56 protein-coding genes (2 of these 56 only partly in view) are annotated in these 55,516 nt (G+C 64.3%); 38 read left to right on the top strand and 18 right to left on the bottom strand.

The window, feature by feature from the left end:
- On the top strand, positions 1-50 hold the 3' end of the coding sequence (locus GR138_RS18920; RefSeq protein WP_160860823.1) for a TOBE domain-containing protein. It extends 160 nt beyond the left edge of the window; 50 of the gene's 210 nt are visible here — the last part of the coding sequence; its start codon lies off the left edge, out of view; its stop codon occupies positions 48-50.
- Here the strand turns inward: GR138_RS18920 and tsaA are convergent.
- Positions 47-568 carry a tRNA (N6-threonylcarbamoyladenosine(37)-N6)-methyltransferase TrmO gene (gene tsaA, locus GR138_RS18915; RefSeq protein ID WP_160860822.1) on the bottom strand — a complete coding sequence of 174 codons (522 nt, stop codon included), beginning with the start codon at positions 566-568 and terminating at the stop codon, positions 47-49. The genes GR138_RS18920 and tsaA overlap by 4 nt on opposite strands.
- Before the next feature lie 129 nt (positions 569-697).
- On the opposite strand from tsaA, the gene GR138_RS18910 reads away from it, so the two are divergent.
- A complete protein-coding gene (locus GR138_RS18910) occupies positions 698-1,255 on the top strand; it encodes a PadR family transcriptional regulator (protein ID WP_160860821.1) in 558 nt (185 codons plus the stop codon).
- The gene (locus tag GR138_RS18905; protein WP_160860820.1) at positions 1,255-1,542 is read left to right on the top strand and encodes a DUF2218 domain-containing protein; all 288 of its coding nucleotides are present in this window, start codon (positions 1,255-1,257) and stop codon (positions 1,540-1,542) included. The genes GR138_RS18910 and GR138_RS18905 overlap by 1 nt, the downstream gene beginning before the upstream one ends.
- Here GR138_RS18905 and GR138_RS18900 read toward each other — a convergent pair whose 3' ends face one another.
- On the bottom strand, positions 1,543-2,424 hold the full coding sequence (locus GR138_RS18900; protein WP_160860819.1) for a helix-turn-helix domain-containing protein: 882 nt from the start codon (positions 2,422-2,424) through the stop codon (positions 1,543-1,545).
- 92 nt (positions 2,425-2,516) lie between these two features.
- On the opposite strand from GR138_RS18900, the gene GR138_RS18895 reads away from it, so the two are divergent.
- From GR138_RS18895 to hpaI, 9 genes are all read left to right on the top strand, one after another.
- Positions 2,517-4,076 carry a 4-hydroxyphenylacetate 3-hydroxylase N-terminal domain-containing protein gene (locus GR138_RS18895; RefSeq protein WP_160860818.1) on the top strand — a complete coding sequence of 520 codons (1,560 nt, stop codon included), beginning with the start codon at positions 2,517-2,519 and terminating at the stop codon, positions 4,074-4,076.
- A gap of 10 nt (positions 4,077-4,086) precedes the next feature.
- Complete coding sequence (locus tag GR138_RS18890) at positions 4,087-4,599, top strand: flavin reductase (RefSeq protein ID WP_160860817.1); 513 nt, start codon at positions 4,087-4,089, stop codon at positions 4,597-4,599.
- A 73-nt stretch (positions 4,600-4,672) separates the two neighbouring features.
- Positions 4,673-5,059, top strand: coding sequence for a 5-carboxymethyl-2-hydroxymuconate Delta-isomerase (locus GR138_RS18885; RefSeq protein ID WP_160860816.1), 387 nt, complete (start codon positions 4,673-4,675; stop codon positions 5,057-5,059).
- A 10-nt stretch (positions 5,060-5,069) separates the two neighbouring features.
- A complete protein-coding gene (gene hpaE, locus GR138_RS18880) occupies positions 5,070-6,587 on the top strand; it encodes a 5-carboxymethyl-2-hydroxymuconate semialdehyde dehydrogenase (protein ID WP_160860815.1) in 1,518 nt (505 codons plus the stop codon).
- Positions 6,588-6,647: 60 nt separating this feature from the next.
- A complete protein-coding gene (gene hpaD / locus GR138_RS18875) occupies positions 6,648-7,628 on the top strand; it encodes a 3,4-dihydroxyphenylacetate 2,3-dioxygenase (RefSeq protein WP_160860814.1) in 981 nt (326 codons plus the stop codon).
- Between the two features lie 62 nt (positions 7,629-7,690).
- Complete coding sequence (locus GR138_RS18870) at positions 7,691-9,091, top strand: pyridoxal phosphate-dependent decarboxylase family protein (protein WP_160860813.1); 1,401 nt, start codon at positions 7,691-7,693, stop codon at positions 9,089-9,091.
- 9 nt (positions 9,092-9,100) lie between these two features.
- Positions 9,101-9,979, top strand: coding sequence for a fumarylacetoacetate hydrolase family protein (locus GR138_RS18865; protein ID WP_420853673.1), 879 nt, complete (start codon positions 9,101-9,103; stop codon positions 9,977-9,979).
- A complete protein-coding gene (gene hpaH / locus GR138_RS18860; RefSeq protein WP_160860812.1) occupies positions 9,976-10,779 on the top strand; it encodes a 2-oxo-hept-4-ene-1,7-dioate hydratase in 804 nt (267 codons plus the stop codon). The genes GR138_RS18865 and hpaH overlap by 4 nt, the downstream gene beginning before the upstream one ends.
- Before the next feature lie 12 nt (positions 10,780-10,791).
- Complete coding sequence (gene hpaI, locus GR138_RS18855; protein WP_160860811.1) at positions 10,792-11,598, top strand: 4-hydroxy-2-oxoheptanedioate aldolase; 807 nt, start codon at positions 10,792-10,794, stop codon at positions 11,596-11,598.
- Positions 11,599-11,601: 3 nt separating this feature from the next.
- Here hpaI and GR138_RS18850 read toward each other — a convergent pair whose 3' ends face one another.
- Positions 11,602-13,083 (bottom strand): aldehyde dehydrogenase, encoded by a 1,482-nt coding sequence (locus tag GR138_RS18850; RefSeq protein ID WP_160860810.1) that lies wholly within the window; start codon positions 13,081-13,083, stop codon positions 11,602-11,604.
- 51 nt (positions 13,084-13,134) lie between these two features.
- Positions 13,135-14,580 carry an APC family permease gene (locus tag GR138_RS18845; RefSeq protein ID WP_160860809.1) on the bottom strand — a complete coding sequence of 482 codons (1,446 nt, stop codon included), beginning with the start codon at positions 14,578-14,580 and terminating at the stop codon, positions 13,135-13,137.
- Positions 14,581-14,783: 203 nt separating this feature from the next.
- Here GR138_RS18845 and GR138_RS18840 point away from each other — a divergent pair, with 203 nt between their 5' ends.
- The 4 genes from GR138_RS18840 to GR138_RS18825 are packed head-to-tail and all read left to right on the top strand — an operon-like array spanning position 14,784 to position 18,847.
- On the top strand, positions 14,784-15,575 hold the full coding sequence (locus GR138_RS18840; RefSeq protein ID WP_160860808.1) for an IclR family transcriptional regulator domain-containing protein: 792 nt from the start codon (positions 14,784-14,786) through the stop codon (positions 15,573-15,575).
- Complete coding sequence (locus GR138_RS18835) at positions 15,572-16,834, top strand: Tm-1-like ATP-binding domain-containing protein (RefSeq protein ID WP_160860807.1); 1,263 nt, start codon at positions 15,572-15,574, stop codon at positions 16,832-16,834. The genes GR138_RS18840 and GR138_RS18835 overlap by 4 nt, the downstream gene beginning before the upstream one ends.
- Positions 16,831-17,499, top strand: coding sequence for an HAD family hydrolase (locus tag GR138_RS18830; RefSeq protein ID WP_160860806.1), 669 nt, complete (start codon positions 16,831-16,833; stop codon positions 17,497-17,499). The genes GR138_RS18835 and GR138_RS18830 overlap by 4 nt, the downstream gene beginning before the upstream one ends.
- On the top strand, positions 17,492-18,847 hold the full coding sequence (locus GR138_RS18825; protein ID WP_160860805.1) for an aspartate aminotransferase family protein: 1,356 nt from the start codon (positions 17,492-17,494) through the stop codon (positions 18,845-18,847). The genes GR138_RS18830 and GR138_RS18825 overlap by 8 nt, the downstream gene beginning before the upstream one ends.
- A gap of 3 nt (positions 18,848-18,850) precedes the next feature.
- On the opposite strand, the gene hpaR is transcribed toward GR138_RS18825, so the two are convergent.
- A complete protein-coding gene (gene hpaR, locus GR138_RS18820) occupies positions 18,851-19,354 on the bottom strand; it encodes a homoprotocatechuate degradation operon regulator HpaR (protein ID WP_160860804.1) in 504 nt (167 codons plus the stop codon).
- Positions 19,355-19,486: 132 nt separating this feature from the next.
- Between hpaR and GR138_RS18815 the strand changes: the two genes are divergently transcribed.
- The 4 genes from GR138_RS18815 (at position 19,487) to GR138_RS18800 (ending at position 24,086) form a co-directional block, all read left to right on the top strand.
- Positions 19,487-20,203: a fumarylacetoacetate hydrolase family protein gene (locus GR138_RS18815; RefSeq protein ID WP_160860803.1), complete on the top strand. Its 717-nt coding sequence runs from the start codon at positions 19,487-19,489 to the stop codon at positions 20,201-20,203.
- A 99-nt stretch (positions 20,204-20,302) separates the two neighbouring features.
- Complete coding sequence (locus tag GR138_RS18810) at positions 20,303-21,970, top strand: amidohydrolase (RefSeq protein ID WP_160860802.1); 1,668 nt, start codon at positions 20,303-20,305, stop codon at positions 21,968-21,970.
- Between the two features lie 117 nt (positions 21,971-22,087).
- A complete protein-coding gene (locus GR138_RS18805) occupies positions 22,088-23,518 on the top strand; it encodes an amidase (protein ID WP_160860801.1) in 1,431 nt (476 codons plus the stop codon).
- A 121-nt stretch (positions 23,519-23,639) separates the two neighbouring features.
- Positions 23,640-24,086, top strand: coding sequence for a pseudoazurin (locus tag GR138_RS18800; protein ID WP_160860800.1), 447 nt, complete (start codon positions 23,640-23,642; stop codon positions 24,084-24,086).
- Positions 24,087-24,138: 52 nt separating this feature from the next.
- On the opposite strand, the gene GR138_RS18795 is transcribed toward GR138_RS18800, so the two are convergent.
- Complete coding sequence (locus GR138_RS18795; protein WP_160860799.1) at positions 24,139-25,062, bottom strand: cation diffusion facilitator family transporter; 924 nt, start codon at positions 25,060-25,062, stop codon at positions 24,139-24,141.
- 150 nt (positions 25,063-25,212) lie between these two features.
- Between GR138_RS18795 and GR138_RS18790 the strand changes: the two genes are divergently transcribed.
- Entirely contained in the window at positions 25,213-25,881 is a 669-nt protein-coding gene (locus GR138_RS18790; RefSeq protein ID WP_160860798.1) for an ankyrin repeat domain-containing protein, read from the top strand.
- Between the two features lie 76 nt (positions 25,882-25,957).
- Positions 25,958-26,794 (top strand): bifunctional allantoicase/(S)-ureidoglycine aminohydrolase, encoded by an 837-nt coding sequence (locus GR138_RS18785; RefSeq protein ID WP_160860797.1) that lies wholly within the window; start codon positions 25,958-25,960, stop codon positions 26,792-26,794.
- A 39-nt stretch (positions 26,795-26,833) separates the two neighbouring features.
- On the opposite strand, the gene GR138_RS18780 is transcribed toward GR138_RS18785, so the two are convergent.
- Positions 26,834-28,027, bottom strand: coding sequence for a cyanate transporter (locus GR138_RS18780; RefSeq protein WP_160860796.1), 1,194 nt, complete (start codon positions 28,025-28,027; stop codon positions 26,834-26,836).
- 106 nt (positions 28,028-28,133) lie between these two features.
- Here GR138_RS18780 and GR138_RS18775 point away from each other — a divergent pair, with 106 nt between their 5' ends.
- Positions 28,134-29,018, top strand: a complete 885-nt coding sequence (locus GR138_RS18775; RefSeq protein WP_202402723.1) for a LysR family transcriptional regulator — start codon at positions 28,134-28,136, stop codon at positions 29,016-29,018.
- On the opposite strand, the gene GR138_RS18770 is transcribed toward GR138_RS18775, so the two are convergent.
- Positions 29,015-30,526: a malonate--CoA ligase gene (locus GR138_RS18770; protein ID WP_160860795.1), complete on the bottom strand. Its 1,512-nt coding sequence runs from the start codon at positions 30,524-30,526 to the stop codon at positions 29,015-29,017. The two genes, GR138_RS18775 and GR138_RS18770, sit on opposite strands and share 4 nt — an antisense overlap.
- 78 nt (positions 30,527-30,604) lie before the next feature.
- Positions 30,605-31,387, bottom strand: a complete 783-nt coding sequence (locus GR138_RS18765) for an SDR family oxidoreductase (RefSeq protein WP_160860794.1) — start codon at positions 31,385-31,387, stop codon at positions 30,605-30,607.
- A gap of 126 nt (positions 31,388-31,513) precedes the next feature.
- Between GR138_RS18765 and GR138_RS18760 the strand changes: the two genes are divergently transcribed.
- The 4 genes from GR138_RS18760 to GR138_RS18745 are packed head-to-tail and all read left to right on the top strand — an operon-like array spanning position 31,514 to position 32,690.
- Complete coding sequence (locus tag GR138_RS18760) at positions 31,514-31,720, top strand: hypothetical protein (protein WP_160860793.1); 207 nt, start codon at positions 31,514-31,516, stop codon at positions 31,718-31,720.
- A gap of 13 nt (positions 31,721-31,733) precedes the next feature.
- Entirely contained in the window at positions 31,734-32,126 is a 393-nt protein-coding gene (locus tag GR138_RS18755) for a CBS domain-containing protein (RefSeq protein WP_160860792.1), read from the top strand.
- A 2-nt stretch (positions 32,127-32,128) separates the two neighbouring features.
- Complete coding sequence (locus GR138_RS18750; RefSeq protein ID WP_160861076.1) at positions 32,129-32,389, top strand: DUF982 domain-containing protein; 261 nt, start codon at positions 32,129-32,131, stop codon at positions 32,387-32,389.
- A gap of 28 nt (positions 32,390-32,417) precedes the next feature.
- Complete coding sequence (locus GR138_RS18745) at positions 32,418-32,690, top strand: DUF2934 domain-containing protein (RefSeq protein WP_160860791.1); 273 nt, start codon at positions 32,418-32,420, stop codon at positions 32,688-32,690.
- 43 nt (positions 32,691-32,733) lie between these two features.
- On the opposite strand, the gene GR138_RS18740 is transcribed toward GR138_RS18745, so the two are convergent.
- Positions 32,734-33,783, bottom strand: coding sequence for a DNA topoisomerase IB (locus tag GR138_RS18740; RefSeq protein ID WP_160860790.1), 1,050 nt, complete (start codon positions 33,781-33,783; stop codon positions 32,734-32,736).
- A 9-nt stretch (positions 33,784-33,792) separates the two neighbouring features.
- A complete protein-coding gene (gene glgX / locus GR138_RS18735) occupies positions 33,793-35,877 on the bottom strand; it encodes a glycogen debranching protein GlgX (RefSeq protein ID WP_160860789.1) in 2,085 nt (694 codons plus the stop codon).
- 219 nt (positions 35,878-36,096) lie between these two features.
- Here glgX and treZ point away from each other — a divergent pair, with 219 nt between their 5' ends.
- From treZ to treY, 3 genes are all read left to right on the top strand, one after another.
- Positions 36,097-37,878 carry a malto-oligosyltrehalose trehalohydrolase gene (gene treZ, locus GR138_RS18730; RefSeq protein WP_160860788.1) on the top strand — a complete coding sequence of 594 codons (1,782 nt, stop codon included), beginning with the start codon at positions 36,097-36,099 and terminating at the stop codon, positions 37,876-37,878.
- A gap of 60 nt (positions 37,879-37,938) precedes the next feature.
- Positions 37,939-38,310: a CBS domain-containing protein gene (locus tag GR138_RS18725; protein ID WP_160860787.1), complete on the top strand. Its 372-nt coding sequence runs from the start codon at positions 37,939-37,941 to the stop codon at positions 38,308-38,310.
- A gap of 70 nt (positions 38,311-38,380) precedes the next feature.
- Entirely contained in the window at positions 38,381-40,993 is a 2,613-nt protein-coding gene (gene treY / locus GR138_RS18720; RefSeq protein WP_160860786.1) for a malto-oligosyltrehalose synthase, read from the top strand.
- On the opposite strand, the gene GR138_RS18715 is transcribed toward treY, so the two are convergent.
- The 5 genes from GR138_RS18715 to GR138_RS18695 all read right to left on the bottom strand — a co-directional run bounded on the left by GR138_RS18715 (position 40,990) and on the right by GR138_RS18695 (position 46,641).
- Positions 40,990-42,621: an FGGY-family carbohydrate kinase gene (locus tag GR138_RS18715; RefSeq protein WP_160860785.1), complete on the bottom strand. Its 1,632-nt coding sequence runs from the start codon at positions 42,619-42,621 to the stop codon at positions 40,990-40,992. The genes treY and GR138_RS18715 overlap by 4 nt on opposite strands.
- 65 nt (positions 42,622-42,686) lie before the next feature.
- Positions 42,687-43,415 carry an SDR family oxidoreductase gene (locus tag GR138_RS18710; protein WP_160860784.1) on the bottom strand — a complete coding sequence of 243 codons (729 nt, stop codon included), beginning with the start codon at positions 43,413-43,415 and terminating at the stop codon, positions 42,687-42,689.
- 26 nt (positions 43,416-43,441) lie between these two features.
- Positions 43,442-44,695, bottom strand: coding sequence for a sugar ABC transporter permease (locus tag GR138_RS18705; RefSeq protein ID WP_160860783.1), 1,254 nt, complete (start codon positions 44,693-44,695; stop codon positions 43,442-43,444).
- Positions 44,692-45,513, bottom strand: a complete 822-nt coding sequence (locus GR138_RS18700) for an ATP-binding cassette domain-containing protein (RefSeq protein ID WP_160860782.1) — start codon at positions 45,511-45,513, stop codon at positions 44,692-44,694. Before GR138_RS18700 ends, GR138_RS18705 begins: the two co-directional genes overlap by 4 nt.
- 81 nt (positions 45,514-45,594) lie before the next feature.
- The gene (locus GR138_RS18695) at positions 45,595-46,641 is read right to left on the bottom strand and encodes an ABC transporter substrate-binding protein (protein WP_160860781.1); all 1,047 of its coding nucleotides are present in this window, start codon (positions 46,639-46,641) and stop codon (positions 45,595-45,597) included.
- 280 nt (positions 46,642-46,921) lie between these two features.
- On the opposite strand from GR138_RS18695, the gene GR138_RS18690 reads away from it, so the two are divergent.
- Entirely contained in the window at positions 46,922-47,941 is a 1,020-nt protein-coding gene (locus GR138_RS18690) for a substrate-binding domain-containing protein (protein WP_160860780.1), read from the top strand.
- Between the two features lie 20 nt (positions 47,942-47,961).
- On the opposite strand, the gene GR138_RS18685 is transcribed toward GR138_RS18690, so the two are convergent.
- Entirely contained in the window at positions 47,962-49,032 is a 1,071-nt protein-coding gene (locus GR138_RS18685) for a LacI family DNA-binding transcriptional regulator (protein ID WP_160860779.1), read from the bottom strand.
- A gap of 175 nt (positions 49,033-49,207) precedes the next feature.
- Between GR138_RS18685 and GR138_RS18680 the strand changes: the two genes are divergently transcribed.
- The 4 genes from GR138_RS18680 to GR138_RS18665 all read left to right on the top strand — a co-directional run bounded on the left by GR138_RS18680 (position 49,208) and on the right by GR138_RS18665 (position 53,832).
- Positions 49,208-50,188 (top strand): ABC transporter substrate-binding protein, encoded by a 981-nt coding sequence (locus tag GR138_RS18680; RefSeq protein ID WP_160860778.1) that lies wholly within the window; start codon positions 49,208-49,210, stop codon positions 50,186-50,188.
- Positions 50,189-50,321: 133 nt separating this feature from the next.
- Positions 50,322-51,830: a sugar ABC transporter ATP-binding protein gene (locus GR138_RS18675; RefSeq protein ID WP_160860777.1), complete on the top strand. Its 1,509-nt coding sequence runs from the start codon at positions 50,322-50,324 to the stop codon at positions 51,828-51,830.
- Complete coding sequence (locus tag GR138_RS18670; protein WP_160860776.1) at positions 51,827-52,837, top strand: ABC transporter permease; 1,011 nt, start codon at positions 51,827-51,829, stop codon at positions 52,835-52,837. Before GR138_RS18675 ends, GR138_RS18670 begins: the two co-directional genes overlap by 4 nt.
- A gap of 11 nt (positions 52,838-52,848) precedes the next feature.
- Entirely contained in the window at positions 52,849-53,832 is a 984-nt protein-coding gene (locus GR138_RS18665; protein WP_160860775.1) for an ABC transporter permease, read from the top strand.
- Positions 53,833-53,914: 82 nt separating this feature from the next.
- On the opposite strand, the gene GR138_RS18660 is transcribed toward GR138_RS18665, so the two are convergent.
- Positions 53,915-54,295 (bottom strand): sensor histidine kinase, encoded by a 381-nt coding sequence (locus GR138_RS18660; protein WP_338091117.1) that lies wholly within the window; start codon positions 54,293-54,295, stop codon positions 53,915-53,917.
- Between GR138_RS18660 and GR138_RS18655 the strand changes: the two genes are divergently transcribed.
- The 3 genes in view from GR138_RS18655 to GR138_RS18645 are tightly spaced (each overlapping or abutting the next) and all read left to right on the top strand, a layout consistent with a single transcriptional unit that may run on beyond the window.
- A complete protein-coding gene (locus GR138_RS18655) occupies positions 54,294-54,668 on the top strand; it encodes a COG4315 family predicted lipoprotein (RefSeq protein WP_160860773.1) in 375 nt (124 codons plus the stop codon). The two genes, GR138_RS18660 and GR138_RS18655, sit on opposite strands and share 2 nt — an antisense overlap.
- The gene (locus GR138_RS18650) at positions 54,652-55,218 is read left to right on the top strand and encodes an RNA polymerase sigma factor (RefSeq protein ID WP_160860772.1); all 567 of its coding nucleotides are present in this window, start codon (positions 54,652-54,654) and stop codon (positions 55,216-55,218) included. Before GR138_RS18655 ends, GR138_RS18650 begins: the two co-directional genes overlap by 17 nt.
- Positions 55,215-55,516, top strand: the 5' end (the start) of a protein-coding gene (locus tag GR138_RS18645) for an anti-sigma factor family protein (RefSeq protein WP_160860771.1). The gene runs 481 nt beyond the window's last position; the window shows 302 of its 783 coding nt (coding positions 1-302); the start codon lies at positions 55,215-55,217; its stop codon lies beyond the right edge, outside the window. The genes GR138_RS18650 and GR138_RS18645 overlap by 4 nt, the downstream gene beginning before the upstream one ends.

Genomic DNA, 55,516 nt, shown 5'->3' with positions numbered 1-55,516 from the left:
CCTATGCGGTGATCAAGGCGTCCGACGTGATGGTCGCCATCGACGATTAATCGTCGATCTTCTTGCACATATGCACCTGGCCCGTCTCGAAATCCCCCTTCTGGGGCGGCGCGATGGGTTTGAACAGCGTGCGGTCCGGCTTCAGGTCGATGAGCGGCGTGCCGTCGAGGCAATCGAGGCCGCGCACGAAGAGCCGGTTCCCCTCGATCTTCTCCAGGGCGACGATCGACGTGCCGATCGGGTTGGGCCGGACGGGCGAGCGCAGGGAAAAGGTGCCGTGCACCTCGCCGTTCGAGGCCGGGCTTTGCAGCACTAGGTCGCGGCGCGACTGGTGCAGCCAATAGAGCACTTCGAGCCGCTCGAAACGTTCGACGCCAGCAAGGGCCTGCACCCAGGGCTCGAAGATTTCGATCGTGCAAACCGGCCCGTCAGATCGCCCCTGCCGCGGCGTTTCCATGCGCGAGGTCCATGGCGTCGAAATCCGGCCGATGAAGACGAGTTCCGCATCCACGGTGGCTGGTGGTGTGACCACGACCTCGTTTTGACGAATTTCGTTCAGCCGGACCATACAAATCTCCATCGCTATATCCTTCAAAATACGACGATAGCGGCCCGCAAAAACTTTTTAAAGATATAAATCTCGATATATCTTGATTTTCGATATATCGAGATTTATATCGGAACCATGAGACACAGAATGGGATGCGGCCCTTACCGCCACTTTTCACCGCCCGACGACCGTTCGGGTTCCCACCACCGCGGCCGGCACCACGGCCCTGGCCGGGGCGGCCGTCACGGCGGACGCCTGTTCGACTATGGTGAACTGCGCCTGCTGCTGCTCGCCATCATCGCCGATGCGCCGAGCCACGGCTATGAGCTGATCAAGACCGTCGAAGATCGTTTTGGCGGCAGCTACAGCCCGAGCCCCGGCGTCATCTACCCGACGCTCTCCTGGCTCGACGACATGGGCTATGCCGCAATCGAACCGGCAGAAGGCGGGCGCAAGCGCTACAGCATCACGCCCGAAGGCAAGGCCTTCCTCGCCGCCAACAGGGCCGCGATCGACGACCTCATGGCCCGTGCCGGCAAGGGACCCGGCGGGCGCGAAGGCGTACCGGCCCCAGTCGTGCGCGCCATGGAAAACCTGAAACTCGCCATGCGGCTGCGCCTGCGCGGCGGAGACCTGAGCGAAGAGGCAGCGGAAGCCATTGCCGCCGCGCTCGATCTTGCCGCCAAGACCGTGGAGAAGAGCTGATGACCACTGCCAGCAAGACCGCCATCCTCACCGAGCATGCCAGCCGCTACCTGCAGCAGCTCTGCAAGCACTTTGCCCACAAGCGGCCGGTAACCTTCGACGAACAGGCCGGAGAGATCTCCTTCTCGGTCGGCGATTGCCGCTTGAAGGCGGACGGCAGCGCACTGCACATCGACCTAACCGCGCCTGGCGTGGAGGAGATGGAGCAGTTGAAGGACGTGGTCATCCGCCACCTCGTCCGCTTCGCCTTCCGCGAGGAACTCGCCGTCGACTGGCAGGACGCCTGATCAGCCGTCGCCGGTGGCTTCCGAATTCTGCCGGCGCCAGTCGGTTGGCGAAAGCCCCATGCGCTTGCGGAAGAAACGGGAAAAATAGGCCGGGTCCTCGAAGCCGATCTCCCGGCCGATATCCTCTATCGGGCGGATGGTGAAGCGAAGCAGCCGCTTGGCCTCCAGCAGCCGCCGCTCCAGCACCATCTCCTTCACCGTCTGGCCGAAGACGGCACGCGCCGCCTTGTCGAGCAGATGCGGCGTCGTCACAAGCCGCTCGACATAGTGCCCGACCGGCCAATCTTCCCGGTAGTGACGGTCGATGGCGCGCCGCAACTCCAGCCCCAGCGCCACCACGGGCGACGCCGCCTCGAAGCCGACATTGCCGCCGAGCCGGGCCATCAGCGAAAGCACGGCGCCGACGAGGCTTGCCAGCATGCGCTCGCTCGCTGTCGCACCGCCGCGATATTCCTCCATCACCATGTCGAGCAGCACAGCGATCCGGCGCCAAACCGGCGCATCCGCTTCGCCGGTAATGAGCACCGGTGTATCAAGCGTCAGATCGACCTGCGCCGCCATGGCCCGCAGCAGGTCGTCCGAAATCGAAACGACGATGGCATCCGACTGTTCGCCGACCGCGAATCCATGCACCACATTGCTCGGTACGAAGCTGATCGCCGGAGCGGAAAAATTCCAAGTGCGATCCTCGATCTGGTAGCGCCCTTCTCCCGTGAACCAATAGGTGATCTGCCCCATCAGAGGGTGCTTGTGCGGCGCGACGCGGCCGAAATGCAAGCTCTTGCGCTCCATGACGGTTTCGACATGCAGGAAGCCGACATCGAGTACGCGGCTCGGCTCGCCATAGACGAAGAAAGTGGGGACGTCGCTGCGATCCGTCATACCGGAAAAAGTACCAGCGAATTGCCCGGTTTGTCCATGGCCACGCCCGCCTCCCCGACTTAGCGTTCGTCAGGATTTTGAGGAGGATCACCATGCGTGCGGAAGACCATCGTAGCGACAAGACCCGGCCGTTCACCGGCGCCGAATATCTCGCCAGCCTCCGAGACGGGCGCGAGGTCTATATCAACGGCGAGCGCATCACCGACGTCACCAGCCATCCCTCGATGCGCAATTCGGCGCGCTCCATCGCCCGCATGTACGACGCGCTGCACGATCCGAAGCGTCAGGAACGGCTGACGTCACCGACCGACACCGGCTCCGGCGGCTACACGCACAAATATTTCCGCGTGGCCCATTCCTCCACCGATCTCGTCGCGCAGCAAGGCGCCATCGCCGACTGGGCGCGCATGTCCTATGGCTGGATGGGCCGCACGGCGGATTACAAGGCCGCGCTGATGAACACGCTCGGGGCGAACGCCGACTGGTACGGGCCATTCAAGGACAATGCGCTTTCCTGGCACAAACGCGCGCAGGAAAGCGTGCTCTTCATGAACCACGCCATCGTCAACCCGCCGATCGACCGCCACAAGCCGGCCGATGCGGTGAAGGACGTTTTCGTGCATATCACCAAGGAAACGGATGCCGGGATCTACGTCTCCGGCGCCAAGGTCGTCGCAACCTCCTCGGCACTGACGCACTACAACTTCCTCGCCCAGAGCTCGGCGACCGTCACCGAGGACCCGTCGCTGTCGGTCATGTTCATCCTGCCGATGAATGCGCCGGGCGTGAAGATGTTCTGCCGCACCTCCTATGAGCAGACCGCCAGCACCGCGGCGCACCCCTTCGACTATCCGCTTTCTTCGCGCTTCGACGAGAACGACGCGATCCTCGTGCTCGACAACGTCTTCATTCCCTGGGAAGACGTGCTGGTGCTGCGCGACGCGGCCAAAATCCTCTCCTTCCATCCGGCCTCCGGCTTCATGCACGGCTATTGTTTCCAGGGCTGCACGCGGCTTGCGGTGAAGATGGATTTTCTGGCCGGCCTGCTCGCCAAGGCCCTGCGCGCCACCGGCGGCGATGCCTTCCGCGGCAACCAGGCGATGCTCGGCGAGGTGATCGCCATCCGCCACCAGTTCTGGTCCTTCTCCAACGCCATGGCCTACAATCCCATCCCCTGGGCGAACGGGGCAGTGCTGCCGAACCTCGAAGCCGCACTTTGCTATCGCACCTTCATGTCGGAGGCCTATCCGAAGGTCATCGACATCGTGCGCCGCACGGTCGCCTCCGGCCTCATCTACCTGCCCTCCTCGGCCAGGGATTTTTCCAATCCGGAGATCGACCGTTATCTCGCGCAATATGTGCGCGGTTCGAACGATATGGGCCATATCGAGCGCATCAAGATCATGAAGCTCTTGTGGGATGCGACCGGCACGGAATTCGGCGGGCGCCATGCGCTTTACGAGCTGAATTATGCCGGTGCGCCGGAGGAGGTGCGGCTGCAGGTGCTGAAGGGCGCCGAGCGGGGTGGTCGGCTGAAGGAGATGGAAGCCCTCGTCGACCAGTGCATGGCCGATTACGACGAGAGTGGCTGGACCGGCGACACCTGGCTGCCGCCGCAAGGCAGCGACGCTGTCCGCGATGCGGCCGAATGAGGGCCGCGCCATGGAGATCCATGTCTCGAAAACCGAATTTCGCAACGCGATGGCGCGGGTCTGCGCGCCCGTCAATGTGATCACCACCAAGGGAGAAGCCGGCCGTGGCGGCTTCACTGCCACGGCCATGTGCTCGGTGACGGACGAACCGCCGACGCTGCTCGTCTGCATGAACAGCCGGTCGGCGCAGACGCAGCTGTTCATCGAAAACCAGCGCTTCTGCGTCAATGTGCTGACGCAAGAGCACAAGGCGCTCGCCGCCTCCTTCGCGGGGCAACAGACGGACATGGCGGCGCGTTATGCCGATGCCGACTGGACGGACCTGCCCTCGGGCAATCAGGCGCTGGCGGACGCCATCGTCTCCTTCGATTGCCGGCTGACGGACGCCCGGCTCGTCGGCACCCACAACATCTTCATCGGCGAGGTGGTGGACATCCGATGCCGGCGCGACGGGCATGCGCTCCTCTATTTCGATCGCAACTACGTGCATGTGCCGACGCAGACAGGGAGCTTTGGCGGCTGACACGCGACAGAAGCCTCTTGACAAACGGAAATATATTTAACACGTTAAATAAAAAGCCGCACCGGGAGGAACGATGCCGCACCTGATCGTCGAATATTCGGCCAATCTCGAAGGCCGCACCGATCTCGACGCGCTCTGCGCGGCACTGCTGGAAACGGTGCTCGAAACCGGCCTTTTCGAGATCGGCGCACTGCGTGTGCGGGCGCTTCGCGCCGATCACTACGCGATTGCCGACCGGCTGCCGCAAAACGCCTTTGTCGACCTCAACTTCCGGATCGGCAAGGGCCGTAGCGCGGAAGAGAAGAAACGCACCGGCGAGGCGCTCTTCGCCACGGCGAGCCGGCTGCTCGCCCCCCTCTTCGAGACGCCGCACTTCGCGCTTTCGCTGGAAATCCGCGAGATCGACGCGGAACTGAGCTGGAAGAAGAATGCCATTCATCCGCGCCTGCGCGGCAAGTAACGGGACTCCCATGACGAAACTTCAGGAAAACATCGCGAAGGCGGAGGCCTATCTCGCCCGCTTCAAGCAAAACGGCGTGCTGAACCGCATTGCCGGCGAGGACGTGCCGGCTGCGGATGGCGCAACCTTCGAGACCATTTCTCCCGTCGACCTGAAGCCGCTTGCCAAAGTGGCACAGGGCAAGGCCGCCGATATCGACCGCGCCGCCAGGGCCGCCAAGGCCGCCTTCGCCGACTGGGTGGCGATGCCGGGCGATGCGCGGAAAAAACTGCTGCACAAGATCGCCGATGCCATCGTTGCGCGTGCCGAAGAGATCGCCTTCGTCGAGTGCATGGATACCGGCCAGTCGCTGCGCTTCATGGCCAAGGCCGCGCTGCGCGGGGCGGAGAATTTTCGCTTCTTCGCCGATCGCGCGCCGGAAGCGCGTGACGGTAAGACGCTGCGCACCGAGGGGCAGGTCAACATGACGACCCGCGTGCCGATCGGTCCGGTCGGCATCATCACCCCGTGGAACACGCCCTTCATGCTCTCCACCTGGAAGATCGCACCGGCGCTCGCGGCGGGCTGCACCATCGTACACAAGCCGGCCGAGTTTTCGCCGCTGACCGCGCGCCTGCTCGTCGAGATCGCAGAAGAGGCCGGCCTGCCGAAGGGCGTGTGGAACCTTGTCAACGGTTTTGGCGAGGACGCCGGCAAGGCGCTGACCGAACATCCGTTGATCAAGGCGATCGGCTTCGTCGGCGAAAGCCGTACCGGTTCGATGATCATGAAACAGGGTGCCGACACGCTGAAGCGCGTGCATTTCGAACTCGGCGGCAAGAACCCCGTCATCGTCTTCGCCGATGCTGACCTGGAACGCGCGGCCGATGCCGCCGTCTTCATGATCTATTCGCTGAACGGCGAGCGCTGCACCTCCTCCTCCCGCCTGCTGGTGGAAGAGAGCATCTACGAGACGTTCACCGCGCTGGTCGCGGAAAAGGCCAAGCGCATCACGGTCGGTCACCCGCTCGATCCCGAAACCGTCGTCGGCCCGCTCATCCATCCGGTGCACGAGAAAAAGGTTCTGGGCTATATCGCGATCGGCCGGGAGGAAGGTGCTACGGTCGCCGCCGGTGGTGAAAAATTCGAGGGACCTGGCGGCGGATGCTACGTCTCGCCGACGCTCTTCACCGGCGCAAACAACGCCATGCGCATTGCGCAGGAGGAAATCTTCGGCCCGGTGCTGACCGCCATTCCCTTCAAGGACGAGGCGGACGCTTTGGCGCTCGCCAACGACGTCCAGTATGGCCTCACCGGCTATCTCTGGACGGCGGACGTCACGCGTGCCTTCCGCTTCACCGATCATCTCGAGGCCGGCATGATCTGGGTGAATTCGGAGAATGTGCGCCACCTGCCGACGCCCTTCGGTGGGGTCAAGAATTCCGGCATCGGCCGCGACGGCGGCGACTGGTCCTTCGACTTCTATATGGAGACGAAGAACGTCGCCTTCGCCACAAGCGCCCACGCCATCCCGAAACTCGGCGGCTGATCGCCCAAAGACAAGACTGCGCCCGTCCTCGTTTGCCGAGGCGGGCTTGAGGAGGACCCCATGCCCGTACCCCAGCCTAATCTCTACCCGCCCTTCAACATCATCCGGCTCAGCCACGTCGAGTTCGGCGTCACCGACCTCGCAAAATCCCGCGCCTTCTACGTAGATACGCTCGGCCTGCAGGTGACGGACGAGACGGCGGACACGATCTACCTGCGCGCCATGGAAGAACGCGGCCATCATTGCATCGTGCTGAAGAAATCGGAGAAGGCAGAAGCCCGCGACCTCGGCTTCAAGGTGTTCGACGACGAAGACCTCGACAAGGCGGTGCATTTCTTCAAGGGCAAGGGCCTGCCGGTGGAATGGATGGAGCGCCCCTACCAGGGCCGCACTTTCCGCACACGCGATCCGCACGGCATTCCGCTGGAATTCTACACGAAAATGGACCGCCTGCCGCCGATCCACCAGAAATATGCGCTCTATCGCGGCGTCAAACCGCTACGCATTGATCATTTCAACTGCTTCTCGCCGAATGTTGACGACAGCGTCGCCTTCTACAACGAGATCGGTTTCCGCGTGACGGAATATACCGAGGATGAAGAAACGGGCCGGCTCTGGGCGGCCTGGACACATCGCAAGGGCGGCGTGCACGACATCGCCTTTACCAACGGTCGCGGCCCGCGCCTGCACCACACCGCCTTCTGGGTGCCGACGCCGCTCAACATCATCGACCTGCTCGACCTGATGGCGACGACCGGCTGGGTCGCCAATATCGAGCGCGGCCCCGGCCGCCACGGCATTTCCAACGCCTTCTTCCTCTACATTCTCGATCCGGACGGCCACCGTATCGAGATCTACTGCTCGGACTACCAGACGGTGGACCCGGACCTCGAACCGATCAAATGGGACCTGAAGGATCCGCAGCGCCAGACACTGTGGGGGTCTCCGGCGCCGAAATCCTGGTTCGAGCACGGCAGCCTGTTTGCCGGCACCGAGGTCTCGGAATCGCAACTCAAGGCGCAGCCGATCATCGCCCCCTGACGGGCATTGCAATCGGGCGCCCGAGCGCCGAGAAGAGTGCAACGCCGTCAAGGGAGTGAGACATGGACAGCGAAGAATTCCGCCAATGGTCGCGTACGGTTGCCGATTGGGGCGCCGACTATCGCGCTGGCCTGCGCGAACGGCCGGTGCGCGCGCAAACCAAGCCGGGCGACATCATCAAGCAGATCGCCGATGCGGCTCCGGAAGCCGGCGAAACGATGGAGACGATCTTCGCCGATTTCGAGCGCATCATTCCCGATGGCCTCACTCATTGGCAGCATCCGCGCTTCTTCGCCTATTTCCCGGCCAATGCCGCGCCGGTCTCGGTGATCGCGGACTATCTCGCGACCTCCGTCGCGGCCCAATGCATGCTCTGGCAGACCTCACCGGCCGGAACGGAACTGGAAACCCGCGTGGTCGACTGGCTGCGTCAAGCGCTCGGCCTGCCGGATGCATTTTCCGGCGTCATCCAGGATTCCGCTTCGACCGCGACGCTCGCCGCCGTGCTGGTGATGCGCGAAAAGGCGCTCGACTGGAAGGGCAACAGCGAGGGGCTTTCCGCACACAAGGCCGTGCGCGTCTATGCCTCGAAACAGGTGCATACGTCCATCGACAGGGCGATCTGGATATCAGGCATCGGCGAGGCGAACCTCGTGCGCATCCCGACCAAAGGACCGTTGAACGGGATGGATCCGGTGGCACTCGACGCCGCGATCAAGGCCGACCTTGCCAGCGGCCACATCCCGGCCGGCGTCATCGCCTGCACAGGCGGCACGTCGATCGGCGCCTGCGACCCGATCCGCGACATCGCGGCGGTCGTGAAGACCCATGGCCTGTACCTGCATGTCGATGCCGCCTGGGCGGGCTCCGCCATGATCTGTCCGGAGTTCCGGACGCTCTGGGATGGTGTCGAGGCGGCGGATTCCATCGTGTTCAACCCGCATAAATGGCTCGGTGCCAATTTCGATTGCTCGGTGCAGTTCATCCGCAGCCCCGCCGACCAGGTGCGCACACTGGCCATCCAGCCGGAATATCTGAAGACCCATGGCCATGATGGCATCATCAACTATTCCGAATGGTCGGTGCCGCTCGGCCGCCGTTTCCGCGCGCTGAAACTGTGGTTCCTGCTGCGCTACCACGGGCTCGAAGGCCTGCGCACAATGATCCGCAACCATGTGACGTGGTCGGAGGAACTGGCGAAGCGGCTGGCCGCCGAGCCGGATTTCGAGATCGTCAGCGAACCGGTGCTCTCGCTCTTCTCGTTCCGGCACAAGGGTGGCGGGGACGAGCACAACATCGCATTGGTCAACGCCATCAACGATGACGGCCGCATCTACCTGACGCAGACGCGCGTCGACGGCAAAATCGCCATCCGCTTCCAGGCCGGCCAGTTCGAGATGACCCGCGACGACGCCGACACCGCCTTTTCGGTGATCACCGAGATCGCCCGCAGAGTAAAGTAGGAGACAACCGTGACCGAACAGCCCCGTCTCGCCGGCTTTTCCCATCAGGGCGTCCTGAAATATGGCCTCGTCAAATCGGATGGCATCGTCGATCTTTCCGCCCGTCATGGCGCGCGCTGGCCGACATTGCGCGAGGTGATCGAGGCGGGTGCTCTGGCCGGCCTGACGGAGGAGGCCGCGTCACGTCCCGCCGACCATGCGCTCGCCGACATCGTCTACGAAATCCCGATTTCCGCGCCGGAAAAGATCATCTGCGTCGGCGTGAACTTTCCGGATCGCAACGAGGAATACAAGGACGGCCAGGCCGCCCCGCCCAACCCCTCGCTGTTCATCCGCTTCCCGCGCTCCTTCACCGGCCACGACCGCCCGCTGATCCGCCCGCCGGAAAGCCCGCAGCTCGACTATGAGGGCGAAATCGTCATCGTGATCGGCAAAGGCGGCCGGCGTATCGCGGAAGCCGATGCGCTGAACCATATCGCGGCCCTTTCGCTCTGCAACGAGGGCACGATCCGCGACTGGGTGCGGCATGCAAAATTCAACGTCACGCAGGGCAAGAATTTCGACGCGACCGGCTCCATCGGCCCCTGGCTGGTGCCCTATGCGGATGAAAGCCAGTTGGCCGACATCAAGCTCGAAACCCGCGTCAATGGCGAGGTGCGTCAGAGCGATCGCACCAGCCGGATGATCTTCTCCTTCCGCAAGATCATCAATTATATCTCCACCTTCACGACGCTGGTGCCGGGTGACATCATCGTCTGCGGTACGCCAACCGGCGCCGGCGCACGCTTCGATCCGCCGATCTGGCTGAAGCCCGGCGATGTGGTCGAGGTCGAGGCCGAGGGTATCGGCCTGCTGCGCAACACCATTGCCGATGAGGTTCAACCATGATGACGCCGGACGACATCCGACTTGCCGCAGAAAGCCTCGACGCGGCCGAGCGCACCCGCATCCAGACCGGCCTGCTCTCGCTGAAACATCCTGCGATCAGCATGGACGACGCCTATGCGATCCAGGGCGCCTGGGTGAAGAAGAAGATCGCCGACGGCCGCAAGGTCATCGGCTGGAAGATCGGCCTCACCTCCAAGGCCATGCAATATGCGCTGAACATCGACATCCCCGATTCCGGCGTGCTCTTCGACGACATGGTCTTCGAGGACGGCGCGACGGTGCCGGCGGGCCGCTTCATCCAGCCGCGCGTCGAGGCGGAAATCGCCTTCGTCATGAAAGCGCCGCTGAAAGGCCCCGGCGTCACCGTTTTCGATGTGCTGAACGCCACCGACTACGTGACGCCAGCACTCGAAATCCTCGATACGCGCATCCTGCGCGTCGACCCCGAGACGAAGAAGGCGCGCACCATCTTCGACACGATTTCCGACAATGCCGCCAATGCCGGCATCGTCACGGGCGGCCGTGCGGTGCGGCCTGGTGAGATCGACATGCGCTGGATGGGCGCCATCGTCAGCCGTAATGCGGAGGTCGAGGAAACCGGGCTCGGCGCCGGCGTGCTCAACCAGCCGGCCCGGGGCGTCGCCTGGCTCGCCAATCGGCTGGCGCAATACGGAGGCGGTATCGAGGCGGGACAGATCGTGCTGGCCGGCTCCTTCATCCGCCCGATCGAAGCCCGCCATGGCGATACGATTGTGGGCGATTTCGGTCCCTACGGCACCGTCAGCCTGTTCTTCGCATAGGAGGAATTTGCCATGCCCGCTCCGAAAAACCGCTTCAAGCAGGCGTTGAAGGAAGGCCGCGCTCAGATCGGCCTCTGGCAGGCGCTCGCCAATCCCTACACGGTCGAGATCTGCGCGGACGCCGGCTATGACTGGCTGCTGCTTGATGCCGAACACGCGCCGAATGACGTGCCGCTGCTGGTCTCGCAGCTTCAGGCGATGAAGGGGTCGGCAAGCCATGCCGTCATCCGCCCGCCGATCGGCGAGACCTGGATCGTCAAGCAACTGCTCGATATCGGCGCGCAGACCCTGCTCATTCCGATGGTCGACAGCAAGGCGATGGCGGAGGCGATGGTCAAGGCCGTGCGCTATCCGCCGCATGGCGTGCGCGGCGTCGGCGCAGCCCTTGCGCGAGCCTCCGCCTTCAACCGCACGACGGATTATCTCCAGACCGCCAATGACGAGGTTTGCCTGTTGCTGCAGGTCGAAAGCCGCGCCGGCCTCGACGCGCTGGACGCTATCGCCGGCACGGAGGGCGTCGACGGCGTCTTCATCGGCCCGGCCGATCTTGCCGCGGACATGGGATTTCTCGGCAGGCCCGGCGCACCGGAAGTGCAGGCCGAAGTGGAAAAGGCGCTCCTCAAGATCCAGTCGCACGGCAAGGCGGCGGGCATCCTGATCGGCGATCTCGGCCTCGCCAAACGCTACCTTGAGCTTGGAGCCTCCTTCGTTGCCATCGGCAATGACGTGACGCTGCTTGCCAATGCCACGACGAAGCTGCTCGCCGACTTCAAGGCCGCCGAACCGGCCAAGGCCCCGGCGACCGCCAAGGTCTACTGATCCTCAAAGCTGGATCCAGGCGGTCTTCATCTCGGTATATTTGTCGAGCGCGTGCAACGACTTGTCATGGCCGTTGCCGGACTGGCGCATGCCGCCGAGCGGCACCGTATTGTCCGCCCCGCCATAGGTATTGACGTGGACGACACCGGCCTTGACCTGCCGCACCATGCGGTGGGCGCGGGAAAGGTTGCCGGTCCACACCGCCGAGGCGAGGCCGTAGTCCGTACCATTGGCGATCCGCACGGCCTCCGCTTCGTCCTCGAAGGGAATGACCGACAGGACCGGGCCGAACACCTCCTCGCGGGCAATGCGCATATCCGGCGACACGCCGTCGAAGATCGTCGGCTGGAGGAAATAGCCGCCCGTCTCCTCAAACAGCCGCTTGCCGCCGGTGCGTAGCGTCGCACCCTCACGCACGCCATCCTCGATGAAGGCGATGTCCTTGAGGAGCTGCGTCTCACTCGAGACGGCACCGGCTTCAGTTGCCAGATCCAGCGGATCACCGAGCGTCATCGCCTCGGTGATCGCGACGAGGCGGGCGGTGAAGTCCGCGTGGATCGATTTTTCGACCAGCAACCGTGAGCCGGCGACGCAGACCTGCCCGGCATTGCGGAAGATGCCGTAGGCCGAGGTTTTCGCCGCCTTTTCGAGGTCGGGCGCATCGGCGAAGACGATGTTCGGCGACTTGCCGCCAAGCTCCAGATAGACCCGCTTCAGGTTGGAGCGGGCGGAGTATTCGAGCAGTCGCCGGCCAACCGGCCCGGATCCGGTGAAGACCAGCACGTCGACATCCATGTGCAGGCCGAGCGCCTCGCCCGCCACCTGCCCGCGACCGGTGACGACGTTCAGCACACCGTCCGGCAAGCCCGCCTCGGCGCAGAGTTCGGCAAGGCGCAGCAGGCTGAGCGAAGCGATCTCCGCCGGTTTCAGCACCACGGAATTGCCGGCCGCCAGTGCCGGCGCGATCTTCCAGGCACCGATCATCAGCGGGAAATTCCACGGCACGATGGCCCCGACCACACCCACCGGTTCGCGATGGATGAGGCCAAGCACGTTTTCCGCCGTGGGCGCGATCTCGCCATAGACCTTGTCGATCGCCTCAGCATAGTAGCGGAACGTGCCGGCAGCACTGCCGGGCTCGGCCTTCAGCGCCATCTGGATTTCCGTGCCGTTGTCGCGCACGCCGAGCACGGCCAGTTCCAGGGCGTGTTTTTCGATCAGCTCGGCAATGCGCAGAAGCACCTTTCTGCGTTCGGCGGGAGCCGCGCGAGACCAGACGCCCTTATCGAAGGCGGCCCTGGCCGCCCGCACCGCACGATCCACATCCTCGGCGCCGCCATCGGCGATGGTGGTCAAGTCCCGACCGTCGAGCGGGGAGACGGTCGGCAGGCGCCGACCGTCCGCCGCATCGGCCCAGGCGCCGCCGATGAAGAGTTTGCCCGGACTGACGGGGCGATGGCGTTGCTGGTCGATGCGGTCCTGCATGGTCTTCCCTTTCCTTCGGGCGGGCGGTTCGAAAAGCCGCCCGCGCTCTTGTCAGTTCGCCTGGCCGAGGCCGAGGCGGGCGTAAGATACCGGATCGGCCCCCTTGAGGCGCATGGCAAGCACCAGGCCGAGCAGCGCGGCCAGCAGGACAAGGCCCGGCAGGATGACCGCGAGCGCCCCGCTGGCGCCGGCGAGATCGCCGAAATTGCGCACGATCGTAACGATGACGGCCAGCAGGACCAGGCCCGTGACGGCCGGCACCAACTTTGTCGCCAGCGCATTCTTTTCCAGCTCCGGATTGCGGCTGAAGAAGACGACGATGGCGAAGGCCGTCATCGCCATCAGCACGATGACACCGAGCGTGCCGACATTGGTCATCCAGGAAAACAGCGCCAGCACCGGATCCTGCCCCGTGACCGCAAAGAGCGCGATGACGGCAACGGCAATCGCCGTCTGGACGAGCGAGGCGACATGCGGGCTCTGGAAAGCCGGATGGGTGACGCCGAGGCCGGCGGGCAGCAGCCGTTCGCGACCGGCGACATACATGTAGCGCGCGACACCGTTGTGGAAGGCCAGCACGCCGGCAAACAGGCTGGTGATCAGCAGGATATTCATGATCGGCGACAACCAGGCGCCGACATAGCGCTCGGAAATCACGAAGAGGAAGGTCGTCGGATCGGCTAGGCCCTGCAATTGGGGCAGGAGCTTTTCGTAGCCGGCAGCATTCACCATCAGCCAGGAGGTGAACATGTAAAAGAGACCGATCAGCAGCACCGAAGCATAGGTGGCGATCGGGATGGTGCGGTGCGGCTCACGTGCCTCTTCGCTGTAGATCGTCGTCGCCTCGAAGCCGATGAAAGCGGCGAAGCCGAACAGCAGGCCGATCGCCGGCGAACCGGAGAAGAAGGCATCCGAACTGAAGGGCGCAAGCGAAAGACCGCTGTCTCCGCCCGTGCCGATCACCGCGAAATCGATGACGAGCACGACGAGATATTCGAGCACCACGAGCACGGTCAGGATCTTTGCCGAGAGATCGACCCGGCGATAGCCGAGCACCGCGACGGCGGCTATGCCGAGGAATGTGTAAACCCACCATGGCAGGTCTATGCCAAGGCCGGCAAAAAAGCCGGCGGTGATGGCGCCGAACAGGCCGAAAATGCCGATCTGCATGGCATTGTAGGACAGGATGGCGATGAGCGCCGCCGCTCCGCCAGCATAGCCGCCGAAACCCTGCGTCGTATAGGCATAGAAGGCGCCGGCATTGCGGATATGCCGCGCCATGGCGACATAGCCGACGGCAAAGAGCAGCAGGATGACCGTCACCATCAGGAAGGTGGCGGGCATGCCGGCGCCGTTGCCGAGCAGCATGGCGAGCGGAACACCGCCCGCGACCGCCGTCAGCGGTGCGGCGGCGGAAACGACGAGGAAGGTCACGGCGAGCGCGCCGAGACTGTCCTTTCTGAGGCGATTGTCGCCGGATGAAATGCTGTCTGTCATGATACGTTCCCCTTCATGCAGTGGTGAAGCGCGACCGGAACCTCCTTTCCGGGCGCGGGGGCCGATTGGCCGAAACGCTGCAAAATGTCCGGTTTGCCGGATCTGATTTCGGTTCAAATATTAAACCGCTGGTTTAAATATAGACTTGCAAACTTGCCTGACTGCTGTCAAGTTATTTCGCATGTTAAGTAAATGGAGGGGTCGTGAGCACAGTCGCAAAGGCCCTCGCGCTGCTGAACCTGGTGGCCGCCGAGGAGGAGGAAAAGGGACTTTCGGAACTCGCGCGGCTTGCCGGCATGGACAAGGCGACGACGCGGCGCATGCTGGTGGAGCTGGAGGCTCACGGTTTTCTTGAGCAGGACACCATGACGCGCCGCTACCGGATCGGTGCCGCCCCGGTGCGGCTCGCCCGTATCCGCGAGGCCCGCGTGCCGCTGCTGTGCGCCGCCATTCCCTTCGTCAAGGAACTGGCGCAAGCGACCGGTGAAACCTGCCATCTCGCGGAATTTTCCGGCGGGGCGCTGCATTCGCTGCATGTCGAGGATTGCCCCAAGGCACACCGCGTCATCGTCGATGTCGGCGTCATCCTGCCGCTGCACGCCACCGCCTCCGGTCTCGCCTTCCTTGCCTCCTTGCCGCGCGATGCCGCCAAGGCCCTGCTCAAGGAGCCTCTCGAAGCTTTTACCGACGCGACCGTCACGGATCTTGCAGTGCTCCGCCAACGCCTCGACGAAACCCGCAAGCGCGGCTGGTCGATCAATCGCAACGGGCTCGAAGCCGGCGTCGTCAGCGTCGCGGCTGCCGTGCTCGGGGCCGACCGCCGGCCCGTCGCCACGCTCGCCATCGCCGCGCCGGACGTGCGCATCGACCCAGCGCATCTTGAGGAACTGGGCCTCAAGGTGGCGGACGCCGCCGGCCGGCTTTCGGCGCGACTGAACGGAAACGAGGGTGCACCAAGCGCCCCGCTCAAGATGATCAGGGGAATGAGACCATGAGCGACGAATCCAAGGTGCCCAATATCCTCGTCTTCGGCACCGGCGATACGAAGGCGGACGAGTTGCAGTTCATGGCGGAGGTGATCCGCACCGCCGGCGGCCGGCCGGTGCTGGTCGATGTCAGCGTGCTCGCCGACCCGCCCTACCAGCCGGATTTTTCGCGCCACGATATCGCCGCGGCAGCGGAAACGACGATAGAAGCGATCGCGACCAGCGGCGACGAATACAGCGCCATGGCCTTGATGGCCAAGGGCGCAGCCACCCTCACCCGCAGGCTGTTTGATGACGGCAGGGTGGACGGCGTGATCCTGCTCGGCGGCTCCATGGGCACGGACCTTGCGCTGGATGTCGCCGCCTGCCTTCCGCTCGGCGTGCCGAAATTCGTCGTCTCGACCATCGCCTTTTCCCACCTCATCCCGCCGGAGCGCATCGCGCCTGACCTGATGATGATCCTCTGGGCCGGCGGGCTGCATGGCCTCAACCCGATCTGCAAATCCGTGCTTTCGCAGGCTTGCGGCGCCGTCGTCGGCGCGGCGCGGTTCAACGTCCGCCCGGCCGGCGACCGGCCGCTCATCGGCATGACGTCGCTTGGCTCGAGCTGCCTCAAATACATGAAGCACCTCCAGCCGGCGCTGGAAAAGCGCGGCTACGACGTCGCCGTCTTTCACGCCACCGGCATGGGCGGACGGGCCTTCGAGGCGATCGCCGCCGAGGGCGGTTTTGCCGCGGTCTTCGATTTTTGCACGCAGGAGGTCAATAACCACCTGAACGGTACCTGTGTCACCTCCGGCCCGGACCGGCTGGAAAATGCCGGCCGACACGGCATCCCGCAGATCGTCGCGCCCGGCGGCCTCGACATGGTGGACCTCCAAGCCTGGCGCGACCTGCCCGCGCCGCTGGCCGACCGGCCCTACCACGCGCACAACCGCCTGCTCGGCTCGGTCACGACCGACAATGACGGCCGCCGGGATATCGCCCGCGTGGTGGCGGAAAAGCTTGCGGCGGCGACAGGCGAAACAGCCTTCATCCTGCCTGCCGGCGGCATTCAGGAATGGGACAAGACGGAGGAGCCGTTGCACGATCCGGATGGGCTAGCGGCGCTTGTCGAGGCTTTCCGTTCGGCACTGCCCGCATCGATCGCGCTGCACGAAATCGATGCCCATATCAATGACGCTGCCTTTTCGGCAAAGGCGCTGGAGATTTTCGATGGCTGGGTGGCGCGCGGCGTCGTGCCCGGCGGAAAGGCGCAAGCGGCATGACGAAAGCGCTGATCCTCGATTTCGGCGGTGTCGTCACCCGCACTTTGTTCGAAACCCACGACGTCACTGAGCGCGCGCTTGGGCTCGCCCCCGGCACGCTGACCTGGAAAGGGCCGTTCGATCCCTCGACCGATCCGCTCTGGCAGCGCATGCAGAACCGCGAGATCACCGAGCGCGATTACTGGATGGAGCGCACCCGCGAGACCGGCCGGCTGATCGGCGAGGACTGGACGGACATGAAGACTTTTGTGCAGCGCGCGCGCGGAGCGGAACCGGACCTTGTGCTGCGTCCGGAAGCGCGCGAAACCATCCTCGCTGCGAAGGCCGCCGGCATGAAACTCGCCATCCTCTCCAATGAACTGGATCTCTTCTACGGCGTCGACTTCCGCAAGCGCTTTCCGCTGATCGACCTGTTCGACGTCATCGTCGACGCGACCTACACCGGCATCCTCAAGCCCGATCCGCGCGCCTATGAACAGGCTGTTCGCGACGTCGGCGTCGATAAAACGGACTGCGTCTTCGTCGACGACCAGAAGAAGAACATCGAGGGCGCCGACGCGGTCGGCCTGCCCAATGTGCATTTCGACGTCACCCGCCCCGCCGAAAGTTATGCCGAAGCCAGAGCGATGCTCGGCCTCCAGAAACCGGAGACATTCCATGCGTGAAACCAATTTCCTCGTCGAGAACAATGCCCGCCATCTCTGGCATCCCATGGCGCATCCGGCCGAAATGCGCGCCAACCCGCCGAAAATCGTCAACGCCGCGGCGGGTGTCGAGATCACCGACCTGCAAGGCAAGACCGTACTCGACGCGGTCGGCGGCCTGTGGAACGTCAATCTCGGTTATTCCTGCGAGCCGGTGAAAGCGGCGATCCGCGACCAGCTCGACCAGCTCCCCTATTATTCGACCTTCCGTGGCACGACCAATTCGCCGCTGATCGAATTGTCCTACGAGCTGGCCGAATGGTTCAGGGAGGATGGGCTGACGCGTGCCTTCTTCACCTCGGGCGGCTCGGATTCGGTGGAAACGTGCCTCCGCCTCGCCCGCCAGTACCACAAGATCAATGGGCAGCCGGAGCGCACGAAGTTCATCGCGTTGAAGAAGGGCTATCACGGCACCCATTTCGGCGGCGCCTCCGTCAATGGCAATGCCAATTTCCGCCGCAACTACGAACCGCTGCTGCCCGGCGTCACACATCTGGCAAGCCCCTATCTCTACCGCAACCCTTTCGGCACCGAGGACCCAGCAGTGCTCGCCAGCCTCATCGCCAGACAGTTCGAGGACGAGATCGCCTTCCAGGGCGCCGATACGATCGCGGCGCTGATCATGGAGCCGGTGCTGGGTGCCGGCGGAGTGATCGTGCCGCATGAGACGTTCATGCCGCTGATGCGCGACATCTGCGACCGGCACGGCATCTTGCTGATCGCCGACGAGGTGATCACCGCCTTCGGCCGCACCGGAGCCTGGACCGGATCCCGTCTCTGGGGCGTCAAACCCGACTTCATGTCCACCGCGAAGGCCATCACCAATGGCTATTTCCCCTTCGGCGCGGTGATGATCGCCGACAGGATCGCGGAAGCTTTCGAGGCCAACAAGAACAGTTATGGCGCGATCGGCCACGGCTACACCTATTCCGGCCATCCGGTGGGGGCCGCGGCCGCTCTGGCGACGCTGAAGGAAACCAGGCGCGCCGATGTCGCGACGAATGCCGCCGCGCGCGGCGCGGAGCTGATGGCCGGGCTCGAAGGTCTGAAGGCGAAGCACGAGATCATCGGCGATGTGCGCGGCAAGGGGCTGATGTGCGCGCTCGAACTCGTCGCCGACCGCAAGACCAAGGCGTCGGCTGCAAAGGATGTCGTCGCGACGATCTATGAAGGCACCTACGAGGCCGGCGTGATGGTGCGCACCTCCGGCGCCAACATCATCCTGTCGCCGCCGCTCGTCATCACCACGAAAGATGTGGAGCGCATCGTCGCCGCGCTCGATGCCGGTCTCGCCAAGGTCGCGCGCTGACCGCTATTCCTCGCCGCCCGTTCTGCCATCGAGCTTGAGGGCGGCGAGTTCCTCCAGCATGTCGAGGAGCGCGTCGACGCGCTTGGCGCCAAAGCGCGCGTCGATATCCGCATAGACGCGGCGCGAATCCGGCATCACCGCGTCGATCACGGCCTGCCCGGCAGGTGCGAGCGCCAACAGCACCCGACGACCATCCGTCTCGTCCTTCTCCCGCGTGATCAGCCCGCGCTCTTCCAGCGAGCGCAACATGCGCGTGAGGCTCGGCGCGAGAATGAAGGCTTTCTCCGCCACCTCCGTGGCATCGAGTTGGCCGGCCTCCGACAGCGCGCGCAGCACCCGCCATTGCTGCTCGGTGACGTCGTGATCGGCGAGGATCGGCCGGAAATGGCTCATCACCGCCTCGCGGGCCTTCAAAAGGCCGATCGCCAGCGAGCGCCGACGCTCGCTCGGCAAGGTGTCCTTGGGTTTTTTGAGATTGTCCATGTCCGGCGGGGCACCCTTCGTCATCGTGTCTCTATCTGCGATTTTTCAAATTCATGCAATCGCGGGCCAGAATAGGCGAGAGCAGCGGATCGATTGCGGCCGCCCGGCATGTTAGCGTCGACGTTCAAATCACGACTTTTGAAAGCACGGCATCTCATGACGTCAGAAACTCCCAATCCGGCCCCGACCTATATCTTCACGCCCGCCGCCATTCCCACCCTGCCGATCAAGGGCAGCGAGGCGCTCTTCCCGGTGCATCGCATCTATTGCGTCGGCCGAAACTTTGCCGACCATGCCATCGAGATGGGCCATGACCCCGACAAGGAGCCGCCCTTCTTCTTCCAGAAGAACCCGGACACCCTGGTCCTGCCCGGCGCGGACTTTCCCTACCCGTCCGCAAGCACGGACGTGCATCATGAGGTCGAGCTGGTTGTTGCGCTCAAGAGCGGCGGTAGCGATATTTCCGTCGAGCGCGCGCTGGATTGCGTCTATGGCTACGCCATCGGCCTCGACATGACGCGGCGCGATTTGCAGGCGGAGGCCAAGAAACACGGCCGGCCGTGGGAGGTCGCCAAAGCCTTCGAACAGTCCGCACCCTGCGGCCCTGTTCATCCCGCAACCGGGACCGGACACCTGAGCCAAGGAGCGATCCGGCTTACCGTTAACGGCACGGTCCGCCAGAACGGCGACCTCAACCAGATGATCTGGAAGGTGCCGGAGATGATTGCCTCTCTCTCCCGTCTGTTCACGCTGCAACCGGGCGACCTCATTTTCGCCGGCACGCCGGCCGGAGTGGGTGCCATCGAAAAGGGCGACACGATGGTCGCGCATATCGACGGGCTTGATGAGGTAACGTTTAACGTCGCCGGATAAATCCGGCATGGCGCATGCGGGCACCTATCCCTTTGGCGTATTCCTTCGTTTTTCGGCCTGCGCCAAAGGACGTAGGGGGAGCCAGAGGAGGAGACCTGCATGCCCGTATCCGCCGACCTCATTGTCATCAATGCGCGCATCCTCACCATGGACGCGGCCAATCCGCATGCCGAAGCCATTGCGCTTGCCGGTGGGCGGATCGCCGCGATCGGCAGCGACGGCGACATCCTCGCGCTGAAGGGCGAGGAAACCCGGATCGTCGACGCGGGCGGCGCGTCGGTGCTGCCGGGCTTCATCGAGAGCCACATCCACATGTTCGGTGGCGCCGAGGAGCTGGGGCACCTTCAACTCGCCGGCATTGAAGGTTTCGAGGCGCTGAAGGCGAACCTGCTTGCCCATGCCGCCGCCCATCCCGACGACGCCCTTTTGACCGGCCACGGCGCCGGTTACACAATGATTTCCGAAGACGAGCCGCTGACGCGCCACCATATCGACCGCATCATCGCGGACCGACCGGTCGTGCTGGTAGGCGCCGATCATCACACCAGCTGGGCGAACACCAAGGCGCTCGACATGGCCGGCATCCTGCACGGCAAGACGGTCAATCCCGGCAACGAAGTGGTGATGGGGCCGGATGGCCTTGCGACCGGCGAGCTGCGCGAATCCGAAGCCATGTCGCCCGTCCTGCATCTCGGCGGCCCGAACCGCACCCATCTCGGCATCGAGACCGGCGGCGAGCCCGACCCCGCACCGAGCGCTGCGGAATGGGAGGCCGACAAGGCGATTATGCGCCGCGGCCTGGCCCATGCCGCCAAACACGGCATCACCTCGTTTCACAACATGGACGGCAACTTCTACCAGCTCCAGCTGATGGCGGCGCTGGAAGAGGACGGCACGATCACCGTGCGCGGCCAGGTGCCCTATCATTTCAAGAAGCCGATGACGCTCACCGATCTCGAAAAGGCAAGCGAGATGGACCGGCGCTACCGCAGCGACTGGGTTTCCTCCGGCATGGTCAAGGTGTTCATGGACGGCGTGCTGGAATCCGGCACCGCCTTCCTCGTCGAGCCCTATGCCGACCGGCCGGACTGGCATGGCGACCCCTATTTCAGCAACGAGGAATTTTCCGGACTCGCCACCGAGATCGACCGTCGCGGCCTGCAGATCGCAGTGCACGCCATCGGCGACGGCGCCGTTCGGCGCGTGCTGAACGGCTATGAGGCCGCGCAGAAGGCGAACGGCGCCCGCGACAGCCGCCATCGCATCGAGCATGTCGAGCTGATCACCGAGGAGGACATGCCGCGCTTTGCCGAACTCGGCGTCATCGCCTCCATGCAGCCGCCGCACCCGCCGGGCGGCATGTGCTTTCCGCTCGAGCCGACCCTCTCGCGCATCGGCGAGAAGCGCCGTTATCTCGCCTATGCCTGGCGCCGCATCAAGGAAACGGGCGCAGCATTGGCCTTCTCCTCCGACTGGCCGGTCTCGCCGATCGACCCGATCGCCGGCATCCAGGCCGCGGTGACGCGGACGGTCTGGCAGGAGGGCGATCCGGATCACTCCGTCAGCCTGCACGACGCCATCGCCGCCTATACGATCGGCAGCGCCTATGCGGAGTTTGCCGAAGACCGCAAGGGCATGCTCAAACCCGGCTACTTCGCCGACCTCGTCATCCTTGATAGCGACATCGAGGCCGTGAGCCCGGAGCGCATCGGCAAGATACGCCCGAAAATGACGATCTGCGGCGGCCGTGTAACCTACGAGATATAAGGCCCTATCCTGCCCAGACGAAGACGCAAGGGGTTGCGGGTTCGGCCAGCGGCGCACCCTTGCCGCCCGCGCCAAAAACCCTTTCAATGTCTCCACCCGTTCAATCAGGTCTTCCCCATGAACCTTTCCGAATATGCCAGCCACGACGCCACCAGCCTTGCCCAGCTCGTCAAGCGCGGTGAGGTAACCGCCGCGGAACTTGCCGGCCTTGCCCGGCAGGCCTTCGAAAAGGTCGACCCGGCGATCAATGCCGTCGTGGAATTCTATGCGGATGCGGAAACCGTGCCGGGCCCGGCGGAGGGTGCCTTCAATGGCGTGCCGTTCCTGCGCAAGGATATCGGCGCGACGGAGGCAGGCCGCTTGCAGGAATGCGGCAGCCGGCTGCTGAAGGGCAGCGTCAGCACCCACGACGCCTACTATACCAGGCGCGCCAAGGCGGCGGGCCTGCGCATCGTCGGCCGCAGCGCCGTGCCGGAACTGGCCTTTGCCGGCTTCACCGAAACCATTCTGGAGGGCATTACCCGCAATCCGTGGAACCTCGACGCCTCGGCCGGCGGCTCTTCCGGTGGCGCCGCAGCGGCGGTGGCTTCCGGCATCGTGCCGATCGCGCATGCCTCGGATGGCGGCGGTTCGATCCGCATTCCCGCCGGCTGGTGCGGTCTCGTCGGCCTCAACCCCTCGCGCGGCCGCGTGTCCGGCGGGCCGGACGGGCAGGATTCGCTGTTCGGCCTGGCGCGTGAATTCGTCGTCTGCCGCACGGTGCGCGACATGGCCGCCGCCCTCGACGTCTTTGCCGGCCCGGAGCCGGGCGATCCCTTCATCATCCGCCAGCCGGAACGGCCCTATCTCGATGAACTGGCCCAGCCGACCGGCAAGCTGCGCGTGGGTCTTGCCCGCACCGCCTGGGGCAGCGTGCCGATCGCCGAGGATGTGCTGGCAACGCTCGACGCGACGGCCGCCCTGCTCGCATCGATGGGCCACACGGTCGAAGAGATCGCGGCACCGGTGAATTCGCACGACATCATGATCGGCGTGATGGGCGGCTTCAACCTCGGCCTTGCCGATTTGCCCGCGCTTGCCGCCACGCTCGGCCGTCCCCTGGACGATACGACGCTGGAACCTGTCATCCTCAAACTGATGCACCAGACGCTTGCCATGTCGCCGGCCGAGATCGTCACCATCTTCGAGACCATGCGCAAGATCCGCCACGATGTGGCGATGGCAACGGCGAGCTACGACATCCTGCTGACGCCGACGACGCCGGTAACCGCGCCGGAACACGGCCGTTTTTCCACGACGCGCCCGGACCTCACGGCGGTCGGCTTCTCCGAGGGCGACACGACGCTCTTCACCTTCCTCGGTACGTTCAACGCCACCGGCCAGCCCTCCGTCAGCCTGCCGCTCGGCCTCGACCGCAACCATATGCCGATCGGCATCCAGGTCGTCGGCCGCTTCGCCGACGAGGCGGCATTGGTGCGCGTTGCCCGAGACCTCGAAGAGGCGCGGCCCTGGAGCGCCATGCTGCCGCCGGTGCATGCGGGACGATAAGCTGCGACAGCACGCCACGCATGCCGCTGCCCGTTGTTTGATCAACGTCAAAGAAGCAAGGGCGACGCGGGTCTACCCCTTGTGCATGAACGATTGACGTTCGTCAGCAAGGAGACTTCCAGTGCGTATCATGGCAAAGAGCATCGTCGGTGCAGCAGCGGTCATTCTGGCGCTTGCGCTTCCCGCCGCAGCAGCAGATTTCGAGGTGCATATGCTGAACAAGGGTGCCGAAGGCGCCATGGTGTTCGAGCCGGCCTTCGTGAAGGTGGCGCCCGGCGACACGGTCACCTTCATCCCGACCGACAAGGGACACAATGTCGAGACGATCAAGGGCATGATCCCCGAGGGGGCGGAAACCTTCAAGAGCAAGATGAACGAGACCTACAAGGTCACCTTCGACAAGCCCGGCGCCTATGGCGTCAAGTGCATGCCGCATGTCGGCATGGGCATGGTGGGCGTGGTGGTCGTTGGCGATGCGCCGGCCAATCTCGATGCGATAAAGACCGGCAAGCTGCCGAAGAAGGCCCGCGAGCGTATGGACACCGCAATCACGGCTCTCGGTCTGTAAGAGGCTGGTTGGGACGAAACCCGCAGTGGAGCGATCCCGCTTCGGGTTTTCTTCAGTCCGCCCATTCGGGATCGGTGGTGAAGGCGATGGTCAGCCAACGATCCGGCCCCTCGTCGCCGATGGCAATGCCGATCTCGTCGCGGATATCGTCCCATTCCTGCAGCTTCCGCGGCGGAAAATCCTCGGGCACGATGAAAAAGAGTTCGATCTGCCGGCCGCGGCCGACGCGGGCGACATAGGCCCGGTGGGAAAGGAAGCCGTGTCGTTCGACGACGGTTCTGGCAACCGCATCGACATGGCTCTTCAGGTCGCCTGGCGTCACCAGCAGGATATCGGCCAGTGCCTGCCGGATGGTGCCGGCGGGAATGGGGATGATGACAAGGCAGACAAGCGCCAGCGCCACCGGGTCGATATAGGGCGACAACCATTCATGGGCCGTGCCCTGGATGAAATAGCCGACGACGAAGGCGACGAGCAGGGCGCTCGTCAGGCCGGCCGACATCATCCAGGCCTTGGCGTCGAGCGCCACGAAATCCGACTTGAGCGTGCGGTTCGCGCGCGTGGCGACGATCGCCATGGCGACCGTCACGATGATCGTCACCACGGCGTAGATGATCGCCTGGTCGAAGTTCAGCGGCCGCCCGCCCTCCATGATGCTGCCGATGGCGTTGATCAGCGCATAGATCGCCGCACCTGTCAGAAGGATACCATTGAGGCCGAGCACCATCGGCTCCAGATGCCAGAAGCCCATGGTGAAGTGTTTGACGAGCCGGCCCTTGCCGCTGCCCGTCGCCGAGGACGCGATGAGGTTCGAAACGAGCAGGGCGACCACGGTCATCGCCGCATCGGTCAGCGCATAGACACCGTCGAAGACGATGGCGAAGGAGCCGGAGAGAATGCCGAACAGGATGCCGACACCGGCCAGCACGATGGTGACGGCAATGGAGATGCGCAAAAGTCCCTGTTCCGTCTTCATGGACCGGTTCCCTTTCTCGATCGGCGGCTCATGCGATTTATAGCCGGCCCCTCAGATGAATTCCAACTTCTGAATGATAGGGATTTGCACATTTAATTTCCTAATGCCGGTGGCCACTGTTAATTTGACGCCACAACCAACGGGATCCGCATGCTGAAACTCGTCCTGCTCTCGGCCTGGCTCTTCCTGACCGCCTTCGCATCTCCCCTTCTTGCCGCAGACAATGCCATGACCCTAGACCTGCACAAGGCCGCCGCCGCGGACGACGCCATTGCCATCAAGGCCCTTCTGGCCAAAGGCGCGACAATCGAGGCGCGGGACGGCAGTGGCGCGACGGCCCTGCTTGTCGCCACGCATGCCAACCGGCTGAACGCCGCCCGTGCGCTGATCGAGGCTGGCGCCGACGTCAATGCCAAGGACGCCATCAGCGACAGCCCCTATCTCTATGCCGGTGCACGCGGGCATCTCGACATTCTCAAGCTGACGCTCGCCCACGGCGCCGATCTCAAGAGCATCAACCGCTACGGCGGCACCGCTCTCATCCCGGCCGCGGAGCGCGGCCATGTCGAGACGGTCGACACGCTGATCAAGGCCGGTGTCGACGTCGATCATGTGAACCGGCTTGGCTGGACGGCACTCATCGAGGCGATCATCCTCGGCGATGGCGGAAAGCGCCACGTCGAGATCGTCGATCTTCTGATCAAGGCTGGCGCGAACGTCAATCTCGCGGACAACGACGGCGTAACACCGCTCCAGCATGCGCGCGGCCGCGGTTTCGGCGCGATGGTCGCACTTCTGGAAAAGGCAGGCGCGACGTAGCGCCGTTCAAGAACAAGGCGGCAGAGAAGCCCGCCAGGAAACACCGGAAACACTCAAGACAAAAGGGCCTGAGACGATGCAAAGAAGCTACTATTCCTCCCTCGGCGGCCACCCACCGCAGAGCGATCTCCTGACCGGCCGCGCGATGTTCACCGAAGCCTATGCAGTGATCCCGAAGGGAACCATGCAGGACATCGTCACCAGCTTCCTGCCCTTCTGGAACGAGACGCGTTGCTGGGTCATCGCCCGCCCGCTGTCCGGCTTTGCCGAGACGTTTTCGCAGTACATCATGGAAGTGGCGCCGGGCGGCGGCAGCGACAGGCCGGAGCAGGATCCCGACGCAGAAGGCGTGCTCTTCGTCGTCGATGGCGAGGTGGAGCTGACGCTGCCGACCGGCAAACACACGCTTCAGCCGGGCGGTTATGCTTTCCTGCCGCCCAGCCTGAAATGGTCGCTGCACAATCGCTCGGGCGCTCATGCCCGTTTCCACTGGATCCGCAAGGCCTATGAGGCGGTCGATGGCCTTCCCCATCCCGAACCGCTGATCCTCAACGAAAAGGACATCAAGCCGTCGGAAATGCCCGGCACGAACGGCGGATGGGCAACGACGCGCTTCGTCGATCCGAACGACCTGCGCCACGACATGCATGTGACGATCGTCACGCTGATGCCCGGCGCGGTCATTCCCTTTGCCGAAACCCATGTCATGGAACACGGCCTCTACGTGCTGCAGGGCAAGGCCGTCTACCGCCTCAACCAGGACTGGGTGGAAGTCGAAGCCGGCGACTTCATGTGGCTGCGCGCCTTCTGCCCGCAAGCCTGCTATGCCGGCGGCCCTGGCCCGTTCCGCTACCTGCTCTACAAGGACGTCAATCGCCACATGGCGCTGAGGCCTTTCGGTTCCCGTCGTTAAGAACCACTTAGAAACCCGCGCCCGACCGGCGCGGGTTTTTCATGACGGCAAAGGCATCGCGTCCGGATAGGAGCGCGGGTCGAAGCGCAGATAGAGCAGCGCCGTCACCAGCACGCAACCGAGATGCAGCGCCCAGCCGGCGGCAAAACCGCCGGTCCAGTCGTGCAGCACGGCCATTGCATAGGGGCCGATGGCGGCAATGAGAAAACCGCCCCCCTGCATCAGCGCGGCAAGCGCGCCGGCCTGTTCCGGCCGCGGCAGGTGATCGAGCGCCGTGACGATGGCAAGCGCAAAACTGCCGCCGAGGCCCGCACCACAAAACCCTGCCCAGACGGCCGGCGCCAGGCCGGGAAGGCCTGTAAGCCCGAAAAACCCGATGGCCTGGAAGGCGATGGTCAGCCAGAGCCAGCGGCGGCGGTCGACATTGCCGCGCGCCAAAATGGGAAGCCCTAGTGCCGCCACCGCCTGACAGATGGCCATTACGGCGACGAGACCGCTGCTGTCGTCGCTCGACCAGCCCTGTGCCTGATAGTAGGGCGCAAGCCAGGCGATCATCGATGTGTAGCCGGCATTGATCAGCCCGAAGGCCGCCATCAGCACCCAGGTGCGCGGCCGGCCGAGAAGCTGGCGCGTCAGCGTGCCGTCCGGCTTGGTCGACTGCACATCGGACAGGGTACGCCAGGCAGCCGCGAGCGCGATGGCGACCGGAAGCGCCAGCCAGGCGAGCGCCGCCCGCCAGCCGAACCCGGCATGCACGAACATTGGCATCAGCCGCGCGCCGAAGGCGCCGCCAGCCATGATCATCGCCGAATAGAGGCCGGTGACGACCGGCACCTGGTTGGGGAAGCGCGCCTTGATGATGCCGGGAAAGGCCGCCTGGATGAAGGCGACGCCGATGCCGCAGAGCGCCGCCGTCAGGATGAGCGACACCCCACCGGTGACGACGAGGCGGAGCGCCGAGCCCAGGAGGAGAATGCCGAGCGCCATCAACAGCCCGCGTCGCGTGCCGAGCCTGACCTGAAGGCCGGGCGCGACGAACGCACCGAGCCCCATCAGGAACATCGGCAGCAGGGTAAGCATCGCGATACCGCCATAGCCAAGACCGGTATCCGCGACAATCTCGGCGAGGATCGGCGCCGGGGCAGCCAGGAAGGGGCGCAGGTTGAGGCCGATCAGCACGACCAATGCCAGCATTGCCCAGTCGCGCCCGGCGCGCGCCTTAACGGTATCCATCGGAATTGTCTCTCGTGCTGAAAATAGCTGTTCGCGGCAGGGTTCGGCCTGTCGATCGTGCTTACCGCTATCACCGGCTTGAATCATGCGCAAATTAGATGTTTAGATGCTGACTATTCTGATTTTCGATGGAGACACCGTGCTCGATCCGCGCCTGCTCCGGGCTTTCGTGGCGATCGCCGACGCCGGGAGTTTCACGGCTGCCGCCGATCGCCTGCATATGACGCAATCGACCATGAGCCAGCAGATCGCGCGTCTGGAGGAGGCGATCGGGCGGGAACTGGTCGACCGCGCCGCCCGGCCGGTGCGCCTGACGGTGACCGGCGAGCGCCTGCTCGGCCACGCCCGCCGCATCCTCGCACTCCAGAGCGAGGCGCTGACGCTGGTGGCGGAAACCTCCGGCACCACCTCCGTGCGCATCGGCATGCCGGACGATATCGCCACGCCCGAAATGGCCCGCGCCTTCGCCGCCTTCACCAAACGCCACAAGGAAGCCCGCCTCGACGTCACCACCGGCCTGCGCGCCGACCTCAACCGCCGCTACCGCGCCGGCGAACTGGATATCGTGGTGCTGAAGGAGGATACGCCGAGCGGCGACAGCTGGGCGAGCTTCATGGAGCCGATCGCCTGGTTCACGGCGATGGATGCGGCTCCCGACCTGCCCGACCCGACCCCGCTCGTCACCTTTCCACCCGGTGGGCTCTACCGCGATGCCATGTCCGAACGGCTGGAACGTGAGCGCCGCCGCTGGTACGTCGCCTTCACCTCCGCCAGCCTACGCAACGTGCTGATGGCCGTCGAGGCCGGCCTCGGCCTCTCGCTGCTGCCGATCGACGCAACGAAGGGATGGCGGGTCAGGGAGCTTACCGATTTCGGCCCGGAACCGCCGGTCGTCGCCTCCCTCTATGCCTGGGAACGCAACGGCATCGTCGGCGAACTGGCGAGCGAGGTGCTCGACATCCTCAAACGACACTTTGCCCGGCTGGGCTAAGCCCTGTAGAGATCCGCATAGGCCTCCCGCAGGACGTTCTTCTGCACCTTGCCCATCGTGTTGCGTGGCAAATCATCGACGAACAGCACGCGTTTTGGCTGTTTGTAGCGGGCCAGCCGGTCCTTCAGCCCGTCGAGCACCGCCTTCTCGTCCAGTGCAGAGCCTTTCGCCCGCACCACGACGGCCGTCACACCCTCGCCGAAATCCGGATGCGGCACGCCGATGACCGCACTTTCGACGACGCCCGGCATGCCGTCGATCTCCGTCTCCACTTCCTTCGGATAGATGTTGTAGCCGCCGGAAATGACGAGGTCCTTGCCGCGCCCGACGATGTGCACGTAGCCGCGCTCGTCGACCTTGCCGAGGTCGCCGGTGATGAAGAAACCGTCTGTCCGAAACTCGGCGGCGGTCTTCTCCGGCATGCGCCAATAGCCCTTGAAGACGTTCGGCCCCTTCACTTCAATCATGCCCGTCTCACCATCCGGCACCGGCGCGCCGGTCTCCGGGTCGGTGACCCGCAGCGAGACGCCGGGCAGCGGAAACCCTACCGTGCCCGCGATGCGGTCGCCGTCATAGGGATTGGAGGTGTTCATGTTGGTTTCGGTCATGCCGTACCGCTCGAGGATGGCATGGCCGGTCTTTTCAGCGAAACTGCGGTGGGTTTCGGCAAGGAGCGGCGCCGAGCCGGAAACGAAGAGCCGCATCCTGGCCGTCGCCTCCCGCGTCAGGCCCGCATGCTGCACGAGCCGCACATAGAAGGTCGGCACGCCCATCATCACCGTAGCGCTTTGCATCAACCGAAGCGCCTCGTCGGCGTCGAATTTCGGCAACAGATACATCGAGGCACCGGACAGCAGCGTCACGTTCGAGGCAACGAACAGGCCGTGCGTGTGGAAGATCGGCAGGGCATGGATCAGTCGGTCGGCGCTGGTGAAGCGCCAATGGTCGCGCAGCGTTAGCGCATTGGAGAGCAGGTTGTCATGCGTGAGCATCGCGCCCTTGGAGCGCCCGGTCGTGCCCGACGTATAGAGGATCGCCGCCAGATCGTCCGGGCCGCGCTCCACATCGGCAAAGTCCGCCGCCGCCCCGCCTGCCCGATCGAGAAGGCTGCCGCTGCCGGGTGCATCCAGCGTCTCGACCGCGCTGCCACGGGCCTGTGCAATCGCCGCGACGCCCGTTTCGGATTTCGGATCGACGACCACCAGACGCGGCTCCGCATCGCCGATGAAATAATCCAGCTCCGCCAGCGTGTAGGCCGGGTTGAGCGGCAGATAGACCGCACCGGCGCGCAGACAGGCAAGGTAGAGCATCAGCGCCTCGGGGCTCTTTTCCACCTGGACCGCCACCCGGTCGCCCGACTGCACGCCCAGAGCGCTGAGCGTAGCAGCCAACTGGCCGGAGAACCGGATCATGTCGCCATAGGTCCAGGACCGTCCCTCGGCCGCCTCGATAAAGGCCGCCTCCGGTGTTGCACCTGCGCGGATCGCGTCGAAAAGATGGTTGGCCATTGAACGTTTCCTCTCCCGTTTACCCGCACATTGTCACACCGGCGGGCAAGGATGCCAGAGGCAACAAGCGGAAAGGAATCAGCGAAGCAGGCCCTGTCCACCGTCGATCCACAGCGGAATGCCGGTAATGTGCCGCGCCTTGGATGAGGCGAGGAAGAGGATGACGTCGGCGACTTCGCTGGCCGTGCCGGGCTTGCCATGCGAGACCGGTATGTCGCCCTCCGGCCAGACGACGGGAATGGCGGTCTCGCTCGCCCCCCTTTGCTCCGTGTTCTCGTCGATGCGGGTCTCGATCGCACCGGGGCAGACCGCATTGACGCGGATACCGGCCTTGCCAAGCTCCAGGGCCAATTGCTGCACCATCGCCACCTGCGCCGCCTTGGTGGCGGAATAGGCGGTGGCGCCCGGTGTCGTGAACGTGCGCGTCCCGTTGATCGAGGAGACGACGACGACGGCGCCGTCGCCCGCCCGCTTGAGGTGCGGCACCGTCAGGTGGAGCGTCAAATACGTGCCGCGCAGGTTGACGGAAATCGTCTCGTCCCATTCCGCCGGTTTCAGATCGTCGATCGGCGCCCAGACCCCATTGATGCCCGCATTGGCGACGACAATGTCGAGACCGCCGAATGCCCGAACGAGGTGCTCGACCGAAGCACGCATCGACGCCTCGTCCGCCACATCCGCCGCGAGGGCGAGCCCGGCGCCACCAATCTCGAGAATCTCCTTCACGACAGCCTCCACCTCCTCAACGGTGTGGCTCAGAACGCCGACGCTTGCGCCGTGACGGGCAAAGGCCAGCGCCGTGGCCTTGCCGATCCCGGAGCCCGCACCGGTAACGAGGACGACCTTTCCTGCAAACAGCATCGGCAACTCCATCCGTGACGGCTCGACAGGAATGCCCGACAGGCAATTCCGTTCCCGATTCTGCGGAACCAAGCGGAAGGCTTCGCGTTTGGTCAAAAGACAAAGCCAGTCCGCAGGGAGTTCGACGTGCGCCAGAAGAAAAAGCCGCTTGCCCGCAAACCCGCCACCACCTCGGATGCCAATCCCGGCGACATGCGCAAACGCCGCAATGCCTGGGAGCCGCAAGTGATCATCCCGCACCAGGTTGACGTGCCGCTCAGCCAGCCGAACAGGGACGAAGTGGTCGTGCCCGCCACGCCAAACGGCCGCAGCCTCGTCAACGGTCGGCTCTGAAGGGAGCGGCCAGATGCGTGTGAAGGACGTGATGTCCGCCCAGATCGTGACGGTCTCTCCCAATGACACCGCCCAGTCGGCCGCCCGGCTGATGCTCGAAACAGAAGTCGGCGCGCTGCCGGTCGAAGTGCCCGGTGTCGGCGCCATCGTCGGCATCATCACCGATCGTGACATCGTCGCATCGGTTCTGGCCCAGGGGCTCTCGACCTCGACGGCGATTGCCGAATTCATGACCGTGTCACCTGAAGTGTGTAACGAAGGCGACGACACGGCGACGATCGCGGCCCGCATGCGTCACTTCGGTGTGCGCCGCCTCGTGGTGGTGAACGATGACCGGCGTGTCGTCGGCATTGTCAGCCTTGTCGACCTGCCGGCCGAAAAACCGGCGCAGGAGGCCGTGCAATGACCATCTTTGTGACCGACCGACTGTGGGACGAGGCCGTCGTGCTGGAAGGCGACCAGCGGGTGCTGCGGGTGCAGAGCACACGCGACGCCCTGCTCTGCCTGAAGAACCATTGGCCGATCGAAGACGGACCTGCAGCGCTGACGGCCAAAAACGTCTGCGAGCAGGGGCTGACCAGCGACGACGACCCGGCCTTTGCCCGCCGGGCCTTCATAGAAGCGGCAAAGGAAGCGGATTTCCGTGTGAACTCGTGGACGTCGGCATAGACCGTCGCCACCTCGAAGGGACATCGCCGTGAACGACGAACGCCAGGAATGGATCAGCAAACGTGCCTATGGCCTTTGGGAGGCGAATGGTCGCCCGCACGGCAAGGACCACGAACATTGGGAACAGGCGGCGCGCGAACGGGCCGAACTCGAAAAGGTCGCTCTGCCGGAGCATCTCCGCAAAAGGCGCAATTCGGATGAAGCCGACGACGCGACGCGCGCGGCCGTCAATCTCGCCCGCGGCGCGCGTTTCCGCCGGAAAGCCACGCGCAGCCTTCCGTCGACAATCGAAACGAGCTAGCCAAGCCACTTCCTAGGCTGCCGAAGCCCCCGCCCTCTCCACTCTATTTCTCTGATGTTTTCCGGGATGCGCGACGGCGGGCGTTTCGCCGGTTTTCCAGGAAACGCAGCAGTCGCTCCTCCTCCGAGCGCAGCCCGGTCGCCTTCAGGGCCGGACGGCGCAGCGCAAGCCGCAGGCTCTCCGGCGTTTCGGCAAGCGCAATGATGTCGGGGTGAATGTAGCTCGACCGGGCGATCGCCGGCGTGTTGTGCAGCACCTCCGCTGCCGCCGTTGCCATCCCCTTGATCGTCGGGCGATCGCCCGCCTCTATCGCATGCCGCGCGAGCGAGAAGGCGGCGAGACTGCCAGCCCAGGTCCGGAATGTCTTGGCGGAAACGGCAATGCCGGAAATATCGGCGAGATAGGTGTTGAGCCGGCCGGAATCGATCGGCCGTACCAGATCCGTGTCATCCCTCCAGACGAAGAGCTGGCGTCCCGGCAGATCGGCGCAATCTTCAAGCAAGCGCTGAAGGCGGGGATGTTTCAGCGTCCGGCGCACCCGCTTGCCACCCTTGGCCGTGAAGCGAAGCTCTATGTGGCCCTCGGCCAGCGAGACGTGGCGCTTCAACAGCGTCGTGGCGCCATAAGTGCCATTCTCCTGCACATAGGCCCTGTTGCCGACGCGCAACTGCGCCTCGTCGAGCAGAACGGTGATTGCTGCCAGCATCGTATCGACCATGCCCGGCGTGCCGTCGAGATCCCGCCGCACCGCACGGCGAAGCTTTGGCAGCGCCCGGCCGAAGGCGATGAGCTGGTCGAACTTGTCACCGCTCTTCAGCGCCTGCCAATCAGGGTGATAGCGATATTGCTTGCGCCCGCGCGCATCGTAGCCCGTCGCCTGAAGATGGCCGTTGTCGTCGAGACAGATCCAGACATTTTCATAGGCCGGCGGCAGCCCAAGCCCGGCGATGCGTACCTTCAGTGCACCATCACGCACGAGAGAACCGTCCGGCAGGCGGTAACAAAAGCTGCGGCCGGTCCGCTGGCGCCGGATCCCGGGCTCGCTATCGGAGACATAAACGAGACCGGTTTCCTGGAAATTATCCGGCGCCATGTGGGAAACTCACCCCACCGGATCGAAGACGGCGACACTGGCGCCATAGACCGTGGTGGGGCCCTCAGTGGGATGCTCGGCGAAGGCATCCTCGCCGGCGCCCGTATCGAGCACACGCTTCCACGCCTTGATGCCGTTCACCTCGGGAAGTTTCACCTGGCAATCACCGCCGGCATTGACGACGATAACGAGCTGGTCCGGCCCCTCGCCATTCGCCGGCTTCGACAGGAAGAGGCCGAGCGTCCGCAGGTTGGCGTCCTTCCAGGCCCCGTCATCCATGAAGGCACCGTCGGGCTTGTACCAGGCGATGTCGACCGTGCCGTCCTCTGCGGGATCGCCCGTGAGGAACCGTTCCTGCCGGAGCGCCGGGTGGGACCTGCGAAAGGCGATCGCGCCCTTGCAGAAATTGAGGAACGGATCGTCGAGGCCGCTCCAGTCGGTCCAGCCGATCTCGTTGTCCTGGCAATAGGCGTTGTTGTTGCCGTTCTGGCTGTTGCCCAGCTCATCGCCGCCAAGCAGCATGGGCACGCCCTGGCTCAGCATCAGCGTCGCGATCATATTGCGCCGGCGGCGGTCACGGGCGGCGCGGATGGTCTGGTCATCGGTCGGGCCTTCGGCCCCCATATTGTGCGAATGATTGTCGGAATGGCCGTCGCGGTTGTCTTCGCCATTCGCCTCGTTGTGCTTGCCGTCATAGGAAACGGTATCCATCAGCGTGAAGCCGTCATGGGCGCTCAACAGGTTGATCGACGAGGTGACGCCGCGGTCGGAATGGTTGAACTGCGGCGCGGAGCCGGTAAGGCGCGTTGCCAGCCCCGACACAAGCCCGCCATCGCCCTTCCAGAAGCGGCGCACGTCGTCGCGGTACTTGTCGTTCCATTCGCGGAACGGATACGGAAAACCGCCCACCTGATAGCCGCCATCACCCACGTCCCAGGGCTCCGCGATCAGCTTCACGCCGGAAAGAATCGGGTCCTGCCGGATCGCATCGAAGAACGTGCCGTCGCGGTCGAACTCAATGTGCCGGGTGCGGCCGAGCGTGCTAGCAAGGTCGAAGCGGAAGCCATCGACATGCATCACGCCGACCCAGTAGCGCAAACTGTCGAGCACCATGCGCAGCACCATGGGATGGGCAATGTTGACCGTATTGCCGGTGCCGGTTGTGTCGTAGCTGTGGCGCAGGTCGTCCGGCGACAGGCGGTAGTAGCTGAGATTGTCGAGGCCGCGAAAACTCAACGTCGGCCCCCGCTCCGAGCCCTCGGCGGTGTGGTTGTAGACGACGTCCATGATCACCTCGATGCCGGCGGCATGGAAGCGTTTGACCATCGCCTTGAATTCGGTGACAGCCCGGCCGGAGAGGAAACGCGGCTGCGGCGCGAAGAAGCCGAGCGTCTGATAACCCCAATAGTTGCGCAGGTTCTTTTCGAGCAGATACCGATCGTCCGGGAAATACTGGATGGGCAGAAGTTCGATGGCCGAAATGCCGAGGTCGACAAGATGTTCGATGATCGGATCGCTCGCCATGCCCATGAAGGTGCCGCGCAGCTCTTCCGGCACACCGGGATGGGTCATCGTCATGCCGCGCACATGCGCCTCATAGATGATCGTCTCGGTCCATGGCCGGCGGATCGCCGCGTCGCCCGCCCAGTCGAAATCCGGATCCTGCACCACGCCCTTTACCATGAAGGGTGCGCTGTCGCGCTCGTCGAAGGATAGGTCTTCCGCCGGATCGCCGATGCGGTAGCCATAGAGCGCATCGTCCCACTGGATTTCCCCAACGATCTGCTTGGCATAGGGGTCGAGCAGCAGCTTGTTCGGGTTGAAGCGGTGACCGGCCTTCGGCTCATAGGGGCCGTGCGCGCGGTAGCCGTAGATCGTGCCGGGTTTCAGGCCGGCAATGTAGCCGGACCAGATATCGCCTTCGCGCTTGGGCAGCGGCAGCCGGGCCGTCTCTTCCTTGCCGTCCTCGCTGAAGAGACACAGCTCCATCTGCTCCGCATGGGCGGAAAACACGGCGAAATGCGTGCCCTCGCCGGTGAATTCGGCGCCAAGCTCCGGCTTCATGAAATCGAGTTCGGAAAACGAATAGCTCATGCGGTCTGTCCCCTTCGGTCGAGCAACGCGCCGTCGGAACGAGGGCCGCCATCGCCATCGCTTCATCGCAGCGCGACGACGAACAGTCGTCGAAAGAACGGGAGGCATCCTATCGCGGCCCGAAAAAGCGATGGTGCAACGCGAAAAGAACCGGATTGTTCCGGAACTTTTTCGCAACCCGGTGGTTGCGCTTCCGGTTGACCGACACAGAGGAAGCGGATGACGCAGCCACCGCCGACACCGAAAAGCTGGGGGCCAAGCGTCTTGCCGGATGGCAGGGTGCGGTTCCGCCTCTGGGCCCCCGCCGAGGAGAAGGTCGCGCTCGTTGCCTGCGGTTGGAAGATTTTAATGCAAATGGGTGACGACGGTTGGCACACGGTCGAAACCAGCCTTGTCCAGCTCGGCGATACCTACCATTTCCGGCTTTCCGACGGCACTGACATTCCGGATCCCGCCTCCCATGCTCAGGAGGATGGCGTCGACGGAGCGTCCATCCTCGTCCACCATGACACCCATGTCTGGTGCAATCCCGACTGGAGAGGGCGGGCGTGGGAAGAGGCGGTCGTCTATGAAATGCATGTCGGCACATTCACACCGGAAGGCACGTTCCGCGCCGCCATCGACCGCCTGCCCCATCTCTACCATATGGGCATCACGGCGATCGAACTCATGCCGGTTGCCCATTTCGCCGGCAGGCGCGGCTGGGGCTATGATGGTGTTCTGCACTATGCGCCACACACCGCCTACGGCACGCCGGAGGACCTGAAGGCGTTGATCGACGCGGCCCACGGCCATGGCATCATGGTCCTGCTCGATGTCGTCTACAATCACTTCGGCCCGGTCGGAAACATGCTGCCACGCATCGCGCCCGCCTTCTTTCACCCCGAGCGCCACACGCCCTGGGGCGCTGCCCTCGCCTTCGAGAGGGAGCCGGTGCGGCGCTACTTCATCGAAAACGCGTTGCACTGGCTGGTCGATTACCGGTTCGATGGCCTGCGCTTCGACGCAACAGAACAGGTCATAGACGACAGCGAGAGGCATATGCTGATCGAGCTGGCCGAGGCTGTCCGGGAAACCCTGCCGCATCGCCCTGTCCATCTCGTCGTCGAAGACCAGGCGAGCCGCAAGAGCCTGCTGAACCGCGATGGCGGCACAGTGCATCACTACACGGCGGGCTGGAATGACGAGTTCCACCACGCCCTGCACATCATCGCGACCGGGGAAGGCAAGGGCCACTACGCACCCTTTGCGGACAATGCCGGCACCGTCCTGCGGGAGGCGGCCGCCATGGGGTTCGTGCAGGCGGATCGGACGCAGGATCGGATCGGGCCGGCACCGCAGGACCGTCTGCCGCCGCAGGTCAACGTCAACTTCCTGCACAATCACGACCAGATCGGCAACCGCGCGTTCGGCGAACGCCTGTCGGTTCTCGCCGACCCCATGCTTCTCAACGTCATGACGGCCCTTCTGCTTCTTGCCCCGCCAATACCCATGCTCTTCATGGGCGAGGAGTACGGCGAGCAGCAGCCCTTCCTGTTCTTCGCCGACTTCGAAGGGGAGCTTGCCCATGCGGTCAAACAGGGGCGGAAGGCGGAGGCAAAGAAGTTCGGTGGCATGCCCAAGGGCAAGACCGCGAAGGACCTGCCGGATCCCGGTGCCGAGGACACTTTTCAGCGTTCGAAACTCGACTGGTCGCGTCTGGTGTCCCCCGACGGCAGGCGGCAGGCTGATTTCGTCCGCGAATTGATCCGGCTGCGCCGGGAGCATGTCGTGCCGCTGCTCGCGGCCCCCGGAACAGCGCGGCCGCATATCCTGCCCGCGGAAGACGGCATTTTCGCCGTGGACTGGCACTTCCACACGGCAACGCTCGGCATTCGCGCAAACCTTGGAAAGCAGGAGAAGCCGTGGCCGGAGATCGGAGGCGAGACGATCTTTGCGCTTTCCAATGGCGCCGCAGCCGGCCCGTCAATCAGCGTGGCCATCGACCGTTCGCAGCAATAGCGCCATGGAACCAACCACGCATTCGTCTGTTCTTGAGAGAAACTGCCAAAAGAGGTCCCCATGCTGATCGGCGACATCATGACCCGCAATGTCCATCTCGTGCGGCCGGAGGAAACCCTGCACTATGCCGCAGGGCTGATGGCGCAATGGGACATCGCCTTCCTGCCGGTGGCCGATGCCAGCGGCCTCGTCGGCACTCTGACAGACCGCGACATCATCCTTCGCGCCGTCGCGCCCGGTCTCGATGCGGGAACCACCAAGGTCAGCGACATCATGACGAGCAACATCACCTACTGCTACGACGATGAGGAGGTGGACGGCGTACTGGGCAACATGAAGGCCTTGCAACTGCGGCGCCTCGCCGTGCTCGACCGGCAGGAACGGCTGGCGGGCGTCGTTTCGCGGACGGACTTTACCCGGCACGGCATTTGAACAAGCGGATGGAACAAACGGGGAGGATATGCGTTTAGGGCGCGGCTGAAACCCGCACACCTAGGGCCTTATGACATATCCCAGTTCGACCTATCGCCTCCAGTTCCGAAACGGTATGGACTTCGGGAGGGCGCGTCAACTTGTGCCCTATCTTTACGATCTGGGCATCAGCCATCTCTATGCCTCTCCCGTCCTGACCGCGACCAGCGGGTCGACGCACGGTTACGATGTGACCCGGACGGACGAAATCGACCCTGGCCTGGGCGGCCTTGACGGGCTGCGCGCGCTTGCCGGCGATTTGCATGAGTGCGGCATGGGTCTCATCCTCGATATCGTGCCCAATCACATGGCCGCGAGCCTGGAAAATCCCTGGTGGCGCAGCGTGGTGACCTGGGGTGCGGAAAGCCCCTTTTCGCGCCATTTCGATATCGACTGGTCGGAGAAACTGACACTTCCCTTCCTCGGCAGGAGTTTCGAGGAGGAACTGTCGGTGGGCGCCGTTCGCCTCGTCCTCGATCCGCACCGCGACGCCCTCGCCTTGCGCTATCATGACAGCCTCTATCCCCTGCATCCGGGCACCTATCGCGACGTGCTTGAGGGCCATGCCGATCTCGCCATCACGGCGGATCCGAAGGCCGACCCGGACGGGAAGACGATCCTTTCTGCAGCGCTGGCGCCCACCGGCGCGCGCGTCGCGCTGGACCAACACCTCGCCACTGTTTCCGGCGATCCGAGCCGCATGGCTGCCATCCACGCGGCACAGCCGTGGCGGCTTATGGATTGGAAGACGGCAAGCCGCCATCTCAGCTATCGTCGTTTCTTCGAGATCGCCGGGCTCGTCGGGCTGCGCGTCGAGGCGCAGCACGTCTTCGACGATAGCCACCGCCTGATCCTCGACCTCGTGCAAGAGGGCACGCTGGATGGCCTGCGCATCGATCATATCGACGGCCTTGCCGATCCGCAGGGCTATCTGGAGCGCCTGCGCACCGCCGTCGGCCCGGATGTCTATATCGTCGTCGAAAAGATCCTGGAGAAAAGCGAACCCTTCGCGACGGAATGGCCGGTGCAAGGCACGACGGGTTACGAATTCATCACAGCCCTTGCGGACGCACTCGTCGACGAACGCGAAGGCGGTCGGTTGGCGGAGGCCTTCCAGCCGCTGAAGGGCGAGGAGCACCGCGGAAACTATGTGCAGGAGATGCGGGCCAGCAAGCGGCAGATGCTTTCGGACAATTTCACGGGCGAAGTCCGCCACATCACCCTTCTGGCGAAAGACATGGCCGATAGCGCCAATGCCGATCTCTCCCGCAGCACGCTTGCCGAGGCGATCTGCGCCCTGATCACCGCACTGCCCGTCTACCGCACCTATCTGACCGCGACGACCGGCATCACCGAACGGGACCGCCAGCTTCTCGCGGCAGCGCGGCTGGAGGCGCAGGACGGCTTGCGCCCGGAGGTCCGCGAAGCGATCGATTTCGTCTGGGAACTGCTCGCCGACGACAAGACCTGCAACACGATGCCCGACTGTGTGGAGTTTCGCACCCGTTTCCAGCAACTGACCGGCCCGATCATGGCCAAGGCGCTGGAGGATACGCTCTTCTACCGCGAAAACGCCTTTATCGCACTGAACGAGGTCGGCGGCGATCCGAGCAAACCGACCGGCGGCCCCGCCGCCTTCCACGCCACCATGCAGGCACGCGCCAAGACGCTGCCGCACAGCCTGTCGGCAACCTCGACGCACGATACGAAACGGGGCGAGGATGCCCGCGCGCGCCTGTACACACTCAGCGAGGCATCGGACCGGTGGATCGCCGCGACACAACGCTGGTCCTCGCTCAATGCCCGATTCCGCCGGCCGCATGGCGAACGACAGGTTCCGGAGCCTGATGTGGAATGGCTGATCTATCAAGCGCTCGCCGGCATCTGGCCAGCCGGCAAAGACCACGCGATGGATACGCTCGGTGCGCGCCTGAAACGCTATGTCGAAAAGGCGCTGCGCGAAGCGAAGACGGGTTCGAACTGGAACCTACCGGACGTCGACTATGAGCAGAAAGTCGTCGGCTTCGTTACCGACATGCTCGCACATGAGGCCTTTCTCGACGATTTCGCCGAAACGCTTTCGCCCTTCATCGCTGCCGGCCTGGTGAATTCGCTGGCGCAGACATTGATCAAGCTGACCGCCCCGGGCGTTCCCGACATCTACCAAGGCAGCGAGCACAGCGATTTTTCGCTGGTGGATCCGGACAATCGCGTGCTGCTTCAACAACCGTCCAGCGACCGACCGCAGAAACCGCATGCTGCGCGGGCCGGCTTCGAGGATTATAAACAGTGGCTGATCGCGACCGTTCTCGCGGCGCGAAAAAACCAGCGCGATCTGTTCAACGGACCTTACATTCCCCTGGACCTATCCGATGGAAGCCGACAGGCGCTTGCCTTCATGCGCGGCGATGAAACGGCCTTCGCCATCACCGTCGTTCCTCGCCTAGCTTTCGGAAAGCTGCGGCCTGACACCCTGCACTTCACCGAGGAAGCCACGCGCGGCATTTCCCTCAGACTTCCCGCCGCGCTAGAAGGCCGTAGCGTGCGCTCTGTGCTTGAAAAGCGCACATTCGTTCTCGGTCGCGAGATTGCCCTTTCGGATTTATTCGCGACCGAACCCGTCGCCTTTCTTCTCAGCGTCTAGCGTATGTCACGCGCCACTGCCTGCAACCGTTTGAAGGCGTCGTACCGTTTCGCATGAAGCGTTGCGACATCGTCGCCGGCCGGCTGGTAGGTCCGGTCGATCGCCGACAGCGCCGCCATCGCGGCACGCACATCCGGGAAGGCGCCGCCGGCAACGCTGCCGAGAATGGCGGCACCGAGCAGGACAGGTTCCTCCGCCCTCGTGGCGAGCAACGGCTTGCCCGTGGCGTCGGCGAGAAGCTGGCGGACGAGATCGAGCTGGCCGGCGCCGCCGCTGATGACGATCTTGTCGATCGGCGCACCGGCTGCCGCCTGCGCATCAATGATCTGGCGCAGGCCATAGCCGATGCCGCACAGGCCGGCGATGTAGAGCGAGACGAGATTGTCGAGATCCCGCTCCATGCCAAGGCCAACGATGACCGCGCGGGCGTGCGGATCGGCAAAGGGCGCACGATTGCCGAGGAATTCCGGCACGACATGCAGGCCGTCCGCCAAGGCCACGACGCCGGAAAGCGTATCCGCCTTCTCCGCCGCGAGGTCGGCAAGCAGGACAGGCAGCGAGACGCCGCGCGTCTTTGCCAATGCCGAAGCGTCGCCCACCGCCGGGTGGAAGGAGAGGAGCTGTTCGATTGCGGCACCGGCCGCCGACTGGCCGCCTTCGTTCAACCACATGCCCGGCACCATGGCCGAAAAATAGGGTCCCCAGACGCCCGGCACGAAAACCGGCTCGTGCGTCGAGGTCATGGTGCAGGAGGACGTGCCGAAGACGTAACCGAGATTGTTTTCCGGCGGACCATCGACGCCCACCGTGCCGATGCCGCCGGCATGCGCATCGATCATGCCGGCTGCGACCGGCGTGCCGACGGCAAGCCCGAGATCGGCGGCGGCTTGCTCCGTCAGGCCGGTGCCGAGCGGCGTGCCCGGCTCGACGACACGCTGGCCGATACGGGCAAAGTCCTCCTCCGCCAAGAGGCCGAGGCCAATACCGTGGAAATAGCTTGGGTCCCAGCGCTTCTCATGCGCCAGATAGGTCCATTTGCAGGTCACCGTACAGGTCGAGCGGGCGAGATCGCCCGTTGCGCGCCAGGTGAGGAAATCCGCGAGGTCGAAGAACTGCCAGGCCGCGTCGAAAACCTGCGGACGGTTTTCCTTCAGCCACAGCAGCTTCGGCGTTTCCATTTCCGGCGAGATGCGACCACCGACATAGCGCAGCACCTCGTGGCCCTGCGCATTGATGCGCTCGACCTGATCGACCGCGCGGTGGTCCATCCAGACGATAATGTCCCGTTCCGGGTTCTCCGACGGGCCGACCGGCAGCGACGCGCCCCCTTCACCAAGCACGACCAGCGAGCAGGTCGCATCGAAGCCGATGCCGGCGACCTGTTCGGGCGCAACGCCCGCCTTTGCGATCGCCTCGCGCACGGAAGCGCAGACCGCGGCCCAGATTTCCGTGCTCGACTGTTCGACCATCGCGCCCGCCTCGCGAAACAGCGAAATGTCGCGTTTTCCCGAGGCGAGCATGCGGCCGGTGAGGTCGAAGAGGCCGGCTCTGGCGCTTCCCGTGCCGACATCGACGCCGACAAGATAGCGTTCGCCGCCCGCGGGGCGTGCGGAGGAAATGGTGCTCATGGGTCTACCGCCTGCATTCAGGAATGTTTGATGCGGGCGGCGTCATGCCGCCCGCCGTTCTCGTCTTAGAGATCGACGCTGTTCGGCAGGATCACCAGGTCCCGGATGGTGACATTGCGCGGGCGCGTCAGCATGAAGAGCACGGCATCGGCCACTTCCTTCGGCTGCATCAGGCTGCCATTGGCGAGCGCCTCGTCCATCTTCTCCTTCGGCCAGTCGTCGAGCAGCGCCGTCACCACCGGCCCAGGCAGGACCGCGCCGACGCGCACGCCATGCTGCGCCACCTGGCGCCGCGTCGAATGCACGAAGGCCTGCACCGCAAATTTAGAGGCCGTGTAGATCGGCTCCCAGACCACCGGCACGACACCGGCAATCGAGCTGGTGAACAGGATATCGCCCGTCTTCTTCTCGATCATGTAGGGCAGCACCGCATGGACCGAGCGGAAGGCCGCATTGATGTTGAGGTTCAGCATGCGATCCCAGGCATCCGGATCGCCCTCCGCCACCGGGCCGCCGATATAGGCGCCGGCATTGGCGTGGAAGACGTCGAGCCCGCCGGCGATCTCAAGGATGCGCGGCAACATGCCGGACACATCGGACGGCTTCAGCAGATCGACGACGAGCGGCAGGGCATTCGGCCCAAGCTCCTTGCAGAGCTGTTCCAGCCTGTCCTGTGCACGATCGACGAGCACCACCTTCGTCCCTTCGGCCAGCAGCGTCTTCGCGCATTCGAGACCGATGCCGGATGCGGCACCCGTGATGGCGGCAATCTTGCCCTTCATGAGATCAGCCATTTTCTGGAACTCCATTCCGATAGTCGTTAGGCGCGGCCGTGGCTGACACGGGAGCGACGGGCAAGCGAGTCGACGATGACCGCGATGGCAAGAACGCCACCGGTGATCATGTAGCGCAGCGAGGAACTCAGGTTCAGCAACGTCAGACCATTCGAGATCGCCTGGATGACGATGATACCGAGCAGAGCCGAATACGCACTGCCGCGGCCGCCGAACAGGCTGGTGCCGCCGATGACCGCAGCCGCGATGGCGTTGAGGTTGACGTCACCCGTGCCGGCTTGCTGGCTGGACGAGGCAAGGCGCGAGGCCGACAGGATGCCGCCGAGGGCCGCAAGCGTCGAGCAGAGCATGAAGGCGCTCATGTAGATACGGCGCACATTGATGCCGGAGCGGCGTGCTGCCTCCTTGTTGCCGCCGACGGCGAACATCGAGCGTCCCCACTTGGTGCGCGTCAGCCCGTAGTTGAGGAGGACGGCAAGGGCGACGAACAGCGCGAACATCCACGGAATGCCGCGGCCGAGATTGAGATAGAAGACGGCGGCTTCCAGCGCGACGGTCAGCACGACGGCCTTGAGGATCAGGGCCTGCATCGGCTGGGCCGACAGGTTCGCGGCCAGCCGCTGGGTCCGGGCGCGCAGCCCCCGGCCGATCATGACGAGGCCGGGCACGAGGGCCAGCGTGTAGGACAGCCAATCCGGCATGATGAGAATCTGGCCGAAGCGCACGAGCGACGAGGCATAGGGCAGATTGATCGAACCGGTCGGGCCGAGAATGTAGAGCTGCAGACCGAGCAGCGCCAACAGGCCGGCAAGCGTCGCGACAAAGCTTGGCATGCCCAGCCGGTTGTACAGCGTGGCATAAAGCAGGCCGACGCCTGCGCCGACCACGAGGGCGGCAAGAATGGCGCCGACGATCGGCCAGCCCTGGTTGACCCAGAGCACGCCGACCATGGCCGAGGCGAGACCGCTCATCGAACCGACGGAAAGGTCGATTTCGCCCAGCACCAGCACGCAGACGATGCCGAGCGAGATGACGCCGACCGTGGCGCAATCGAACAACAGGTTCACCAGGTTGTTGGGCGCGAGGAAGACCGGATTGAGGGCCGAAAAGACCACGGAGATGACGACGAGGCCGACGGCGACCGGCAGCATGCCGAGGTCACCGGACCGCACGCGGTCGAAAAAGCCCTTCGCCATGGCGGCGAGGCTGTCGTCGTGACGTACGCGTTCATCGCTGCGGTCCAGCTTCGGCTGGGTGTTGCTGGAAGGGTTCTGGCTCATGCGGCTCCCCCGAGATTGCCCTGTACGTGGCTGGCCTTGCGGTCGGCGCGGCGCGAAACGGAATTGTCCGTGGCGCCCGTGATGGCGGAGACAAGCTCCTGGTTGGACGAGTCCGGCGTGAAGACGCCGTTGTTCTTGCCGAGCCGGAGCACGACGATGCGGTCAGCGACCGCGCGAACATCTTCCATGTTGTGGCTGATGATGATGACGCCGAGCCCGCGGTCGCGCACGCGTTCGATGAGGTTCAGCACCTCGGCGGTCTGTGCGACACCGAGTGCTGCCGTCGGTTCATCCAGCATGATGAGGCGCGGATTGAGGAGCAGCGAGCGTGCGATGGCGACGGTCTGGCGCTGGCCGCCGGAGAGAGAGGCGATCGGCTCGCGAACAGAGGGAATGCGGGCGGCAAGTTCGCGCAACAGCGTCCAGGCGCGCACTTCCATGGCGACCTCGTCGAGCGCCCAGGGCGACATTTCATGCCCAAGGAACAGGTTCGCCACGACGTCGAGGTTTTCGCACAGCGCGAGATCCTGGAAGACGGTGGCGATGCCCATGTCCAGCGCCTTGGCGGGGCTGTCGAGCGTCACCTGCTGGCCGCAGAATTCGATCGTGCCGGACGATGCCTGGTGCACGCCGGCCAGCACCTTGACCAACGTCGACTTGCCGGCACCATTGTCGCCGACGAGGGCGACGACTTCGCCGGCCTTCACGTCGAGATCGATATCCGTCAATGCGGATACGGCGCCGAAATTCTTGGATATGCCGCTGAGGCGCAGCACCGATTCTCCCTTGGCGGGGATATTTGGAAGTGTGGCTGTCATGGCCCCTGGAACCTCTAGGCTGACCGTCGACTGATCGGGGTGTCCGGCCGCGTCAACGGCGGCCGGACACGATGGGCTGGATTAGTTGATGATGCCGAGTTTGCGGCAACCTTCAACATATTCGCCGGTGCAGACTTCTTCCGGCTTGTTGATGCCCTTGTCGAAGATTTCGGCCTTGATGTTCTCCGCCGTTACCACCGCCGGCACGAAAAGCTGCGACGGCGTTTCGTAGAGCTTGTGGGTCGCTTCCGGGGTTTCGCCCTTGAGCAGCTTGACGGCGACGTTCGCCGCTGCCGCAGCAACGATTTCGGAGGGCTTGGAGATCGTGTTGTACTGGTCGCCCGAGATGATCAGCTGCAGCGCCGCGATCGTTGCGTCGTTGCCGGTGACCGGCGGCATGGCCTTGACGCCGGCTGCCTTCAGCGCCGCGATCGCGCCGCCGCCCGTGCCGTCGTTTGCCGCGACGATGCCGGTGATCTGGTCGCCGAAGCGGGTGATCTGGCCGGCCGCCCACTCCTGCGCCTTCGGCGGCGCCCAGTCCGGCGTGTCGAATTCGGCAAGCGTCTTGTAGGGCGAGGCGTCGAGTGCGGAATCGATACCGTCGCGGATGAGGCCGGCGGCGGCATCGGTCGGCGAACCGTTGATCTGCAGAACGCCGGAACCGTCAGGAACACCCTTGGCCTTCAGGTGATCGACAAGCGACTGCGCGATGGCCTTGCCGATGCCCTGGTTGTCGAAGGAGACGTAGTAGTCGGCCGGCTTGTCGGGGATCGGGCGGTCATAGGCGATGACCTTGACGTCCTGCGACTGGGCGATTTCGACGAGGCCTGCGGCCGCCGCGGAATCGACCGGGTCAAGCACGATGACCTTGGCGCCCTGGGCGATCACCGAGTTGAACTGCTGCTGCTGGAGCGCCACGTCGGCATTGGCGTTCTGGTAGATCACCGTGCAGCTCGAGCAAAGCTTCTCCATCTCGGCCTTGAAGCCGGGATAATCGTGCTGCTCGTAGCGGGTCGAAGCCTGGTCGGGCATCAGGAAGGCGACGGTCGCGTTTTCCTGGGCAAGAGCGGCGCTGCCAAGCGACAGGGCAAGGCCGGTCGATGCGAGCAGAAGGGTAAGCGTTTTCATTGGGTTCCTCCACAGTTGATTTTCAATTCGGTTCGCCGGCGACCTCAAGCCGCCAAGGGCGACAGAACCGACGCCTTCCGGGCGCCGAAGCGCGCAGACCATCGTTCGCTGCGGCGATGCCGCAACGTCCGGTTCGTCGATGCTCCGTCTGACTCCTCCCTTGGGTCAGCCTTGCTGTTCAGGCAACTTCATCGATGGAGCATGCTTGCTCAATCGATGAAGCAAGAATTGCCACCAAACCCCATTGGTGTCAAGGTGGCCCTCGAAACGGAGATGAAATGTGAATCGGACGACGCAGACGAAACGCACGACGATCTACGATCTGGCGGAACTGGCGGGCACGTCAGCGAGCGCGGTCAGCGCCGTCCTGAACGGCAACTGGAAGAAACGCCGGATCAGCGCCAAACTCGCCGAGAAGATCACGAAACTCGCCGAAGAGCAGGGTTATGCGCTGAACATGCAGGCGAGCGTGCTGCGTCGCGACCGCTCGAAAATCATTGGCATGATCGTGCCGAAATACGACAACCGCTACTTCGGCTCTATCGTCGAGCAGTTCGAGGCGCTGGCGCGTGCGCGCGGCCTCTTCCCGATCATCACCTGCACGATGCGCGATCCGGCGCTGGAACTGGAAGCGGCGCGCGCCATGCTGTCCTACCAGGTCGATTGCCTGGTCGCGACCGGCGCCACGGACCCCGACCGTGTCATGGATCTGTGCGCCGCCGCCGGCGTGCGCACCATCAACCTCGACCTGCCCGGCTCCCATGCACCCTCCGTCATCTCCGACAATTACGGTGGCGCGCTGGAGCTGACGCGGCGCGTGCTTGCCAATTGCGAGAAGGAATACGGCGAAAAGACACCCCTGCTCTTCGTCGGCGGCCGCGGCACGGATCACAACACGATGGAGCGTGTGCGCGGCTTTCGCGACGCCCATGCCGAAGCCGGCGTCACGGTGGATGAGGCGCTGGTGCAGACCTGCGGCTACGCCCCAGAAAAGGCGGAAAACGCCATGCGGCAACTGGCGGAGCGGACGAGCGACCTGCCGCGCGGCATGTTCGTCAACTCGACGATTTCACTGGAAGGCGTGATGCGCTGGATCCGCCGATCCGGCCACTATGCCGACCGGGTGCCGCAGCTCGGCTGTTTCGACTGGGATCCGTTCGTCGCCATGCTGGGTGATCACATCGAGATGGTGCGGCAGGATGTGCCGAAAATGCTGGACGCCGTGTTCGGCATCATCGATTCCGGCGCCACGGACATCACGGTGGTGCAGATCCCGCCGATCGTCGAGAAGATCGGCTAGGAGAACGCACTGCCCAATCTTCAGGCCCGCGGCTTGGCCGTGGAAGTGCGCACGACGAGCGGGCCGTCGATCTTGAAGGTCATCGCCCGGGTCTGCTTGCCGTGCACGGCCATGTCGATAAGGATTTCCGCCGCCTTCTGGCCCATCTCATAGTTCGGCAGAACCAGCGTCGAGAGCGGCGGGTGGGTGTAGCGCGCCAATTCCTGGTCGTCATAGCCCATCACCGAAAGCTCGTCCGGCACGCGCAGCCCCTTCTCCTGGGCGGCCTCCATCACGCCGATCGCCATCAGGTCGTTGCCGCACAGGATGGCGGTCGGCGGATTGGGCATGGAGAGAAGCTCAAGCCCTGCCTCGTAACCGCGCAACGGCAACCAGTCTCCGTCCCGCACAAGGCTTTCGTCGAAGGCGATGTCGGCGGTGGCGAGCGCCTGCTTGTAACCCTTGAGGCGGTCGATCGCGGCATCCATCCACGGCTCGCCGTTGATGAAGCCGATCCGTTTGTGACCAAGCGAGGTCAGGTGCGCCGTCGCCGCAAAACCACCCGCCACCTCGCCCGGCACGATCGCCACCTGCTGGCGCGGTTCCGCGTAGCAGTTGAGCAGCACGGTGGGCAGGGATTTCAGCTCCGGCGGCATATGCACCTTGCGGGTGAAGATGGTCGCGTAGATGACGCCGATAATCGACGGATCGCGCAGCACCGAGCGCAGCACCGCCTGTTCGAGGTCCGGATTGGAACGCGTCGCATGCGCCGAAACCAGAAAACCCTGCTCGAAGGCGTAGTCGCGAATGCCATCCAGGCTGACAACGGGGTGGGGACTGGTCGAGATCTCGTCGACGATGAAGGCGATCGTGTCTCTTTCCACCACGGGGGTCGCCGCGACCGTCGCGCGGATCGCTGGCAGTTTATAACCGATTTTATGAGCAGCCTCGCGCACCTTCTGCTGCGTTTCCGGCGAGATGCGCGAGCCGGACATCTCATTGAGCACGAGCGATACGCTGGATTGGGAAACGCCGGCAATGCGGGCGATGTCCGTCATCGTCGGGCGCCCGCTGCCCTCTTTGTCCGAATTGCGCCCGTTTCCCCTGGCCATGCACTGTTCCTCGCCCCTCGGCGTGCTTTGCACCGCACGCGGATTTTTTGCAAGTGCTCATAATTTTGGCTCTTGACTGCTAATATTATTAGCGCAAGATTTGCGCATGTGAAGCACAAAATGCTCACGTCCGGGAGAGGAGCACCGGCCAAGACTCTGGGAGGAGAACCCGCTCATGACCATGATTTCCCGTCGCACCTTCATGCTTGCGGCAACGGCCGTCGGCGCGCTTGCCGTGGCAGGCGTTGCGATCGCCGAAGTGCCGAAGCTGACGCAGAAGGACACCTACAAGGTCGGCTTCGCGCAGACCGAATCCAACAATCCCTGGCGCATCGCCCAGACGAACAGCATGAAGGCCGAGGCTGAAAAACTCGGCTTCCAGCTCGTCTATACCGATGCCGCCGGCTCGGCCGCCAAGCAGGTCGCCGATGTCAACGCGATGATCGCGCAGGGCGTCGACGTCATCTTTCTGGCGCCGCGCGAAGAAAAGCCGCTGATCCCCGCCGTCATGGCCGCCAAGAAGGCGGGCATTCCGGTGATCCTGCTCGACCGCTCGGTCGACCCCTCGCTCGCCAAAGCCGGCGAGGACTATCTCACCTTCATCGGCTCGAACTTCGTCGAGGAGGGGAAGCGCGTCGCCGAATGGCTGGCGAAGAACGCCAATGGCAAGTCGAAGATCATCGAGCTGGAAGGCACGACCGGCTCTTCTCCTGCCAACGACCGCAAGAAGGGCTTTGACGAAGCCATCCAGGCGGCCGGCGGCTTCGAGATCGTCGCTTCGCAGACCGGCGACTTCGCCCGCGACAAGGGCCGCCAGGTGGCTGAAGCCCTGCTTCAGGCCCATCCGGATGCGGACATCATCTACGCCCACAACGACGAAATGGCGATGGGTGCCATCGCAGCGCTCGAAGCGGCCGGCAAGGTGCCGGGCAAGGACGTGCTCGTGCTCTCCATCGACGGCGGCAAGGAAGCCGTGCAGGCGGTGGTCGACGGCAAGATCGCGGCGGTCGTCGAGTGCAACCCGCGTTTCGGGCCAAAGGCATTCGAAACCATGCTGCGCTACGCCAAGGGCGAGGCCATCGACCCGATCCTCGTGAACGAGGACAAGTTCTACGACGCATCCAACGCTGCGGCAGAACTCGCCAACGCTTACTGATCGCATCTCCCAAGCACCTCGCGGCCGGGACGGCACCACCGTCTCGGCCGTTCTTTGAACGTGCCTGACCTTTGGTTCGTTCAGGTGTAGGCTGGTAGGGCCCGTCCCGGAGGGCGGATAGAGGAGGACCCCGATGCTTCTGTCCATGCAGGGCATTTCCAAGGCGTTTGCCGGCGTCGCGGCGCTGAAATCCGCCGCACTCGAGGTCGAACCGGCGGAAGTCATGGCGCTCGTCGGCCAGAACGGTGCGGGAAAATCGACGCTGATCAAGATCCTGACCGGCGTCTACCGCCGCGACGAAGGCAGCGTCGCCTTCGATGGCAAGGCGGTGGATTTCACCATGCCCGCCGAGGCGCAGGCCGCAGGCATCGCGACGATCTACCAGGAAATCAACCTCGCTCCGCAGCGCTCCGTGGCAGAAAACATCTATCTCTCGCGGGAGCCGAAACGCTTCGGCCTGATCGACCAGACCGCCATGCGGCGCGGCGCCGAGGCCGTGCTGAAAACGTTCAATCTCGACATCGACGTCGAGTGGCCCGTCGCGCATTTCGATGCGGCGACCCGGCAGATGGTCGCCATCGCCCGCGCCGTCACGCAAAATGCCCGCCTCATCATCATGGACGAACCGACCTCGTCGCTCGACGAGCGCGAGGTCGCAGTGCTGTTCGAGACGATCCGCACGCTGAAGCGCTCCGGCGTCGCCGTCATCTTCATCGGTCATCGGCTCGACGAGCTTTATGCCATCTGCGACCGCGTGACGATCATGCGGGACGGCCAGACAGTTGCGAAAAGCCCGATGACGGAGATGCCGAAAATGGCGCTGGTGCGCCACATGCTCGGCAAGGAGCTCGCTGCCTTTCAGGCCATGGCGCCGGACGAGGACGTGCCCGACCGGCCGCTCCGCCTCGCCGTCGAGAATGCCGGCGCGGGCGTGCGGGTACGCGATGTCAGCCTTGACGTGCGCGAAGGCGAAATTTCCGGCCTTGCGGGCCTGCTTGGCTCCGGCCGAACGGAGACCGCCCGTCTCATCTTCGGCGCCGACGCGATGCAGCGCGGCACGATCCGCATGGAGGGCCGGGAGAGGACCTATCACGAGCCGGCGGACGCGATGGCAGACGGTATCGGCCTTGTTTCCGAGGACCGCAAGATCGATGGCATCGTGCCGGATATGAGCATCCGCGAGAACATGACACTGGCGCTCCTGCCAAAGCTGAAGAAGGCCGGCATCGTCGACCGTATCAGGCAGGACGAGATTGTCACGCGCTATATCCGCGCGCTCGGTGTCAAATGCGCCTCGCCTGACCAGCCGATCAAGGAGCTTTCCGGCGGCAACCAGCAGAAAGTCCTGCTCGCCCGCTGGCTCGCCACCGACCCGCGCGTCCTCATCATCGACGAGCCGACCCGCGGCATCGACATCGGCGCCAAATCGGAAATCCTCAAGTTGCTGCGCAGCCTCGCCGACGCGGGATTGAGCGTCCTGATGATCTCCTCCGAACTGGAAGAGCTGCTCGCTGTCGCCGACCGCGTCACGGTGCTCAGCGACGGCACCTCGGTGGCGACGCTGCCACGCAAGGATCTCAGCGAGGCGGCGCTGCTTTCCGCCATGGCCCATCAGGCAGGCCCATCGGGTGATTTGGCATGACGACGATCGAAACCCCTGCCCCGCAACAATCCGGCACGCTCTCGTCCGGTAGCCGGCTTTTCAGGCTGGCGAGCCGCTACGGCACCTTCGTCGCCTTCCTGGCGCTGATCGCCTTCAACATCGCGGTGACGCCACACTTCCTGTCCTGGCAGACACTCAACGTGAACCTCACGCAGGTCGCCACCATCGTCATCGTCGCGACCGGCATGACGCTTGTCATCGCCACCGGCGGCATCGACCTCTCCGTCGGCTCGCTGATGGCGATTTCCGGGGCGCTGGCACCGATGATCTTCATGGGCCAGCTCTGGCCGGTGGAGAACATGGCGTTCGCCGTGACGCTCGCCTTCCTGTTTCCCGTTGTCGTCGCCGGCCTGTTCGGCCTTTTCAACGGCCTTCTCGTCACCCGTTTCTCCATCCAGCCAATCATCGCCACGCTCGTGCTGTTCATCGCTGGCCGCGGCATCGCGCAGGTCATGACCAACGGCAACCTCCAGGTCTTCAAGAACGAGGGCTTCCAGTTTATCGCCATGGGCCGTATCGCCGGGGTTCCGGCGCAGGTCGTGCTCATGATCATGATCGTTGCGCTGGCCGCCGCGATGATCCGCTACACGGTCATCGGCCGCCAGCTCATCGCCGTCGGCGGCAACGAAAAGGCCGCGCGACTGACCGGCATACCGGTAAAGCGCGTCAAAATGCTCGTCTACATGATCAGCGGCGCGCTCGCCGGTGTTGCCGGCCTTGTCGTGGTCGCGCGCAATTCCGCGAGCGACGCCAATCTCGTCGGCCTCGGCATGGAACTCGACGCCATCGCCGCCGTCGCGGTTGGCGGAACGCTCTTGACGGGTGGCAGGGCCAACATCATCGGCACTGTACTCGGCGCCTTCGTCATCCAGCTCGTGCGCTACACGCTGCTTGCCAATGGCGTGCCGGATGCGGCCGCCCTCATCGTCAAGGCGGGGCTGATCGTGCTCGCCGTCTTCATCCAGCAACGCGCCGACAGGCGTTGAGGAGACCAACCATGCACACGCTCCTCCGCCCCTTCGCCATCAAGTCGTCCGTCGATCTCGCCCGCCTCGGGGTGATCCTCGCCCTTCTCGGCCTCATCCTCTTCGGGGCGTTGCGCTACGACAACTTCGTGTCGTCCTACAACATCCTCAGTTTCCTGCGCTACAACTCGATGTTCGCACTGATCGCGCTCGGCATGGCCTTCGTCATCATCACCGGCGGCATCGACCTTTCGGTGGGCGGCACGGCGGCGATGGCAAGCGTGGTTGCGGCGCTGTTTTCGCCCTCGCATTGGGCGGCGGGGCTGCTTGCCGGCATGGCGGCTGGCCTGGCCGTCGGCGCGCTCAACGCCTTCATCATCACGAAGATGCGCATCCAGCCCTTCATCGCCACGCTCGCGACCATGCTCGCCGCCTATGGCACGGGCCTGCTGCTCGCCGACAACCAGTCGGTTTCCGTCTCCTACGACACCGGCTTCACCATCATCGGTCAGGACGATTTCCTCGGCTTCCCCATCCCGGCCTGGATCGCGCTCGCCGCCTATATCCTCGGTTGGCTGGTGCTGGAAAAACTGCCCATCGGCCGCCATATCCTCGCGATCGGCGACGGCGAGGCGACGGCGGGCCTGATGGGGCTCAAGGTCGAGCGTACGCTCGCCGCCGTCTATATCGCCTCCGGCACGCTTGCCGGCCTTGCCGGCGTCATGCTTGCCTCGCAGTTCGGCGCCGGCCAGCCGACCGAGGGCGTCGGCTGGGAACTCTTCGCCATCGCCTCGGTGGTGGTGGGCGGCACGCTTTTGACCGGTGGCTCGGGCTCGGTCGGCGCCACGCTTGCCGGCGCGCTGCTGCTCGCCATGGTCTTCAACATCCTGAACTTCGAAAACGGCCTCGGCTGGATCTCCCTCTCCGCCTACTGGCAGTCCGTCATCCGCGGCGCCTTCCTGCTCGTCGTGGTCGTGCTGCAGGCCAAGCTGATGACGCGGCACCGGAGCACCTGAAAACCGAAACGCCCGCCGGAAGGCAGACGCATTGGAGCCGACGACGTCATCCATGCATCGTGGATACCGCGATGCTGCTCCCTCACGGTGCTGTCTTGCCAGCCCTTGCGTTTTCCAAAGCGGGCATGCGCACAACGATACGCGTTCCGCACTTCTTCACTGCCGGGCTTTCGGCGTGAAATCTCCCGCCCATCGCGTCGATGAAACCGCGGGCGGTGGACAGGCCAAGACCGGGGCCCGACGAACGCCCTTCCGGCTTGCCCCGCCGGTAGAACTTTTCAAAGACGCGATCGATTTCCGCCGGCGGAATGCTCTTGCCGAGGTCGGTCACCGAAATGATCACCTCCTGCTTGTCGCACGGCCGTTGCCGTTTTTTTTGAAGCAAGGGCGGAATAAATCCACCGGCTTCGGTGTCTTGGCATGGGCGGCTGGAAAAGCCGTCGTAACGACAGGAGACGACCATGAAGTTTCTCATCCTTGTGCCATTCGCCGTTGCCGCCTTGGCAGGCACCGCCTTCGCCGCCGAACCCTTCACGACCGTCAAGACCGACAAGGGCGAGGTGCTTGCCGGCGAAAAGGGCATGACCCTCTATACCTTCAAGAAGGACGAGGCCGGCACCTCCAACTGCTACGACAAATGCGCCACGAACTGGCCGCCGGCAATCGCCGCTTCCGATGCGATGGCGGAGGGTGCATATTCGCTCGTCACCCGCAAGGACGGGGCGAAACAATGGGCCAAGGACGGCATGCCGCTTTACTACTGGATCAAGGACATGAAGGAAGGCGATACGACCGGCGATGGCGTGAACGGCGTCTGGGATGTCGCGAAGCCCTGACCCGCACGGGACCGGCGAGGGCGGCGGACGGGAAGGCCACGCCTCCCCGCCCCCGTCCTTCGATGCCGAAATCCTGGCGCTCCTGCCGCAGCTCCGGCGCTATTCGCGCAGTCTGACGCGTTCGGATGCCGATAGCGAGGACCTGTTGCAGGACTGCGTCGAAAAGGCGCTCACCCACAGGGCGCAATGGCGCGGCGCGAATATCCGTTCCTGGGCCTACCGGATCATGACCAACCTGCATCTCAACACCCGCCGCGCCCTCGCGCGGCGCCCCTCCCTCGGCATCGAGGCAGCGGAAACCACCGCGGCGCCCATCGCCGTATCGGATCCGCTGGAACGCAACCGGCTCGTCCAGGCGCTCGAAATCCTGCCGAAGGAAGCGCGCGCCGTGCTGATGCTTGTCGCCGTGGAGGGCCATTCCTACCAGGAGGTCGCCGACATCATGGAAATCCCCATCGGCACCGTCATGTCGCGCCTGTCGCGCGCCCGCCAGATGCTGCGGCAGACGCTGCAGGAGGAAAACGTCATTCACCTGCGGAGCCCCCGATGAGCGAGCGCCGACCCGTTTCCGAAGCGGACCTGCACGCCTATGCCGACGGCTTCCTCGACGAGGCCGACCGCAAGCGTGTGGAAGACCATCTCGCCGAAAATCCCGAAGCGGCCCGCATGATGAGCGACTTGCAGGCCCAGAATGAAGGCCTTCGGAACGCCTTCGCCCCCTACTCCGTTTCGCGCGCCTCGGATGCGCAACTCGTCGCTGGCCCGTCGACCACTGCGAAATCGGCCATGCCACGCCGGCTAACCATGGCGGCCGCGGCGGCGTTCATTTTCGCGCTTGGCGGTCTTGC

Origin of the sequence: Shinella kummerowiae, from assembly GCF_009827055.1 — a bacterium.
Taxonomy (GTDB): Bacteria; Pseudomonadota; Alphaproteobacteria; order Rhizobiales; family Rhizobiaceae; genus Shinella; species Shinella kummerowiae.
Note: the sequence above shows the minus strand (reverse complement) of the source record. Positions and strands in the feature narration are given on the sequence as shown.

Bases quoted from the DNA above. Each gene is read 5' to 3' on its own strand.
- tsaA (WP_160860822.1), bottom strand. From the start codon at position 568: ATGGTCCGGCTGAACGAAATTCGTCAAAACGAGGTCGTGGTCACACCA.
- GR138_RS18910 (WP_160860821.1), top strand. From the start codon at position 698: ATGGGATGCGGCCCTTACCGCCACTTTTCACCGCCCGACGACCGTTCG.
- GR138_RS18905 (WP_160860820.1), top strand. From the start codon at position 1,255: ATGACCACTGCCAGCAAGACCGCCATCCTCACCGAGCATGCCAGCCGC.
- GR138_RS18900 (WP_160860819.1), bottom strand. From the start codon at position 2,424: ATGACGGATCGCAGCGACGTCCCCACTTTCTTCGTCTATGGCGAGCCG.
- GR138_RS18895 (WP_160860818.1), top strand. From the start codon at position 2,517: ATGCGTGCGGAAGACCATCGTAGCGACAAGACCCGGCCGTTCACCGGC.
- GR138_RS18890 (WP_160860817.1), top strand. From the start codon at position 4,087: ATGGAGATCCATGTCTCGAAAACCGAATTTCGCAACGCGATGGCGCGG.
- GR138_RS18885 (WP_160860816.1), top strand. From the start codon at position 4,673: ATGCCGCACCTGATCGTCGAATATTCGGCCAATCTCGAAGGCCGCACC.
- hpaE (WP_160860815.1), top strand. From the start codon at position 5,070: ATGACGAAACTTCAGGAAAACATCGCGAAGGCGGAGGCCTATCTCGCC.
- hpaD (WP_160860814.1), top strand. From the start codon at position 6,648: ATGCCCGTACCCCAGCCTAATCTCTACCCGCCCTTCAACATCATCCGG.
- GR138_RS18870 (WP_160860813.1), top strand. From the start codon at position 7,691: ATGGACAGCGAAGAATTCCGCCAATGGTCGCGTACGGTTGCCGATTGG.
- hpaH (WP_160860812.1), top strand. From the start codon at position 9,976: ATGATGACGCCGGACGACATCCGACTTGCCGCAGAAAGCCTCGACGCG.
- hpaI (WP_160860811.1), top strand. From the start codon at position 10,792: ATGCCCGCTCCGAAAAACCGCTTCAAGCAGGCGTTGAAGGAAGGCCGC.
- GR138_RS18850 (WP_160860810.1), bottom strand. From the start codon at position 13,083: ATGCAGGACCGCATCGACCAGCAACGCCATCGCCCCGTCAGTCCGGGC.
- GR138_RS18845 (WP_160860809.1), bottom strand. From the start codon at position 14,580: ATGACAGACAGCATTTCATCCGGCGACAATCGCCTCAGAAAGGACAGT.
- GR138_RS18835 (WP_160860807.1), top strand. From the start codon at position 15,572: ATGAGCGACGAATCCAAGGTGCCCAATATCCTCGTCTTCGGCACCGGC.
- GR138_RS18830 (WP_160860806.1), top strand. From the start codon at position 16,831: ATGACGAAAGCGCTGATCCTCGATTTCGGCGGTGTCGTCACCCGCACT.
- GR138_RS18825 (WP_160860805.1), top strand. From the start codon at position 17,492: ATGCGTGAAACCAATTTCCTCGTCGAGAACAATGCCCGCCATCTCTGG.
- hpaR (WP_160860804.1), bottom strand. From the start codon at position 19,354: ATGACGAAGGGTGCCCCGCCGGACATGGACAATCTCAAAAAACCCAAG.
- GR138_RS18815 (WP_160860803.1), top strand. From the start codon at position 19,487: ATGACGTCAGAAACTCCCAATCCGGCCCCGACCTATATCTTCACGCCC.
- GR138_RS18810 (WP_160860802.1), top strand. From the start codon at position 20,303: ATGCCCGTATCCGCCGACCTCATTGTCATCAATGCGCGCATCCTCACC.
- GR138_RS18805 (WP_160860801.1), top strand. From the start codon at position 22,088: ATGAACCTTTCCGAATATGCCAGCCACGACGCCACCAGCCTTGCCCAG.
- GR138_RS18795 (WP_160860799.1), bottom strand. From the start codon at position 25,062: ATGAAGACGGAACAGGGACTTTTGCGCATCTCCATTGCCGTCACCATC.
- GR138_RS18790 (WP_160860798.1), top strand. From the start codon at position 25,213: ATGCTGAAACTCGTCCTGCTCTCGGCCTGGCTCTTCCTGACCGCCTTC.
- GR138_RS18785 (WP_160860797.1), top strand. From the start codon at position 25,958: ATGCAAAGAAGCTACTATTCCTCCCTCGGCGGCCACCCACCGCAGAGC.
- GR138_RS18780 (WP_160860796.1), bottom strand. From the start codon at position 28,027: ATGGATACCGTTAAGGCGCGCGCCGGGCGCGACTGGGCAATGCTGGCA.
- GR138_RS18775 (WP_202402723.1), top strand. From the start codon at position 28,134: ATGCTGACTATTCTGATTTTCGATGGAGACACCGTGCTCGATCCGCGC.
- GR138_RS18770 (WP_160860795.1), bottom strand. From the start codon at position 30,526: ATGGCCAACCATCTTTTCGACGCGATCCGCGCAGGTGCAACACCGGAG.
- GR138_RS18765 (WP_160860794.1), bottom strand. From the start codon at position 31,387: ATGCTGTTTGCAGGAAAGGTCGTCCTCGTTACCGGTGCGGGCTCCGGG.
- GR138_RS18755 (WP_160860792.1), top strand. From the start codon at position 31,734: ATGCGTGTGAAGGACGTGATGTCCGCCCAGATCGTGACGGTCTCTCCC.
- GR138_RS18740 (WP_160860790.1), bottom strand. From the start codon at position 33,783: ATGGCGCCGGATAATTTCCAGGAAACCGGTCTCGTTTATGTCTCCGAT.
- glgX (WP_160860789.1), bottom strand. From the start codon at position 35,877: ATGAGCTATTCGTTTTCCGAACTCGATTTCATGAAGCCGGAGCTTGGC.
- treZ (WP_160860788.1), top strand. From the start codon at position 36,097: ATGACGCAGCCACCGCCGACACCGAAAAGCTGGGGGCCAAGCGTCTTG.
- GR138_RS18725 (WP_160860787.1), top strand. From the start codon at position 37,939: ATGCTGATCGGCGACATCATGACCCGCAATGTCCATCTCGTGCGGCCG.
- treY (WP_160860786.1), top strand. From the start codon at position 38,381: ATGACATATCCCAGTTCGACCTATCGCCTCCAGTTCCGAAACGGTATG.
- GR138_RS18715 (WP_160860785.1), bottom strand. From the start codon at position 42,621: ATGAGCACCATTTCCTCCGCACGCCCCGCGGGCGGCGAACGCTATCTT.
- GR138_RS18710 (WP_160860784.1), bottom strand. From the start codon at position 43,415: ATGGCTGATCTCATGAAGGGCAAGATTGCCGCCATCACGGGTGCCGCA.
- GR138_RS18705 (WP_160860783.1), bottom strand. From the start codon at position 44,695: ATGAGCCAGAACCCTTCCAGCAACACCCAGCCGAAGCTGGACCGCAGC.
- GR138_RS18700 (WP_160860782.1), bottom strand. From the start codon at position 45,513: ATGACAGCCACACTTCCAAATATCCCCGCCAAGGGAGAATCGGTGCTG.
- GR138_RS18695 (WP_160860781.1), bottom strand. From the start codon at position 46,641: ATGAAAACGCTTACCCTTCTGCTCGCATCGACCGGCCTTGCCCTGTCG.
- GR138_RS18685 (WP_160860779.1), bottom strand. From the start codon at position 49,032: ATGGCCAGGGGAAACGGGCGCAATTCGGACAAAGAGGGCAGCGGGCGC.
- GR138_RS18680 (WP_160860778.1), top strand. From the start codon at position 49,208: ATGACCATGATTTCCCGTCGCACCTTCATGCTTGCGGCAACGGCCGTC.
- GR138_RS18675 (WP_160860777.1), top strand. From the start codon at position 50,322: ATGCTTCTGTCCATGCAGGGCATTTCCAAGGCGTTTGCCGGCGTCGCG.
- GR138_RS18670 (WP_160860776.1), top strand. From the start codon at position 51,827: ATGACGACGATCGAAACCCCTGCCCCGCAACAATCCGGCACGCTCTCG.
- GR138_RS18665 (WP_160860775.1), top strand. From the start codon at position 52,849: ATGCACACGCTCCTCCGCCCCTTCGCCATCAAGTCGTCCGTCGATCTC.
- GR138_RS18655 (WP_160860773.1), top strand. From the start codon at position 54,294: ATGAAGTTTCTCATCCTTGTGCCATTCGCCGTTGCCGCCTTGGCAGGC.
- GR138_RS18660 (WP_338091117.1), bottom strand. From the start codon at position 54,295: ATGGTCGTCTCCTGTCGTTACGACGGCTTTTCCAGCCGCCCATGCCAA.
- GR138_RS18650 (WP_160860772.1), top strand. From the start codon at position 54,652: ATGTCGCGAAGCCCTGACCCGCACGGGACCGGCGAGGGCGGCGGACGG.